At 64.8% G+C, this 53931-nt stretch carries 49 protein-coding genes, 2 tRNA genes and 2 pseudogenes; 25 read left to right on the top strand and 28 right to left on the bottom strand.

The features are described from left to right. The 6 genes from IEX32_RS15060 to IEX32_RS15035 all read right to left on the bottom strand — a co-directional run. Positions 1 to 777 (bottom strand): DUF2254 family protein (locus IEX32_RS15060; RefSeq protein WP_188772370.1); only part of this gene is annotated, 777 nt, incomplete at its 3' end. Next, positions 774 to 2243 carry a phospholipase D-like domain-containing protein gene (locus IEX32_RS15055; protein ID WP_188772369.1) on the bottom strand — a complete coding sequence of 490 codons (1470 nt, stop codon included), beginning with the start codon at positions 2241 to 2243 and terminating at the stop codon, positions 774 to 776. The genes IEX32_RS15060 and IEX32_RS15055, both read right to left, overlap by 4 nt. A 308-nt stretch (positions 2244 to 2551) precedes the next feature. Continuing rightward, positions 2552 to 2627 (bottom strand) — tRNA-Thr (locus IEX32_RS15050). Between the two features lie 112 nt (positions 2628 to 2739). Beyond that, complete coding sequence (locus IEX32_RS15045) at positions 2740 to 4467, bottom strand: DUF885 domain-containing protein (protein WP_188772368.1); 1728 nt, start codon at positions 4465 to 4467, stop codon at positions 2740 to 2742. Positions 4468 to 4547: 80 nt separating this feature from the next. Then, positions 4548 to 5414 (bottom strand): hypothetical protein, encoded by an 867-nt coding sequence (locus IEX32_RS15040; RefSeq protein WP_188772373.1) that lies wholly within the window; start codon positions 5412 to 5414, stop codon positions 4548 to 4550. 23 nt (positions 5415 to 5437) lie between these two features. Then, a complete protein-coding gene (locus IEX32_RS15035; protein WP_188772367.1) occupies positions 5438 to 6757 on the bottom strand; it encodes a replication-associated recombination protein A in 1320 nt (439 codons plus the stop codon). Positions 6758 to 6845: 88 nt separating this feature from the next. On the opposite strand from IEX32_RS15035, the gene IEX32_RS15030 reads away from it, so the two are divergent. Continuing rightward, entirely contained in the window at positions 6846 to 7283 is a 438-nt protein-coding gene (locus tag IEX32_RS15030; protein WP_188772366.1) for a hypothetical protein, read from the top strand. A gap of 6 nt (positions 7284 to 7289) precedes the next feature. On the opposite strand, the gene IEX32_RS15025 is transcribed toward IEX32_RS15030, so the two are convergent. The 9 genes from IEX32_RS15025 to IEX32_RS14985 all read right to left on the bottom strand — a co-directional run bounded on the left by IEX32_RS15025 (position 7290) and on the right by IEX32_RS14985 (position 17443). Then, positions 7290 to 8447: a glycosyltransferase family 4 protein gene (locus tag IEX32_RS15025; RefSeq protein ID WP_188772372.1), complete on the bottom strand. Its 1158-nt coding sequence runs from the start codon at positions 8445 to 8447 to the stop codon at positions 7290 to 7292. An 85-nt stretch (positions 8448 to 8532) separates the two neighbouring features. Continuing rightward, the gene (locus IEX32_RS15020) at positions 8533 to 9009 is read right to left on the bottom strand and encodes a hypothetical protein (protein ID WP_188772365.1); all 477 of its coding nucleotides are present in this window, start codon (positions 9007 to 9009) and stop codon (positions 8533 to 8535) included. Between the two features lie 680 nt (positions 9010 to 9689). Continuing rightward, the gene (locus IEX32_RS15015; protein ID WP_188772364.1) at positions 9690 to 10088 is read right to left on the bottom strand and encodes a Na+/H+ antiporter subunit G; all 399 of its coding nucleotides are present in this window, start codon (positions 10086 to 10088) and stop codon (positions 9690 to 9692) included. Positions 10089 to 10096: 8 nt separating this feature from the next. Then, complete coding sequence (locus tag IEX32_RS15010; RefSeq protein WP_188772363.1) at positions 10097 to 10366, bottom strand: K+/H+ antiporter subunit F; 270 nt, start codon at positions 10364 to 10366, stop codon at positions 10097 to 10099. Next, positions 10363 to 10851: a Na+/H+ antiporter subunit E gene (locus IEX32_RS15005; protein WP_188772362.1), complete on the bottom strand. Its 489-nt coding sequence runs from the start codon at positions 10849 to 10851 to the stop codon at positions 10363 to 10365. The genes IEX32_RS15010 and IEX32_RS15005 overlap by 4 nt, the downstream gene beginning before the upstream one ends. Continuing rightward, positions 10848 to 12356, bottom strand: a complete 1509-nt coding sequence (locus IEX32_RS15000; RefSeq protein ID WP_188772361.1) for a monovalent cation/H+ antiporter subunit D — start codon at positions 12354 to 12356, stop codon at positions 10848 to 10850. The genes IEX32_RS15005 and IEX32_RS15000 overlap by 4 nt, the downstream gene beginning before the upstream one ends. After that, complete coding sequence (locus IEX32_RS14995; RefSeq protein WP_188772360.1) at positions 12356 to 12724, bottom strand: Na+/H+ antiporter subunit C; 369 nt, start codon at positions 12722 to 12724, stop codon at positions 12356 to 12358. The genes IEX32_RS15000 and IEX32_RS14995 overlap by 1 nt, the downstream gene beginning before the upstream one ends. Beyond that, a complete protein-coding gene (locus IEX32_RS14990; RefSeq protein ID WP_229736394.1) occupies positions 12721 to 15576 on the bottom strand; it encodes a monovalent cation/H+ antiporter subunit A in 2856 nt (951 codons plus the stop codon). Before IEX32_RS14990 ends, IEX32_RS14995 begins: the two co-directional genes overlap by 4 nt. A gap of 208 nt (positions 15577 to 15784) precedes the next feature. Next, positions 15785 to 17443 carry a cation:proton antiporter domain-containing protein gene (locus IEX32_RS14985; protein ID WP_188772359.1) on the bottom strand — a complete coding sequence of 553 codons (1659 nt, stop codon included), beginning with the start codon at positions 17441 to 17443 and terminating at the stop codon, positions 15785 to 15787. Positions 17444 to 17532: 89 nt separating this feature from the next. On the opposite strand from IEX32_RS14985, the gene IEX32_RS20945 reads away from it, so the two are divergent. Beyond that, positions 17533 to 17646 (top strand): universal stress protein, encoded by a 114-nt coding sequence (locus tag IEX32_RS20945; protein ID WP_188772358.1) that lies wholly within the window; start codon positions 17533 to 17535, stop codon positions 17644 to 17646. A gap of 162 nt (positions 17647 to 17808) precedes the next feature. Here the strand turns inward: IEX32_RS20945 and IEX32_RS14975 are convergent, their stop codons facing one another. From IEX32_RS14975 to IEX32_RS14950, 6 genes and pseudogenes are all read right to left on the bottom strand, one after another. Then, the gene (locus IEX32_RS14975) at positions 17809 to 18633 is read right to left on the bottom strand and encodes a universal stress protein (protein ID WP_229736393.1); all 825 of its coding nucleotides are present in this window, start codon (positions 18631 to 18633) and stop codon (positions 17809 to 17811) included. 248 nt (positions 18634 to 18881) lie between these two features. Continuing rightward, positions 18882 to 19118, bottom strand: a pseudogene (locus tag IEX32_RS20720) (integrase core domain-containing protein); the annotation flags it as partial. A 64-nt stretch (positions 19119 to 19182) separates the two neighbouring features. Continuing rightward, positions 19183 to 19755 (bottom strand): SAM-dependent methyltransferase, encoded by a 573-nt coding sequence (locus IEX32_RS14965; RefSeq protein ID WP_188772356.1) that lies wholly within the window; start codon positions 19753 to 19755, stop codon positions 19183 to 19185. Between the two features lie 4 nt (positions 19756 to 19759). Further along, positions 19760 to 21082, bottom strand: a complete 1323-nt coding sequence (locus tag IEX32_RS14960; RefSeq protein WP_188772355.1) for an APC family permease — start codon at positions 21080 to 21082, stop codon at positions 19760 to 19762. A 172-nt stretch (positions 21083 to 21254) separates the two neighbouring features. Beyond that, positions 21255 to 21362, bottom strand: coding sequence for an entericidin A/B family lipoprotein (locus IEX32_RS14955; RefSeq protein ID WP_229736395.1), 108 nt, complete (start codon positions 21360 to 21362; stop codon positions 21255 to 21257). A gap of 151 nt (positions 21363 to 21513) precedes the next feature. Further along, positions 21514 to 21690 (bottom strand): DUF1328 domain-containing protein, encoded by a 177-nt coding sequence (locus IEX32_RS14950; RefSeq protein ID WP_188772353.1) that lies wholly within the window; start codon positions 21688 to 21690, stop codon positions 21514 to 21516. Positions 21691 to 22167: 477 nt separating this feature from the next. Between IEX32_RS14950 and IEX32_RS14945 the strand changes: the two genes are divergently transcribed. Continuing rightward, positions 22168 to 22842 carry a TIGR02117 family protein gene (locus tag IEX32_RS14945; protein WP_188772352.1) on the top strand — a complete coding sequence of 225 codons (675 nt, stop codon included), beginning with the start codon at positions 22168 to 22170 and terminating at the stop codon, positions 22840 to 22842. A 278-nt stretch (positions 22843 to 23120) separates the two neighbouring features. Here the strand turns inward: IEX32_RS14945 and IEX32_RS14940 are convergent. After that, a tRNA-Gln gene (locus IEX32_RS14940) sits at positions 23121 to 23194 on the bottom strand. A gap of 141 nt (positions 23195 to 23335) precedes the next feature. Between IEX32_RS14940 and IEX32_RS14935 the strand changes: the two genes are divergently transcribed. After that, the gene (locus tag IEX32_RS14935) at positions 23336 to 24679 is read left to right on the top strand and encodes a Ppx/GppA phosphatase family protein (protein WP_188772351.1); all 1344 of its coding nucleotides are present in this window, start codon (positions 23336 to 23338) and stop codon (positions 24677 to 24679) included. Next, positions 24676 to 25341 (top strand): RlmE family RNA methyltransferase, encoded by a 666-nt coding sequence (locus IEX32_RS14930; protein ID WP_188772350.1) that lies wholly within the window; start codon positions 24676 to 24678, stop codon positions 25339 to 25341. The genes IEX32_RS14935 and IEX32_RS14930 overlap by 4 nt, the downstream gene beginning before the upstream one ends. Before the next feature lie 85 nt (positions 25342 to 25426). Here the strand turns inward: IEX32_RS14930 and IEX32_RS14925 are convergent, their stop codons facing one another. Continuing rightward, positions 25427 to 26071: a c-type cytochrome gene (locus tag IEX32_RS14925; RefSeq protein ID WP_188772349.1), complete on the bottom strand. Its 645-nt coding sequence runs from the start codon at positions 26069 to 26071 to the stop codon at positions 25427 to 25429. A gap of 119 nt (positions 26072 to 26190) precedes the next feature. Between IEX32_RS14925 and IEX32_RS14920 the strand changes: the two genes are divergently transcribed. From IEX32_RS14920 to IEX32_RS14880, 9 genes are all read left to right on the top strand, one after another. Further along, on the top strand, positions 26191 to 27084 hold the full coding sequence (locus IEX32_RS14920; protein ID WP_188772348.1) for a prephenate dehydratase: 894 nt from the start codon (positions 26191 to 26193) through the stop codon (positions 27082 to 27084). A gap of 97 nt (positions 27085 to 27181) precedes the next feature. Further along, positions 27182 to 27847 (top strand): hypothetical protein, encoded by a 666-nt coding sequence (locus IEX32_RS14915; protein WP_229736392.1) that lies wholly within the window; start codon positions 27182 to 27184, stop codon positions 27845 to 27847. Beyond that, positions 27844 to 29166: a DUF4350 domain-containing protein gene (locus IEX32_RS14910; protein WP_188772346.1), complete on the top strand. Its 1323-nt coding sequence runs from the start codon at positions 27844 to 27846 to the stop codon at positions 29164 to 29166. Before IEX32_RS14915 ends, IEX32_RS14910 begins: the two co-directional genes overlap by 4 nt. After that, positions 29163 to 30137 (top strand): AAA family ATPase, encoded by a 975-nt coding sequence (locus IEX32_RS14905; RefSeq protein ID WP_188772345.1) that lies wholly within the window; start codon positions 29163 to 29165, stop codon positions 30135 to 30137. The genes IEX32_RS14910 and IEX32_RS14905 overlap by 4 nt, the downstream gene beginning before the upstream one ends. Positions 30138 to 30140: 3 nt before the next feature. Next, entirely contained in the window at positions 30141 to 31469 is a 1329-nt protein-coding gene (locus IEX32_RS14900) for a DUF58 domain-containing protein (RefSeq protein WP_188772344.1), read from the top strand. Continuing rightward, entirely contained in the window at positions 31466 to 32503 is a 1038-nt protein-coding gene (locus IEX32_RS14895; RefSeq protein WP_188772343.1) for a stage II sporulation protein M, read from the top strand. Before IEX32_RS14900 ends, IEX32_RS14895 begins: the two co-directional genes overlap by 4 nt. Further along, positions 32500 to 33408, top strand: a complete 909-nt coding sequence (locus tag IEX32_RS14890) for an RDD family protein (protein ID WP_188772342.1) — start codon at positions 32500 to 32502, stop codon at positions 33406 to 33408. Before IEX32_RS14895 ends, IEX32_RS14890 begins: the two co-directional genes overlap by 4 nt. Continuing rightward, entirely contained in the window at positions 33405 to 33872 is a 468-nt protein-coding gene (locus tag IEX32_RS14885) for a GNAT family N-acetyltransferase (RefSeq protein WP_188772341.1), read from the top strand. The genes IEX32_RS14890 and IEX32_RS14885 overlap by 4 nt, the downstream gene beginning before the upstream one ends. Position 33873: 1 nt before the next feature. Further along, positions 33874 to 34389, top strand: coding sequence for a GNAT family N-acetyltransferase (locus tag IEX32_RS14880; RefSeq protein ID WP_188772340.1), 516 nt, complete (start codon positions 33874 to 33876; stop codon positions 34387 to 34389). Between the two features lies 1 nt (position 34390). Here IEX32_RS14880 and IEX32_RS14875 read toward each other — a convergent pair whose 3' ends face one another. After that, on the bottom strand, positions 34391 to 35401 hold the full coding sequence (locus tag IEX32_RS14875) for a zinc transporter ZntB (RefSeq protein ID WP_188772339.1): 1011 nt from the start codon (positions 35399 to 35401) through the stop codon (positions 34391 to 34393). 100 nt (positions 35402 to 35501) lie between these two features. Here IEX32_RS14875 and ispG point away from each other — a divergent pair, with 100 nt between their 5' ends. Together ispG and IEX32_RS14865 are read left to right on the top strand one after the other, a co-directional pair. Further along, positions 35502 to 36629, top strand: a complete 1128-nt coding sequence (gene ispG, locus IEX32_RS14870; protein ID WP_188772338.1) for a flavodoxin-dependent (E)-4-hydroxy-3-methylbut-2-enyl-diphosphate synthase — start codon at positions 35502 to 35504, stop codon at positions 36627 to 36629. Between the two features lie 49 nt (positions 36630 to 36678). Further along, positions 36679 to 37209 carry a retropepsin-like aspartic protease family protein gene (locus IEX32_RS14865; protein ID WP_188772337.1) on the top strand — a complete coding sequence of 177 codons (531 nt, stop codon included), beginning with the start codon at positions 36679 to 36681 and terminating at the stop codon, positions 37207 to 37209. Positions 37210 to 37404: 195 nt separating this feature from the next. Here the strand turns inward: IEX32_RS14865 and rpoC are convergent, their stop codons facing one another. Further along, complete coding sequence (gene rpoC / locus IEX32_RS14860) at positions 37405 to 41697, bottom strand: DNA-directed RNA polymerase subunit beta' (RefSeq protein WP_188772336.1); 4293 nt, start codon at positions 41695 to 41697, stop codon at positions 37405 to 37407. A 74-nt stretch (positions 41698 to 41771) separates the two neighbouring features. Continuing rightward, the gene (rpoB, locus tag IEX32_RS14855) at positions 41772 to 45941 is read right to left on the bottom strand and encodes a DNA-directed RNA polymerase subunit beta (RefSeq protein ID WP_188772335.1); all 4170 of its coding nucleotides are present in this window, start codon (positions 45939 to 45941) and stop codon (positions 41772 to 41774) included. A 459-nt stretch (positions 45942 to 46400) separates the two neighbouring features. Between rpoB and IEX32_RS14850 the strand changes: the two genes are divergently transcribed. The 7 genes from IEX32_RS14850 (at position 46401) to IEX32_RS14820 (ending at position 50216) form a co-directional block, all read left to right on the top strand. Continuing rightward, complete coding sequence (locus tag IEX32_RS14850; RefSeq protein ID WP_188772334.1) at positions 46401 to 46541, top strand: hypothetical protein; 141 nt, start codon at positions 46401 to 46403, stop codon at positions 46539 to 46541. Further along, positions 46538 to 47080: a DUF2975 domain-containing protein gene (locus IEX32_RS14845; RefSeq protein WP_188772333.1), complete on the top strand. Its 543-nt coding sequence runs from the start codon at positions 46538 to 46540 to the stop codon at positions 47078 to 47080. Before IEX32_RS14850 ends, IEX32_RS14845 begins: the two co-directional genes overlap by 4 nt. After that, on the top strand, positions 47080 to 47334 hold the full coding sequence (locus IEX32_RS14840) for a helix-turn-helix domain-containing protein (protein ID WP_188772332.1): 255 nt from the start codon (positions 47080 to 47082) through the stop codon (positions 47332 to 47334). The genes IEX32_RS14845 and IEX32_RS14840 overlap by 1 nt, the downstream gene beginning before the upstream one ends. 345 nt (positions 47335 to 47679) lie before the next feature. Continuing rightward, complete coding sequence (gene rplJ / locus IEX32_RS14835) at positions 47680 to 48192, top strand: 50S ribosomal protein L10 (protein ID WP_188772331.1); 513 nt, start codon at positions 47680 to 47682, stop codon at positions 48190 to 48192. An 89-nt stretch (positions 48193 to 48281) separates the two neighbouring features. Further along, entirely contained in the window at positions 48282 to 48656 is a 375-nt protein-coding gene (gene rplL, locus IEX32_RS14830; RefSeq protein ID WP_188772330.1) for a 50S ribosomal protein L7/L12, read from the top strand. Positions 48657 to 48827: 171 nt separating this feature from the next. Continuing rightward, the gene (locus IEX32_RS14825; RefSeq protein ID WP_188772329.1) at positions 48828 to 49739 is read left to right on the top strand and encodes a CHAD domain-containing protein; all 912 of its coding nucleotides are present in this window, start codon (positions 48828 to 48830) and stop codon (positions 49737 to 49739) included. A gap of 6 nt (positions 49740 to 49745) precedes the next feature. Further along, on the top strand, positions 49746 to 50216 hold the full coding sequence (locus IEX32_RS14820; protein ID WP_188772328.1) for a CYTH domain-containing protein: 471 nt from the start codon (positions 49746 to 49748) through the stop codon (positions 50214 to 50216). Between the two features lie 15 nt (positions 50217 to 50231). Here the strand turns inward: IEX32_RS14820 and IEX32_RS14815 are convergent, their stop codons facing one another. Then, positions 50232 to 50816 carry a c-type cytochrome gene (locus IEX32_RS14815; RefSeq protein WP_188772327.1) on the bottom strand — a complete coding sequence of 195 codons (585 nt, stop codon included), beginning with the start codon at positions 50814 to 50816 and terminating at the stop codon, positions 50232 to 50234. Between the two features lie 309 nt (positions 50817 to 51125). Here IEX32_RS14815 and groES point away from each other — a divergent pair, with 309 nt between their 5' ends. Together groES and groL are read left to right on the top strand one after the other, a co-directional pair. Next, a complete protein-coding gene (gene groES / locus IEX32_RS14810; RefSeq protein WP_188772326.1) occupies positions 51126 to 51413 on the top strand; it encodes a co-chaperone GroES in 288 nt (95 codons plus the stop codon). 45 nt (positions 51414 to 51458) lie between these two features. Beyond that, entirely contained in the window at positions 51459 to 53102 is a 1644-nt protein-coding gene (groL, locus tag IEX32_RS14805; protein WP_188772325.1) for a chaperonin GroEL, read from the top strand. 172 nt (positions 53103 to 53274) lie between these two features. Here the strand turns inward: groL and IEX32_RS14800 are convergent. Further along, a pseudogene (locus IEX32_RS14800) lies at positions 53275 to 53886 on the bottom strand (helix-turn-helix domain-containing protein); the annotation flags it as partial. Between the last annotated feature and the right edge of the window lie 45 nt (positions 53887 to 53931).

The following is a 53931-nucleotide window of genomic DNA, read 5'->3' as shown; positions in this document are numbered from 1 at the left end:
CGGTGAAAAAGACGCAGCGCTCTCGCTCGCCTCTGTCACGCTGCAAAGCCCGCAGTCAGCGGATCGGGTCACGAAACCAACGCTTCGTGAATAGGAGAGGCTAGCCACATCGATATGAGTCACAGTGCCGATCGTTTCTGCATGGATCGGCACATAACCCGTCGGCACCGCAATTTCCTTCATGGTGCCAAGGCCAGGCGATTGACCGGCTGCCTTCATGGCCGGGAGAACGCTTTCCTCTAACCTTCGTATGGTATCGCCCACACGTCCAAAGTGCCCGAGCTGCGAGATCCATTGCAGCAACGTGATCGTGATGATTGCTATGACAGCGAGGGTGGCGAAAAATAATATCACGCGACCACGTTCATCATACAATCCAGCGGAAAGGCCGATGATTCCAACGATCGAAAAGATGAAGCTTCCCAGAAAGGTGGATAGCGTGTTTTGTGCAGTCGGATCGGCGAGTAGCACTTTGGTTGAACGCGGCGTTACGTTTGACGTGGCAGAAGCATAGGCAGCAACCATGATCGAAAGCGAAAACGTCGTTACCGCAAGCATGCTAGTGGCGATCACGTTGAGAATACTGTCGACCGAGCCCGATGCGAGCGAAAGGCTGTAGTCGAACGGTACGTAATCACCGGCGAGCGCGGATAGCGCCGCGATCAGCACCGCGGCCAAACTGAACAGGGCAGCCCTGAACCAGATTTTCCGCCGGATGCGGTTGAACAACCACGCGGCCCGGCCCGCGAATTTGACTGGCTTGCGGCCCTTGGTCACGAGCGTTTGCTCCCGTGCTTTTTGAATCGGTCGCGCAAGCGCCTAGGGCGTGTCTGCAGTTCGCACGCGAGCTCATCCTCGTCGATCGGATCGAGAAGATTGTGGGAAGCTATGTACTCGGCAAGTTCGGCATTTTCCTCCTGTTCAAAAGGGCGCAACGACCGGCGAGGGCTCCGCAGCTTCTCGATGGCCGAGATCATGGACTTGCAATCGACGAGGCGTGCTAGTTCGCTTTGCTCACAATCAAGATGCTCGGCCAATAAGCTCATGCGGATTGATCGTATCGCGTCTCGAACTGTTTCGTCACCAGCCGCTGCAGCATCAATTGCGACATCGCATTCGCTATCGAAGCCGAGCGATCGATTGTTCATATTTGTGGAGCCGATCCGGATGATCTGGTCGTCGACTATCGTCAGTTTGGCGTGGACGTAGATGGCCGCCCCACTCTTGGTGAACGGGTGATAGATGCGAAAGCGGCGTCTTGGGTCCAGCGCCCCGATCATTGCCACGAGCTGGCTTCGCGCAGTGTCCATGGCGACCTGTTCGAGCCAGCCGTCTGCCGTCTTGGGCATGACTATCACAAATTCTGGTGGGTCGTCTTCCTGAAGGCGGCGCGCGATCGCAGCCGCGATCGTTCTTGAAGCGAAGTATTGATTTTCGGCATAAAGAAACCGCTTCGCATTGGCGATCATGTCGAGGAACAACGCCTCGTTTTCTCGGATCGATGGCGCGCCCTGATACTCGCCCCGCGTCCGCGCCAGCGCGATATCCACGTTCGTGAAAGTCGCGGCTTCCCCGAAGGGCCACGCTGCATCCTCGCGAACCTTGGGGAGCGGCTTGCCTGTGGCTCGCTCCCATCGGTCGGATGCGACTTCGTGAACCTGCTCCGCGGCCGGGCCGTCGAAAACCATCGACATGTCGTGCCACGGCTCGGCCGGTTTCTCGTCCGGCGTCAGGCGTCGGGGGGCATTGTCGGCATGCTCGCGGGTATCCCAACGCCCGCTTGTGGCATCGATCCCTCCGCAAAAGGCGAGATTGCCATCGACCACCACCAGTTTCTGATGATGGCTGGCACCGATTGGATGAATGCTATCAAACTTGATCCTCAATCGATTGCTGATCATCCATCGAATGATCGTGAATATCATTCTGCCACGGAATAGGACTTTGATCGCTTCGAAGTTCCATTTGAGAATGTAAATGTGCAGGGCTTTGTTGTGCCTCAAGAGGGTGACGATGAATCGGCGAAGAGATTGCCCCCTCGCTCCACCCTCCAAGCTTATGCGCGTATCGAAATCCCAACCTACAAAGACGACCTGACTTTTCGCACTCTCCAAAGCAGTTTTCAGATCTGCAAAATATTGCTCACCGTCTATAATGGCTGATGCGTGATTGGCGCGGGCAACGCTCGTACAATTTTTCCCGGGCGCAAACAGTACTCTCGGGCTTTCGTTCAATCCGTCCATACCGGCGCCCTCTCATGGCCCGGCAAGGTATCAGTTCGCCGACAAGCGTAAAGCAAATTGGAGCTGCACGCTCACGCAGCGGAACGGCCGATTGCCGCCAACAAACTAAGTGATCTCCGAACCGCTTTGCAGGATAACCGGGCAGAGGACTGAGGTGGTCCCGCCTTCCTGGACAGTTTGGCGGCTGAGTTAAGCTAATTCCGGTTGTCGCTTATGCCGCCAGTTTTAGGTGGTGCCGGTTTTCTGGCGCCCCATTGGTGCCCCGTCGTGAGACGGTTGCTACACATCACATCTAAGTCATTGAAAAATGGTGCCGGCTACAGGATTCGAACCCGTGGCCCCCTGATTACAAATCAGGTGCTCTACCAACTGAGCTAAGCCGGCCCGGTGCGCCACGTCGCAAGGGTGACGCACTGAAAGACTTCGGCGCCCTTACCGCGTGGCAGGGGCGCCGGTCCAGATGGTTTTGCGGCTTGTTTGCGATTTCCTTTCCGGATCAGAAGACGGCGTGGGGCGAGTCCTCCTTCATCATCGCCTGCCGGACGAGCGGAATCGGCGGGCCGCCATAGCTGAGGAAGGCGTCGTGAAACGGCTTCCATGCCGTCCGGCCGCCGCGCGTCGCGGTCCAGTCCTCGCGCAGTTTTCGGATCATCAGCTTGCCTAGCGTGTAGTTCAGATAGGCCGGGTCGTAAGTGCCGCGCGCGGCCTGCTGCTCGGCGGTTCCCTCGTCCTGATAGCACTCGTCCATGAACATGCGCTTGGCCTCTTCCTGCGTCATTCCGCGCGCATGCAGGCCAATGGCCGAGAGATAGCGGCAGTTGCGCAGCAGCGCGTTGGAAATCTGCCCGACGTGGACGCCGGGATCGCCATCTCCGAGACCGGCTTCCCACGTCAGTTCCTCGGCATAGTGCGCCCATCCTTCGGCGAAGGCATAGCCGACCCAGAGGCGCCCGACCCAGGAAGGCGAGCGGTTGGAGTGGAGGAACTGCAGGAAATGACCCGGCATGACCTCGTGCACCGAAGTGAACAGGAGGTCGTTCCTGCCCGGGATGTAATCCTGCTGCTTCTGTTCCGGCCAGGAGGGATCGGGCGGCGAAATGTAGTAGATCGAGGGGATGCCCTTCTCGAACGGCCCCGGCGGGTCGATGTAAGCGGAGTTCTGCCGGTTGTAGGGCGGGCTTTCCTCCACAAGCGCGCGTTCGGTGCCGGGAATCGAGACGAGGTCCTTTTCCTTCACGAAGGCGGTAAGCTCGGGAATCTGCTTGCGGGCCGCGATCACCGGCCCGCCTTGCGGCTTGTCGGCGCGCATCTTGTCGAAGCAGCCCTGGATGTCCTTGCCCGGCGCGTAGCTGGCGCAGGCCTTGCCAAGGGCCTCCTGGTTGCGCTTCAGGTCGGCGCGGCCGACCGCCTCGAGTCGGTCGAGCGGGGCGTCGACCGCCTCGGTCGCGGCGAGCATGCGCGAAAAGCGTTCCGCGCCCAGCGCGAAGTCCTGCGTGGGCGCGGCCTTTGCCAGCCAATCGGCAAGGTCTTGCATTGCGGCGGCCGCTTTTTCAGACGCCTCCTTGAACTGCGCCTGCAGCGCCGGGTCCCTGACGTCCGCGAAGGCGGCGCGGGCATCGCCGCGATAGTATTGGGCAAAGCCGCCGAAACCGGCAACGCCCAGCTTGATGAAGCTGGCCGGCATCTCGGTCTTCAGGTTGCCGCGGATGTTCTTCGCGGCCTCGGGCACGGCCCTGAAGAAGGCGATCATGGCCTTCATCCGCGCTGGTTTGTCCGCATAGTTGCGGCTTACATAGACGTTGGGGTCGAGCCCGCCGTCGATGTAAAAGGCCGGATTGGCGTGCGGCTTGTCGGCATCCTCCAGCCAGAAGAGCTGGCCCCTGGCGACCTGCACCAGATAATCGCGCTCGAAGCGGTCGGGATCGGAAAGGCCGGTGAAGGCACCGGCTCCGGCGATGACCGAGTGAAGGAACGCAGCCCGCTCTTTGAGGCCCGCCTCGCTCCAGTCGGGCAGCCTGCCGTCATGCTGGTGAGCGCCCTGATAGACGGCGAAGGCCGGGTCGAGGGCCATCCAGCCGTCGATGGTGTCCTGAACGAAGGTTTTCCATTGGCTCACCGGTGCTTCGGCCGCAGGCGCGGCGGCGGGTTCCGGAAGCGGCGGCGCGGCAGCCACGGGGGCTCCCAGCGCGAGGCAGGCAAGTCCTGCCAGCAGTTTGTGTTTCATGAGGTTGGTTGTGTCCTTGATCGGTAGTGCCGAGCGGTGTCCGGTGACCGGCGGGCACCGCTCGATGGACCATTTGTGATCTATGGGGCGCCGAAGGTCCAGCCTTCCGTGCGGGCAAGATCCTCGGTCAGTCCGGCCGGCTGCCAGAGCGCCTCGCGCGGCGCGGCGGTTCGCAGCCAGGCGGCGGTGAGAACGGCGTCGGCGGTGTGGTCGTCGATCGGCCCTGTGCCGGCGACAGGCGGCGAGCCGAGGCTTGCAAGCGCTTCGGCAAGTGCCTCGTGCGAGGTCATCTTGGCGCGGCTCGCGGTGCGGTCGGCGGCGACGGCGGCAAGCGCGGTGTAGATCTCCACGATCAACGATCCGCGTGCAGGCAGGGGGTCGACGGGCCAGACAGGGACGCGCCCCTCCAGACGATGCAGCATCCGCATCCCCGTCAGGCTCGACTTGCCGACTTGCGCCGCGCCGACGAGGTTGAAGTTGGAATAAGGCTTGCACCCCGCGCGGGCCTGCGCCTGTTCGGTCACGCGCATCCGGCCCCGCCGGTGCGGCGCGCCGGGCAGGTGGAAATGTATGCCCTCGCGCCCGCCGTGACGGCGGAAATAGGCGCTGGCCCGGGCATGTTCGACGAAGCTGGTGGCGGAGAGGTGCGGATCACCCGCGCAGATCACGTCGATCATCGCCCACAGGCCGCGGGCGTCGGCGGGGCTGTCGTCCCATCCGGGGAAGAAGGCGCCAGCGTCGGCGAACGGCAGCGCGATGCCGAGGTCGAGGCCGACCAGCGTATCCTCCGGCAGATGGTGGAGCAGCAGGTCCAGCACGTCTTCGCGCGACCACAGGAGATGGCCGCGGGGACGCAGCACCTCGGGCGCGCCGCCGTCGAGGCCGCAGAGCGCGACGGCGATCCCCTTCTGCCGCGCGCCCACGGCGCCCGACCAGTCGATTGCCATGAAGTGCCGGAAACGCGGCGCGCTCACTGCCCCCGCCGCTCGGCGCGCTTGCGGTCCCACCATTCGATGCGTTTCAGCACCTCGCGTTCGAAACCGCGTTCCACTGGCTGGTAGTAGGCTTGCGGCGCCATGCCCTCGGGCCAGTAATTGTCGCCGGAAAAGCCGTCGGGCGCCTCGTGGTCATAGGCGTAGTCCTTGCCATAGCCGACGTCCTTCATCAGTTTGGTCGGGGCATTGAGGATGTTCGCGGGCGGACTCAGTGATCCGGTCTCCCGCGCCGAGGCGAAGGACGCCTTCTGCGCCTTGTAGGCGGCGTTCGATTTAGGCGCGGTGGCGAGATAGAGGCAGGCCTGCACGATCGCCAGTTCGCCCTCGGGCGAGCCGAGGAACTCGTAGGCGTCCTTGGCCGCAAGGCACTGCACCAGCGCCTGGGGATCGGCGAGGCCGACGTCTTCAGAGGCGAAGCGCACCAGCCGGCGCAGGACGTAAAGCGGCTCCTCGCCCGCCGTCAGCATGCGCGCAAGGTAATAGAGCGCGGCCTGCGGGTCCGATCCGCGCAGCGACTTGTGCAGCGCGGAGATCAGGTTGTAGTGCCCGTCGCGATCCTTGTCGTAGACGGCGACGCGGCGCTGGAGGAATTGGCCGAGGGCCGCCGGATCGAGCGGTTCCTTGATCCTTGCGGCATAGAGCGTTTCGGCCTGGTTGAGCAGGAACCGCCCGTCGCCGTCGGCCGAGGCGACCAGCGCCTCGCGCGCGTCGGCATCGAGGGGGAGGGGGCCTTCCAGCGCCTCGGCCTTGTCGAGCAGCGCGCCGAGCGCCTCGGCGTCGAGGCGGTGCAGGATCAGCACTTGCGCGCGGCTGAGCAGCGCGGCGTTGAGCGCGAAGCTGGGGTTTTCGGTGGTCGCGCCGACGAGGGTTACGGTACCGCGCTCCACGAAGGGCAGGAAGCCGTCCTGCTGGGCGCGGTTGAAGCGGTGGATCTCGTCCACGAACAGCAGCGTGCGCTGTCCGGCCTTCGCCATGGTTTCGGCCTCGGCAAAGGCCTTCTTGAGGTCGGCGACGCCCGAAAACACGGCCGATACCGCGGCGAAGCGCATGCCCACCGCATCGGCGAGCAGCCGCGCGATGCTGGTCTTGCCGGTGCCGGGCGGACCCCAGAGGATCATCGAGGAGAGCCGTCCGGCCGCGACCATGCGCCCGATCGCGCCTTCCGGCCCGGTCAGATGCTCCTGCCCCACGATCTCCTCCAGGCTGCCCGGACGCAGGCGGTCGGCGAGCGGGGCGTCCGCGCGCGCTTCGGCAGGCGGCGGGGAGGGCATTTCGTCGGCAAACAGATCGGCCATGGCGTCTATCTAGCGATGGTTTTGTCCAATTGCATCGGATTCGCTTGCGGGATAGTTTTCCCTCGAACGGAACGGAGAGGGGGAAGCCATGGTCAGGACGACGCGCGTGAAGGCGCCCTGGTATTTCTGGCTGGTGGCCGTGCTGTCCCTGCCGTGGAACGCTTTCGGCTGTCTCGATTTCACGATGACGATGACGCGCAACCCCGATTACCTCACGCAGTTCCCGCCGGAGATGATCGATTTCATCGATGCTTTCCCGGCCTGGGCCATCGCGGCCTGGGCGCTGGGCGTCTGGGGCTCGCTTGCGGGGTCGGTCCTGCTTCTGCTGCGATCGCGCTGGGCGGTCGCGGCCTTCGTCATCTCGCTTCTGGGTCTGGCGCTGAGCACGGTCTATCAGTTCGCGGCCGATATACCCGAACCCATGGTCTCGGGCATGAATCTGGCGGTCACCATCGTCATCTGGATCGTGGCGGTCGCGCTGCTCTGGTTTTCGGCCCGGATGCGCGCGCGCGGCGTGCTGCGCTGAAGGCGGTCAGGCTTTCGCGCCGGGCTTCTGCCGGATCAGCCGCAGGTAGGTATCGGCCACGGCCTGGTTGATCTTGTCCCAGCTGAATTCGCTGGCCCGCGCCTCGCCGGCCTTGCCGTGGGCGGCGCGCAGCGCGGGATCCTCGATGTAGGCCTTCAACGCTTCGGCGAACTGGTGGATCGCACCGGGGGGAAGCAGGCGGCCGGACTTGCAATTGTCGACGAGGCTCTGGCTGCCGGTCGCGGCGGCGGCGACCACGGGAAGGCCGCAGGCCATGGCCTCCAGCGTGACGTTGCCGAAGGTCTCGGTGACCGAGGGATTGAACAGCACGTCCATGCAGGAAACGGCGCGGCCGAGGTCCGCACCCTGCTGAAACCCCACGAAGGCTCCGCCGGGCAGGCGGGCCTCGAACCATTCGCGCGCGGGACCCTCGCCGATCACCAATGCCTTGTACCGCACGCCTCGCCGGCGCAGGTCGTCGAGCGTGTCGGAGAAGACGTCGAGGCCCTTTTCCATGACGAGACGGCCGAGAAAGCCGATCGCCACGTCCTCGTCGGCGATGCCGTGCGCACGCCGCCACTCCCGATCGCGGCGGCCGGGATGGAATATCTCGCGATCGACACCGCGCGACCAGATCGAGATGTCATAGTTCATGCGCTGCTCGCGCAGGAGCTGGGCCATCGATTCCGAAGGCGCCACCAGAGCGTCGCAGCGGCGATAGAAGCGGCGCAGCATCGCCTCGATCACCGGCTCGCCCCAGGCCATGTTGTAATAGCGCAAGTAGGTCTCGAACCGCGTGTGGACCGAGGCGAGGACCGGCAGGCCCCGCCTGCGCGCCCAGGTGACAGCCTGATGCCCGACCGGATCGGGCGAGGAAACGTGGACGATGTTCGGCGCGAAGGCCTTGAGATCCCGCTTTGCCTTGCCCGCGAGCAGGAGCGGCACGCGGTATTCCGAACGCGAAGGAATGGGTATCGAACGAATGCCGACCAGCTCTCCGGTCGGCTCGAAGGCGGGGCTGGCCACGACGGGGGCATAGACGCGCACTTGGGCGCCCTGGCGCAGGTGATACTCGGCAAGCCGGTTCAGCGCCTGGTTCGCTCCATCACGAACGTAGTTGTAGTTGCCCGAGAACAGGGCGATGCGCAGGTCGGCGGTCTCCATGGTGGCCCGCGCCATAGCGGCCCCTTTCGCGCTTGGCGAGAGGGGCCGCACTCAGGCGCGGGTACTATACCGGCCAGCGCGGCGGTCAGTCGCGCCAGCGGCGCCGATCCCTGCGCCAGTCCCGCCGGTCGTGCCGCCAGTCGCGGCGGTCACGTCGCCAGTCCCGCCGCGAATCCCGTCGCCAATCGCGGTCGCGCCGCCAGTCGCGCCGATCGTGGCGCCAGCGGTCTTTCCGGTAGGAATCGTAGTAGCGGTGGTAATAGCGATCGCGGTAGTAGCGGTTCGGATAACCGTCGTAATAGTAATAGTAGCCCGGACGTCCGCGTACGGTCACATAGCGGCGCGAGTGGTAATAGCGACGGTCGTAGTAGCGATCGTCGTCGCGGTCCGCGATGGCCGCGCCGATCGCGAGGCCGATGATCCCGGCGCCAATGGCGATCGCCGCATCGTCGTTCCGGCCGCGGTCATGCGCCTGGGCGGGGGCGGCGACCAGCAGCGCCGAGGCCGCGAGCGCCGTGCCGAGGCCCAGCCGTGCCGCGATGGATTTCAACCCGATCTTCATATGCGTCTCCCTTCGAATGGCCTACCGGGTGACGGCGGTTTCGGTGGGCACGTTGGAAGGCGAACATCGCAGAAAGGGACTGAACCCTCACTGAATTCGTATCAACATGTAACATGGCGGCCGAAGCGAGCGACCGCGCGGGGGCCACGGTCCGTTGCGCCTTTGCGATATTCCGCGGGGGCCCGGCAGGGCATCGGCATTGAAACCGGCAGGCATACGTCCATCGCCGTCGGACTTGCGATTGGCGTCGTTATCGGTCTCGCGATCGACAATATCATCGCCGGTATCGGCATTGGCATCGCGATGGCCTTGGCCATGTCGATTTCAAAGGCGCGATCCCGGCAACGCGGCGATCGGCGGCACAAGCGCGACTGAAGGGGAGGATGGATGCCCCGCGAGGATTAGACCAAGGTGCACCGGTGCTTTCCGTAGTATGCTAAGACCCCAGTAAATCGAAGATTTAACATCCCGATCCCCGCAATGGTGGCGGAGATGGCTCTTGCTCACAAATTCGGGACCGTTGCCGAACAGGCTTACCTGCGCAGCGACCTGCGCGACCTGTGCCGCACACTCATGGAGGCAAGGGGGCGCGCCCGGCGCGCATCAAGGCTCCGCAGGTCGGGAGGGGCGTCGTCGTTGCATAGAACCTCGTTGGATCCGGGTCCTGGATCCCGTTTTGTTCACTCAGGCTTTGCAGCTTCTGTGGAGCCGAACGTCGCCCATTCTGCGTCCGGATGCGGAGGGCGGGGCAACGGGACTTCGTATTTCGCCACCGCATCGCCGTAAACATGGCGCCCATGGATGCAGGCCTTGGCGATCATGTTGGCCGATATCGGTGCCGTGATGAACAGAAACAACGTGATCAGCAGCTCGTGCGCGGACCACGACATTCCGTGGCTCGGGAAATAGAGCATCGAGGCGATCAGGCACCCGCCGACGCCAAGTGTCGTTGCCTTGGTCGGGCCGTGCAGGCGGCTCATCAGTGCGGGCAGGCGCGCCAGCCCCCAACTGCCGATCAGCGCGAAAGCGCCGCCCAGCACGATCAGGAAGGCGATGACGAAATCGAGGATTGCAGCCATTGTGCCCCCTATTCCACAATGTCGCCGCGCAGCAGGAACTTGGCATAGGCCACCGTCCCTACAAAGCCGACCATCGCCAGGAGCAGAGCCGCCTCGAAATAGACGGTCGTGCCTTCCCTGATGCCGAAAAGGATGATGAGGGCGATGGCATTGATGACCATCGTGTCCAACGCCAGGATGCGGTCCGGCGCGGTCGGCCCCCGCAGCAGCCGATAGAGATTGAGGACCACGGCGAGCGCGATGCAGGTCAGGGCGATCGTCAGCGCTACATCGATCATCGGAAAATCTCCATCAGCCGCCTTTCATAACGCGCCTTGATCCGCGCGACCTCAGCCTCCGGGTCGCTCGTGTCGAGTGCGTGGACCAGAAGATGACGTCCGTCGGTCGAGATATCGGCAGATACCGTGCCGGGCGTCAGGCTGATCGTCCCGGCCAGCACGGTGAACGCCTCGGCCGACTGGAGGTCCAGCGGGATGCTGAGCCAGCAGGACCGCAGGTCGCGGTTGCGGCAAAACAGGATGAGCCGTGCAACCTGGAAATTGGCGACGATGATGTCGCCGATCACCAGCAGCCCATAGGCGATCAGCGGCCAGCCATATCGTACCGGCGGACGCTCCGGCCAGAACGGTGCGGTGAACAGCGGCACCAGCGTCCCGAAAAAGAGGCCGAGCAGGAAGCCGCCGACGCTCAATTCGTTGAGCACCAACATCCACATGACCACCAGCAGCAGGGTCAGTCCGGGGTGGGGAAACAGGCGTCTCATCTTCCAGCCCCTCCCTGCTCCGGTCCCAACACTGACCGGACATAGCCCGTAGCGTCGAAAACCTGCGCGCTCGTGGCCTCCATATAGGCGGTGGCGGGGCCGGCACCCGCGGTCAGCGCCGCGAGCAGGATCAGCAGGAAGGCAGCGGGCAACGCTTCCAGGGCGCGCGGGGCCGGGCGGTCGGCCGCGATCGCTGGATTGGCGTCTTCTTTCCAGAACAGCGTGCTGCCGGCGCGAGCAAGGCCGATCAGGCCCAGCAGGCTGGTCCCCAGCACAAAAGCCCAGATCGCGACCATGTATGCAGAAGGAATCGCGGCCTGCAGGATCAGCAACTTGCCGACGAAGCCGGATAGTGGCGGCAATCCGACCAGCGCCACGGCGGCAGCCAGAAACTGGAAGCCGAGCCACCCCTGCCCCTTGTAATGCGGCGTCGGCACGATGGCCCCGCCTTCCACGCCGCGCCACCGGATGATCAGGTCGACCGTCAGGAACAGCAGGGCGGCCGTAAGCGTCGTGTGCGGCAGGTAATAGAGCGCCGCCGCCATGGCGTGCCCGTCGAACAGCGCGATGGCGGTGAGCAGCGTCGCGGTCGAGCCGATGAGGCCGAAAGCGGCCATATCCGCAAGCCCGCGCGCGGCGAGCAGGCCGAAGAACCCGAGCAGCATCGTACCAAGCGCCGACGGCAGCAGGAACGTGCCCGCCGCATCGCCGAAGATCAGGGGCATCGTGCGGATGATGGCATAGGCGCCTACCTTGGTCATGATCGCGAACAGCGTGGCGACCGCGGGCGCTGTCGCCGCGTAGGTGCGCGGCAGCCAAAGATGCAGCGGCAGCAGCGCCGCCTTCAGGGCAAAGACCACCGCCAGCAGCAGGCCTCCGGCTCGCAGAAGTCCCTGGTCGCCTTCCGGCAGCGCCCCCGCGCGCACCGCCATGTCGGCCATGTTGAGCGTGCCGGTAACCCCGTACAGCAGGCCGAGCGCGATCAGGAAAAGCGTCGACCCGAGCAGGTTGACGATCACATACTGGATTCCGGCGCTCAGCCGCTGCGCGCCCTGTCCGTGCAGCATCAGGCCATATGAAGCGATCAGCAGCACTTCAAAGAAGACGAAGAGGTTGAAGAGGTCGCCGGTCAGAAAGGCGCCGTTGATTCCAAGCAACTGGAATTGCAGCAGCGGGTGGAAGTGCCACCCCTTGCGATCAAGGCCCGTCAGCGCGGCGTGAACCGCGACCGCAAACCCCAGCAGCGCGGTCAGCAGCAGCATCAGCGCCGACAGCCGATCGAGCACCAGCACGATGCCGAAGGGGGCGGGCCAGTCCCCCAACGCATAGGCGATCGCCCCACCCGACGCGGCTTGCGCCATCAGCACGATCGCGAGCGCAATCAGTCCCATCATCGACGCGATGGAGATGATCGCGCCGATCCAGCGGTAGCGGAGCCAGAACAGCAAGCTCGCGGTTCCGGCAAAGGCGGGCAGCAGCAATGGGGCCGCGATCAGCGCGTCCATCATGACCGCGCCTTCGGGTCGGGGCGGGGCGGGTCGGCCTCCAGGATGCCATCGACCTGGTCGGTGCCCGTTTCCAGGAAATTGCGCAGCGCCAGCACCACGGCGAGGGCTGTCATGCCGAACGAGATGACGATGGCCGTCAGCACCAGCGCCTGCGGCAGCGGATCGGTGTATTCAACCAGGTCCTTTTCATAGAGCGGAGGCCGGTTCACGATCAGGCGACCGATAGCGAAGAGGAAGAGGTTGATCGCGTAGGAGAGCATGACAAGGCCCAGCACCACGGGAAAGGTGCGCCCGCGCAGGCAAAGATAGATGCCGGCCATGGTCAGGACGCCGATTGCCGAGGCGACCAGGAATTCGATGCTCATGCCTGGGCCTGTCGCAGCTTCGCGGGATCGATGTCCATAGGGCCTTCGTCTGCGCCCCCGTCGTCCTTCTCTGCCCGCAGGGCGACATTACTGAGTTCGGCGAGCGCGAGCATCACCGCGCCGATCACCGTCATCGCGACGCCGACGTCGAACATCATGGCGGTCGCCAGTTCGAACGAGCCGATCAGCGGCAGGGAAAAATAGCCGAAGGAACTGGTGAACAGCGGTGCCCCGAAGAAAAGCGATCCGAGCCCGGTCAGCGCGGCGATGATGACGCCGAGACCAATCAGCAGGTGCTCGTCGATCCGGCGTCGCTGGTCGGCCCACTCGAATCCCGAGGCCATATATTGCATCAGCATCGCGATCGAGACGACGAGGCCGGCGATGAAGCCGCCACCGGGCATGTTGTGCCCACGCAAAAAGATATAGAGGCCGATCATCGTCGCCAGCGGCAGCAACAGCCTTGCGGCCACCGCGAACATCATCGGGTGGCGCTCCGGTGATCGCGGCAGGTCCGCGATCCATTCGCGCAGCCTTTGGCCAGAAACGCCTCGTGTCGCCGGCTGCAGCAATGCGAAGATGGTGAGCGCCGCGATGCCGAGGACGGTGATCTCCCCGAACGTATCGAAGGCGCGGAAATCAACGAGCGTCACGTTGACGACATTGGTTCCGCCGCCATGGGCATAGGAGTTGGCCCAGTGATAGGCGGAAATAGGGTTGTTGGGCGCCCGCGTCATCACCGCCCAGGCGGCCAGGCCGGTCGCCGTTCCGCCCGCCAGCCCGATCAGGCCGTCGCGTAGCCTCCTGCCGTCGCTCGACACCCGCTCCGGCTTCTTGGGGAGCAGGTTAAGCGCGAGCAGCAACAGCAGGATCGTCACAATCTCGACCGAAATCTGCGTCAGCGCCAGATCGGGCGCCGACAGGTAGATGAAGGCCAGTGATACGATAAGGCCAATCACGCTGATGTAGATCAGGGTCAGGAAGCGCTGCCTTTGTCCTTTCACCACCGCGCCGGCCGCCGCAAGCAACAGAAGCCAGGCGATGATCGCGACCGGCGGCGCGGGGATGGTCGCGCGCGTGCCCGGCGCATAGCCGCCGGTCCACACGCCCGCTGCGCCGAGGCCGATCGCGACGATGAACAGCAGGCCAAGCTGCCGTTGCAGCGAGCCGTTGTGGATCGTCGTCGTGACCATGTGCGCCAGGCCGACCAGCCATGCGACGCCCGCTTCGAACAGGCGCTTGGCGTCGGGCAGGCGTATCGTGTCCCAACCGCGCTGGAGCAAGCCATGCCGCCACAGCATCACGGTGCCGATAGCTACGGCCACGATGCTCATGCCGAGCGCCGGGGTCGGTCCATGCCAAAGGGCCGGCTTGAATACGGGCGCGGTTCCGCCGGTCGCCGCCGCGGCGGCCGGTGCGACGAGATCGGTCGTCAGCGCCTGTGGGAACAGGCCGACCAGCACGGTGAGCACGACCAGCAGGGCGGATGGGGCCCACAGGCCGAAGGACGGGTCATGCGGACTTGCCGGATAGGACGGGCGGCGCTGCCCGAGATAGAGGTGGAAGATGTAGCGCAGTGAATAGGCGACCGAGAGCGCCGCGCCGATCACCACCAGCAGCGGCACCAGCCAGTGCTGTCCGGCCCAGACGACATGCGCCGTCTCCTCCAGCATCATCTCCTTCGACAGGAAACCGCCCAGCGGCGGCAGGCCCGCCATCGAGGCCGCGGCAACGATCCCCAGTGTCGCGGTCACCGGCATCAGACCCGCAAGACCGCCCAGCAGACGGATGTCGCGCGTCCCCGCCTCATGGTCGACGATGCCGGCGTTCATGAACAGCGCGGCCTTGAAAAGGGCATGGTTCAGCAGATGGAAGACGCCCACCATCGCCGCTGCCGGCGTGCCGAAGCCAAACAGCATGGTGAGCAGGCCGAGATGGCTGACCGTCGAATAGGCGAGGATCGCTTTCAGGTCATGACGGAACAAAGCGATGGCCGCACCCAGCACCATGGTGACCAGCCCGGTGGTCGATACCAGATAAAACCACAGCTCGGTCCCCGCCAGCACCGGCCAGAAGCGGGCGAGCAGGAACACGCCTGCCTTCACCATGGTTGCGGAATGGAGATAGGCGCTGACCGGCGTCGGCGCGGCCATCGCGTGCGGCAGCCAGAAGTGGAAGGGAAACTGCGCCGACTTGGTAAAGCAGCCGATCAGGATCAGCACAAGAGCGGCCGGATAGAGCGCGGAAGCGCGGATCGTGTCCCCGCTTGCCAATATGTCGGCCAGTTCGAACGATCCGGCGATCCTGCCCAGCAGGAGAAGTCCCGCGATCAGGGCGAGCCCGCCGCCTCCCGTCACCGCCAGCGCCATGCGCGCGCCTTGCCGGCCCTCTGGCTTGTCGTTGCGAAAGCCGATCAGCAGGAAGGACGACAGGCTCGTCAGTTCCCAGAAGATAAGCAGGAGCAGGACGTTGCCGGACAGCGCTATGCCCAACATCGCGCCCTGGAACAGCAGGAGCAGCGCCAGGAAGCGGCCGATGGCTTCTTCGGCGGGAAGATAGAACCGCGAGTAGATGACGATCAGCAGGCCGATGCCGAGAATGAGGGCCGCGAACAGCCAGGCCAGCGCATCGACGCGCAAGCTGAGATCCAGCCCCAGCGCAGGCACCCAGGCGGCCCGGAACTGTGCGACCTCTCCGGCCAGCACCGCGGGCGCCAGCATGGCGAGGAGTACCAGCCCCGCCACCGCTGGCGTGGAGGCGATCCCGGTCAGAATGTTACGATGCGCGCGACCTGCGATCGACGTCACCAGCGCGCCGATGAAGGGTAGCAACATGAGGAGGGCCAGATACAAAAGTTTCTCCCTGCGCGATGCCGACGAAGAGCGTCGCGAGTGCGTTTGTTTGCTGACGCGGAGAGTCTGTTTTCGCTTTCCTCCACCGGGGAAGCAAGATCAAACGGCCAACCGCCCACGACTGAGTAGCCCAGACAGTTCGGGATTACGGCAAGCGACGGCGCCTCACTGGAAGTTTGCGTCCGGGATACGGCACCGTGATCACGTTTCAGCCCTTTGCTGGCCGTAACGGCGTGATACGGCGGTTTTCGGCTGCAAGGCTCAGCATGCGAACGGCAATCTCGCGCTCTCCCAAGACGATGTCGGGTAGGCCCAGGCGCTCGAGATGCTCGACCTCGGCGTGGGAATGGGCACGCGCGATGACCCGGAGATGGGGGTTGAGATCGCGGGCGTGCTGGAAAATGGCCCCTGCCTCAAATCCCTCCGGAATGGCGAGCAGCAGCGTGCCGGCTTCTCCGATTCCTGCCGCCTCCAAGGTTCGCGGATCGAGCGCGTTACCCGGCAGGACGTCGAGCCCATCCGCCTCAGCTTGCCGCGCCATGTCCATCTGGTCCTCGATAATGATGAATGGCCTGCCGCGACCGCGCAGTTCTTTCGCAATGAGGCGGCCGACCCGGCCGTAACCGATCAGGATCACATGGCCCCTGGCCTCGGTCGGCTGCGGGGTCTCATCCTCCACGGGTGCTTCTTCCAGTCGACTTACGATCAGCGAAAAAATGAAGGGGTTGGCGAAGATTGAAATGATTGCGCCCGCAAGGATCAAATCACGGCCGGCAGCCGGCAACATGCCAAGTTGCGTGCCCAGCGCAGCGAGAATGAACGAGAACTCGCCAATCTGCGCAAGACTGGCCGCCACCGTCAGCGCCTTCATTCCTGAATGGCCGAACGCTCGAACGATCAGATAGGCGGCGATGGATTTGCCCAGAAGAATGATTGCGACGGTCGCCAAAAGGGGCAGTGGCTGTTCAATCACAACCATCGGATCGAACAGCATTCCCACCGAGACGAAGAACAGGACCGCGAACGCATCGCGAAGCGGCAGCGTCTCCTCGGTTGCGCGGCGGCTGAGCGGGGTTTCGCCCAGGATCATGCCCGCGAAGAAGGCGCCGAGCGCGAAAGAGACGTCGAACACAAAGGCCGCGCCGAACGCTACCCCCAGAGCTATCGCGAGCACGGCCAGCCGGAACAGTTCGCGCGATCCGGTGTGGGCCACCCAATGGAGCGCGGCCGGAATCACACGGCGTCCCACCAGCAGCATGAGGACCATGAAGCCCGCGACCTTGAAGAAGGTGCCGGCGAGCGGCGCAACAAGCGACGACACGCCGCCGCCTTCGGTCGTGCCATTCACAATGTTCGCAATTGCGGGCAGCAGGACCAGCGCCAGGACCATCGCGAGGTCTTCGACAATCAGCCAGCCAACCGCGATCCGTCCGCGTTCAGTCTGTACAAGATTGCGGGCCTGGAGTGCGCGGAGAAGGACCACGGTACTCGCTACCGACAGGGCCAGGCCGAAAACGAAGCCGGCGAGGATGCCCCATCCGAGGAACCATGCCAGCCCCATTCCCATCAGGGTGGCAACCCCGATCTGCACGAGCGCGCCGGGTATGGCGATGTTTCGGACCGACAGGAGATCCCGCAGCGAAAAATGCAGGCCGACGCCGAACATGAGCAGGATGACGCCGATTTCGGCCAATTGATTCGCGAGGCCGGTATCGGCAACGAAGCCCGGCGTGAAAGGACCGACGATGACGCCCGCCAGGAGGTAACCCGCGATCGGCGAAACCTTGAGACGATGGGCGAGCGCCCCCATCAGGAAGGCGACCACCAGGCCAGCTACGATAGTGGCTATAAGCGGTGAGTGGTGCATCCGTTTTCCAATGCGTCGCGCGGTCCGCATAGGACCGCTGCTGCCAACGCCGCCCGTGGCGCTGGCACGAACCGGCCGCCTCAACCTAGATGATCAACGCCATCACGCACAAGCTTGGCGCAGATCTCGTCGTGCTCTGCACCCACGGTCGTAGCGGCTTTTCCAAAGCAGTCTTCGGAAGCATGGTGGAGGCTGTCCTTTGATGTGTGACATCCGACACGATGGTTGTGCGGAAGCCCACAGGAGGCTGAATAGTCGCCTGAGCGCAGGAGCAGTGCGCTTTGTTCCGGGGAACACTTTGTAACCAAGATCCCGCGCGCCTGCGGAGCGTCGTTGATGTCCCGCTACCGTCGACCTTTTGACGGTCAATGCGAGATGAAGATTGCAAGCTCGGGCGAATCAAGGATGGACCGTGTCACGCCGCCAAGGACAAATTCGCGGGCTCGTGAGTGTCCAAAGGCTCCCATGACAAGCAGGTCGCGGCGATCTTGAATGCAGTAGTTCTGGAGTGTCGCTGCCGCGTCCTTGCCTTCAACCGGTACGTCCACCGCCGCTGCATCGATGCCGTGAAGCTTCAGATTGCGGATCGCGTCGGACGAAGTCGCGGCCCTTGAAAGATCCTTTTCGCCCGTGATTTGAACAAGCGTCACGGAATCTGCCCGACGCAACAGCGGCACGGAGTCGGATAGCGCTCGCGTGGCAACGCTACTGCCGTCCCAGGCAACCGCGATCCTCTCGAACTTCACCTCGGTCGCCTTGGGCAGCAAGAGGACAGGACGGCCGCTTTCAAAAACGAGTCCCTCCGCGACCGGGATCGCCTCGGCATGTCCATAGACAGGTACGACGGAGAGATCATGGGTTCTTGCCCGCACCGCGAGCCGCCAATGGGTGACCATGCCGGGACAATCGATCACGATGCATTCGCCAAGCAGATTTTCCGGAATTGTTGATTTAAATGAGTTTGCCAATGTCTCTGCATTCGCAGCGCTCTTCTTATTCTCGCCGGCGATCATGCCGTCGATGCTCAAAAGCTTGTTCGCCAGCCAATTGGACCTCGGAGGAATGTGCACCTGGCAAACGCCTAGTGAGGCTTTGGCTTCCAGGCGTCTCGCCAATTCTGCGACCTTGTCCAGCGCCCAGTTGGGGGTAGGCTCGGGATAGGTACTGGCTTGCAACAGAATGTCGCGCACTTTTGAATCTCCTTCGGATATTTGAATCCTTTCGCTGGATTTGTCTCCATATATCGTTTGTTGCGCGTCGTTAATCGCGGAGGGCGGCATTGTCTGACTTCGTCCAGGACAAGAGCCAGGAGACGCAGGCGGCCGGGAGAGGTGTCAGCCGGAAAGGAGTAGTATAATAGGATAATCGGCGCGGCGTGAGACAGAAGTTCTGGTGTTTCGCGCATTGGCCGGTGACCTGCCCCCCGGCGGTCCCTCGATCATAACGAGAGTCTTGCGGTTGAATATTCCGGCACGCTCGCCTGCACAAGCGCGTCGGGCGTGATGCTTTCGTCCTGCACGAACGTCCGACGCGCTTGTGCAGGCGTTCGGTTCCCCAGCGATGAGTGGGGCCGAACATTGTTGTAATCGTAGCGCCAGATGGCCAACTTCCGCCGGGCATCGGCCAGGCTGTCGAACAGTTCCTCATTGAGCAGCTCATCGCGCAGGGATCCGTTGACTACCGCGCCATGATCAATCTTGCAGCGCTCAAAATCGCACTCCGATAAATGTCCACAGGCCTTAATCCACGCCTGGAATGAAATTCTGGCGCACCGTCCATTTGTAGATCTTCGCTCCGTCGATCGTCTGGGTGGCCTCCGGTTCCCAATCTCCCATCGAGAAGGCATGGCTGACGACCCGCGTACCGGTTTCGAGGTCTTGTAGGAGCTTGGACCGCAGCTTCATGTTCAGCGTATCGAGGAGGTAGAGCGTCACCACACTGGCTTCGCCGATGTCGGCGGTGAAGAGGTCTTCCTGCCTGAAGGTCACCAGATGCTCCACCCCTGCCTCGCGGGCGTTTCGGCGAGCCTCGGAAATCCGCTCGGGATCGATGTCGATCCCGACCCCGCGTGTGCCGTATATCTTGGCGGCCGTGATCGGAATGCGGCCATCCCCGGAACCGAGATCGTAAAGAACATCGTTTGCGCCCACTTTGGCAAGCTCGAGCATGGCCTCGACCACGGGCTGCGGTGTCGGTACGTAATGGATGTCCGGTTCGCGAGTCATCTCCTCCACATCGGAGCGCGCGCCGGTTTCCGCGCAGCCGCCAAGCGCAAGACCAACCGCCAGCGATGCCGTTGCCAAGGCTTTCATCGCGTTATCTCCTTTTTCTCGAGTCCAGGAAGGGAAGGAGCAGCGCTCCCGTCCCGACGACCGCCAGGCCCAACAGCGCGCTCGCGCCAGTGTGCATGAGACTCGAATATAGAAGGTAGGCATTGGTTGCACAGAATAGCGCAGGCAGAAGCGGATACCACGGTGTCCGAAACGGCCGCTCGATGTCCGGGTGTCGGTGCCGAAGCAGGATCTGCGCGAAACCGACAAGAAGCAGGAAGCCCCAGAACACGGGCGCGGTAAATTCGACGAGCAGGCCGAACTCATCACGGCCTGATGCCGCGGCCAGCACCAGCAGCAGCGCAATGCCGCCCTGTGCGATCAGCGCGTTCCCCGGCGTTCGGCGCTGGCCGTCCCATCGGCCAAGCCAGCGAAGGCGCGGCATCGCCTGCCCCAGGGCATAGGCGGTGCGCGCCCCGGTGATGGCGGTGGCATTCGCCGAGGTCAGCGCCGCAACCGCCACCAGCAGGCTTATCAGCACCGCGCCGGGCCGACCGAAGGTTCCGCCCATCAGCTCAGTAGCAACGGCATCTGAGCCGGCAATGCCGCCGAGGCCGAGCGCGCGAAGATAGGCCCAGTTCACGAGCAGGTAGAGAGCCGTGACGATAACGAGGCTTGCGATCATCACTGCGGCAATTCGCTGCCGGCTCCCTCGCAGTTCGGCGGAAACGTAGACGATTTCGCTCCAGCCGCCAAAAGTGAGCAGGACAAAGACCAGCACGAGACCGAGCGACCCCTCCGATGGGATTGCCGTTTCTGAAACGGCTTCTGGCGCGAAGACGAACCCAGCGACGATCACAAGGGAGAGCCCGACGATTTCCAGGCCGGTGAGCCAGAGTTGGGTGCTCGCCCCGGCCTGAACCCCGAGCCAGTTCAGGCCGGTGAGGGCAACGACCAATGCTGCGGCACAGATGGGAGCGGCGCCGTCGCCGAGTGGCCAGAGCGCGGTAAGGTAGTCGGCGAATATATACGCCAGAAGTGCGAGAGAGCCTGTCTGGATAACCGTTAGCCGTGCCCAGCCGTATAGGAAGGCGAGCCGGTGTCCATATGCTCGTTCCAGGTAGTGGTAATCACCGCCCGCATGCGGATAGGTGGAGGCGAGCTCCGCATAGCACAGGGCGCCAACGATCGAGATAAGGCCCCCGATCAGCCAGACACCGAGGAATTCGGCGTCGCCAGGCGAGTTGGCCGCCACCAGCGCTGGCGTACGGAATATGCCTGCGCCGACGACGACCCCCACGCAAAGCGCGATCGCGTGGCGCGCCTCGAGGACAGGCGCGGGTTCGGACTGGGTCGTCCGCGCGCTCAACTTCGGCCTCCTGGATGGAGGATAACTGTCGAAAGACGGGCGACACTTTCGGCCGGACCATCAGGCACTGAGGATCTGCATTTTGGGGCGAACCTGCCGATCCACCGTTGGATTGGAAGTGGTCGACTGCGCTGCCGATTGCACTCGTCGAGCACGCGCGGGCCGAGCCTACCTAAATAGCATCCTCTCCTGCCTTTCCGACCGATTCTATGTCTTCGCCTACCCCCTGCACGGTATTGCAAGCAGTGCCTGCGAGCATGAAAAGCCCCGCTGTAATCATCGCGAACAGTTTGCACATTGTCGACATTCGCCTAACCTCCTTGAGTTGACTCCCAGCTTGCCGCTTCTACGCACATCGATCGGAAAGGGGTGCCCGATCAGGAACAGCACCTGAGCGAACGTGCCGGTTGCATAACCGGGCCGGGCTCCCATCAATCGATTATCTTCTTCGCCGCCTTCCATCCGAGCACGAAGAAGATGATGGTTCCGATCAAAGCGATGACGAAGATGATCAAGGCGATATCGGCAAGTGCGCCGGCTAGCCCGCCAAAACCGAGGATGGCCGCTATGAGGGCGATTACTGCGAGCGTGAATGCCCATCCATACACATTGAAGCTCCTGCGTTAGAGGGGCGAAACCGGAGTTCGGCACCTCCGGGGCGGCTCGTTCGACATACCGTCTCGAACCGCTCATCCATTCAAACACTGTGAACAGGTTATCGTTCCCCCGGGACGCGAACTGATCCGGAAGCGTTTCCCCAAGCGTTGCCGACGTTTGCTGATCTCAGCGATGCCCCGCCGCGCAAACAGAGGCCGGACACATGAATGATCCTGACCAGGAAGGCATCAGTCCGCCAAAAGGCAGGGCGCGAACAGCGATACGAGGGTCGGTTCCGAGAGAGAAAGGTGCCGAGGGGCAATGACTGGTATCAACATGCTTGCAGGTTCGGGGAGTCCCGAACCGGCTCCCGGTTTTGCTTCTCGGTTCATCCGTTGTAGCGTTTCTCCATGGATCCTTCGAGCATGGCACGGAGCAGACACCTCGCGAAGGCAGCCAGATCTGCAGGCCGCGGATTGGCTCGCATATTGGCGGCGATTCTGTGCCTGGTGCTGGCGTATCTGGCAGCGGCACTGGCCGGATCGCTGCTGCCCGCTAATGGCGACTGGGAGGAGCCGGATCACGGAGTTCGGATCTTCGTTTATACCGGTGCCGTCCATACAGGCGTTCTCGTTCCTGCCATGAACGGCATTCAGGATTGGCGACATCTGGTCAAGGCAGAGCATTTTGTGGACCCGCGCTACGCCGCGTCCAGCCATCTCCTTTTCGGTTGGGGGGAGCGCGATTTCTACCTCGACACCCCTACATGGGCCGAAACGGATCCGCTGACGGTTTTGAAGGCCCTGTTCTATGGCCGGCGCACATTGCTTCACGTCGATTACATCCATAGCCCGAAGCCAGGGCCGAACCTGCGCCCGCTTGTCATCAGCGAGGAACAATACAGGCAGTTGTCACGGCAGATTGAAAGCCAGTTCCAGCTCGACAGGAACGGTCGGCCGCAGCCGATCGAGGGTTATGGGCCTGCCGACGTGTTCTACGAATCGACCGGGCACTACAATTTCGTCCGAACCTGCAACGAATGGACGGGAGAGCAACTGCGCAAGATCGGTGTCGAAATCGGGCAATGGACTCCGTTCAGTCAAAGCGTGATGATCTGGTTCAGCGAAAGGGGCGCGGGCCGCGAGGCGCAATTATCAAATTGACTTTGATACCCTCACCCAGTTCGCCCTGCCCTTCCCGGCAGAATTAGAGCGGCGTGGCGTGCGTTCCAACCCAAGCTTCCGCTCAACTGGGCGCCCAACGGGTCGGAACCGGCGGTGTCGCGATCCTTGTCCTGCTTTCGCTTCCGCCCGAGCATGGCGCCGATATAGCCATCCCGAGCGAAGAGTTGCTCGGCCGTGGCAATGTGGGGGCGTTTTCGGGGAAAGCTCGCATCACCAGATCATAAGCGACTGGTATAGCGTCATTTTTATTTGGAAATTGGATGCCCCGCGAGGATTCGAACCTCGATAGACGGAATCAGAATCCGTAGTCTTACCATTAGACGACGGGGCAATGAGAGGCGCCCTCTAGTAGTCGTTGCGATTCGGGTCAAGACGGCTTGGGGGCAGCTCTCTTGCCCCTTTCGTCGCGGCAGGTTAGCATCGGGGTCAGGTGCCCGCCAGCCGGCGGGAAGATATGAACGAGATTTGAGAAATGGCGGAGCACAATCCGCCGGCCGCGAAAGTCAAGGTGTCGAGCCGCCGAAGCAGGCGGCGCAAGGGACGAACGGGCAGGTCACGCTCGCACGTCGCCGGCACGGCCGAGGGGGAGGCGTGCCGCAAGGACGCCAGTCCCCCCGTGACGGGAGCAGCGCCGCGCGAGACGACGAACGATAACGGAAAAGCGGGGCAACAGTCCGCGGCGGATCAGTCGGGCCCCGAAGCATCGGAACCCCGGCCGGGCGCGACGCGTGGGCTCGGATATCGCAAGTCCTACGCGGCGATCGACCTGGGCACGAATAACTGCCGGCTGCTGATCGCCCGCCCGTCGGGCGAAAACTTCACGGTGATCGATGCCTTCAGCCGCGTGGTCCGCCTCGGGGAAGGGCTGGCGCAATCCGGGCGGCTCTCCGATGACGCGATGGAGCGCACGCTGGCGGCGCTGCACGTCTGCGCGGAAAAGCTGAGGCGGCGCAACGTGTTGCTCGCGCGTTCCGTTGCGACAGAGGCCTGCCGCCGCGCCGCGAACGGATCGGAATTCATCGAACGCGTGCGGGAGGAAACGGGAATCGCGCTCGACATCATCAGCGCGCGCGAAGAGGCGCGGCTGGCCGTGCTGGGGTGTCACGTCCTGCTGGAGGATGGCCCGGGGCCGGCAATGATCTTCGACATCGGCGGCGGCTCGACCGAGCTGGTTCTGATCGAGAGCACCGATACCGTGCCGCGTATCCTTGACTGGCAGAGCGTGCCCTGGGGGGTCGTTTCGCTCAGTGAAAGTTGCGGCTCGGAAGGCGAAGGCCAGGCGGAGCGGCTGGAGCGTTACCGGCATATGCGGCGGCTCGTCTCCGACAGCTTTTCCGCGTTTTCCGCGCGGATCGCGCCCGCCCGCCAGGCTGCCGCGGGCCATGGCGCGCCGCGCCTGCTGGGTACGAGCGGCACGGTCACCACGCTGGCGAGCCTGCATCTCGAACTTCCGCAATACGACCGCCGTATGGTCGATGGTCTGATCGTCCCCGCTGAATCGATGCGCGAGATCAGCACGCGGCTTTCCGCGATGTCGATCGAGGAACGGCGCGAACTGAACTGTATCGGGCGCGAGCGCGCCGACCTTGTCGTCGCGGGCTGCGCGATTCTCGAGGCGATTCTCGATCTCTGGCCGGCGGCGCGGCTGGGCGTGGCCGATCGCGGCATTCGCGAAGGAATCCTGCGCAGCCTGATCGCCTCGCATCGCCCTGGAGACGGCTGCGCCGGCGGCGTTCCGCGCGGCGATGTGCCGGCACGCTCGGCCTGCGTGCCTCGGCATGGCGATGTCGCGCAGCCCGTGGGCCGCGGCCGATGAGCCGGTCCGGCCGCGATCCCGGGGAGAAGCTGCGCAGCGCGAAAAAGCGCTCGACCAGTTCGGCGCGCTGGTTGCAGCGCCAGCTCAACGACCCTTATGTGAAGAAGGCGAAGGCGGACGGCTATCGCAGCCGGGCCGCCTACAAGCTGATCGAGCTCGACGAGAGATTCTCGCTGTTCAAGGGCGTCACCCGCGCGGTCGACCTGGGGATCGCGCCGGGCGGGTGGAGCCAGGTGCTGCGGCTCAAATGCCCCGGGGCGAAAGTCGTAGGGATCGACCTGCTGCCGACTGACCCCATCGAAGGCGTTACCATCTTCGAGATGGACTTCATGGCCGACGAGGCTCCGGCGGCGCTCGAAGGGGCGCTGGACGGCCCTCCCGATCTGGTCCTTTCGGACATGGCCGCCAATACCGTCGGCCACAAGCAGACCGACCACCTGCGGACCATGGGCCTGGTGGAAACCGCGGCCGATTTCGCGATCCAGACGCTCGCGCCGGGCGGCATTTTCGTCGCCAAGGTCCTGGCGGGAGGGACCGATACGGAGCTGCTGGCCCTGCTCAAGCGCCACTTCTCGAGCGTCAAGCACGCCAAGCCTCCGGCAAGCCGCAAGGACTCCTCCGAGTGGTACGTGATCGCAAAGGGCTTCAAGGAACGGCACTGACCCCCACGGCAGACGAAAACGGCCCGCTGGCGTAATGCCTGCGGGCCGCGTCGCGCCGGCCTGTGCCGGCACCGGAAAGCGCGGATTACTCGGCCGGAGCCGTCTCGTCGGCGGCGGGAGCGGCCGCCGCGTCACCGGCGGCTTCGCCTTCCGCCGCAGCGGCGCCGTCATCACCCTCGGCGGGGGCCTCGTCGGCCGCAGGCGGCGCGGGCAGCGGCAGGTTCGAACCCTGTGCGTTGAGAAAGGCGAGGATGTTGGCGCGGTCTTCCGGCTTCGAAAGGCCGGCAAAGGTCATCTTGGTGCCGGGAGCAAAGGCCTTGGGGCTCTTCAGCCACTCGTCCATCTTCTCGAAGGTCCAGGTGCCGCCGACGCTCTTCAGCGCGTCGGAGAAAGCAAATCCGGCGACGCCCGTGCCGATGCCTTCGCCCATGACGCCATGCAGGTTCGGACCGATTCCGTTGGCTCCGCCAGCATTGATCGTGTGGCACGACTGGCACTTGGCGAAAGCCGCTTCGCCCTTTGCAACATCGGCGGTGGCGAGCAGGGTGGCGAGCGGAACGCCGCCGACGCCTTCGCCTTCCTCCGCGACGCCTTCGATCGCATAGCCCATCGTCTCCGGACGATGCGGCTTGTTGGCCTGGAAATAGTGCGAGCTGACGGTGTTCAGCCCAAGGCCAACGATGCCCGCGAACAGCGTCCAGCCTGCAATGGTGTTGAAACGATCATCCATTCGAGATTGCCCCGCCGGTGAATTTAGCGCTTTAAGTTGCGCTGCGCTCTAGTGTCGGGTGTGGCGGAGCGCAAGAGCCATTGCGGATATCGCGGTTGCGGCCTAATCGCGCTGACATCATGCACTCCTTTCCCGAACCCGCTCTCGCCCTGGTGGCCGAGATGGAGGCCGCGGCGGCGACGAATCCGTCGCGCGCCATGGCCCTGCAGGGCGCGCCCGGCTGCAACGGGCACCGCGCCGCGCTTGAATACGATCCCGGCTGCCTGCCGCTGCCGTGCTTTTCCTTTGAGGACGCGCTCGACGCGGTGAAGGAAAAGAAAGCCGAGCGGGCGATCATCCCGATCGAAAATTCGCAGCATGGCCGCGTGGCCGACATCCATTTCCTGCTGCCCGAGAGCGGCCTGTCGATCGTAGGCGAGCATTTCATGTCGATCCATCATGCCCTGATGGGACTGGGTGAGGGGCCGTTCACCGCCGCCTACAGCCATCCTCAGGCGCTGGGGCAATCCCGGCATTACCTGCGCGAGCGCGGGATCGTGCCGATGTCCTACGCCGATACCGCCGGTGCCGCCGCCTTCGTGCGCGAGCAGGGCGATCCCGCCGCCTGCGCGATCGCGCCGAAGCTTGCGGCCGAACTCTATGGTCTCAAGGTGATCGAGGAGAACGTCGAGGATGCGGCCGACAATACGACGCGCTTCGTCGTGCTGGCCAAGGAGCCGCTCGATCCGTTCCTGCTGCAGGGACAGCCGACGATGACGACGTTTATCTTCGAGGTGAAGAACGTGGCCGCGGCGCTCTACAAGGCGCTCGGCGGCTTCGCGACCAACGGCGTCAATATGACCAAGCTGGAAAGCTATCAGATCGGCGCGAGCTTCGCGGCGACCACGTTCTACGCCGACATCGAAGGCGCTCCGGGCGATCCGCGCGTTGACATGGCCCTTCAGGAGCTTGCCTTCCACTGCAAGTACGTGCGGCCGCTGGGGACTTACCGCCAGGCGCGTCCGCGCGGCTGAGGGGGATGCTGATCCTTCGGATTTACCGCAAGGATTACAAGACATTCATCGCGCCACCCGCTTGCGCGGGCCAGCGCGGCATGCCAATCAGGCCGGCGTGACGGTTGGTGGGGCTCAGATTGCGGGTGCAACTGCCGCCCGGGACGCTGCGAGCGACTGGGAGACCGTTCGCGCGGCCGCCGACATCCAGTACAAGCCGCTCCCGCCGGTCAAGGTCGAGATGCCGGCGGTGCCGGACTGGCTGCGCGTGCTCGGCAGGGCGCTGGAGGCGATATTCGAGCCTATCGGGCGGTTGCTCGGGATGTCCTGGCCGATATTCCAGTATGTGCTGATAGGGCTTGCGGCATTGCTGGTGCTTTTCGTGCTCTGGCGCCTGCTCGAGCCGCTGCTCGACAAGTGGCGCAACCGGGGCGAGGCGGCCGGGGCAGAAGTCTGGACTCCCAGCAGGGCCGATGCGGCTGCCCTGCTGGAGGATGCTGACCGGCTCGCGGCCGAAGGGCGTTTCGGCGAGGCGGTGCATCTCCTGCTCCGGCGCAGCGTCCGTCAGATAAGCGATGCCCGGCCCGACTGGCTGATTCCCGCAAACACCGCGCGGGAGATCGCGGTGCTGCCGATGCTGCCGGAGGGCGGACGCCGTGCTTTCGGGGCGATTGCCGAGCGCGTGGAGCGATGCCTTTTCGCGCTGCGCGATCTCGACGCCCGGGATTGGGCCGTTGCCCGTGCCGCCTACGCGGACTTCGCCCGCATCGAGCTGCGCGCGTGACCGCCGCCGCCATTCCCGCCGTCGCCATCCCCGTTGGCGCCAATCCCTTCTCGCGGCGGGCGGTGCTGGCGATCGTCCTGATCGGCGTCTTGCTGTTCGTGGCGCTGCTGTGGATGATCGGGACCGGCAACGGCATCGGCTCGACAAACGATGGCCAGGCCCACGCCGGGGGCAAGGGCCTCAACGGCTATGCGGCGATGGCCGATTACCTGGAGCGGCGCGGCTTCCCGGTGCGCAAGGCGAAGAACGAAGGCGCGCTCGACAAGCCGGGACTGCTGGTCCTGACCCCGCCGGCCCATGCCGATGGCGAGGCTATCGAGAAGATCGTCAGCGCGAGGCGCTATACCGGGGCGACCATGGTCATAACGCCGAAGTGGATGGCCGCGCCGCCCGCGCGCGAGCAGACCGGGGCGAAGAAGGGCTGGGTCCGCATTGTCGGAGCGATGGGACCGAACTGGCCGGGCTTTCTGGACGATGTCAGCGTCAGCATCGAGCCCGTGGGGAAGGAAGGGTCGCCGGCCCGCTGGCACGGCATGGGGCTGACCGGCACTCTGCCCGCACGCGAGCAGGTGCTTTCCGGCAAGGGCGATCGCCTGGCCCCGCTGGTCGCCGGGCCGGACGGGCGCATTCTGGCGGCGCTGCTTGACGATGGCGGGCATTATCCCATGCTCGAGGATCTGGCGGTCGAGCCGATGCAGACCGAGATCGAGGACGAGGATCTCTACCCGCTGATCATCGTTTTCGAGCCCGACCTGCTCGACAATTATGGCATGGCCAGCCTGGAAAGCGCGCGTCTGGCCGAGAAGCTGGTGCGCGCCAGCGGGATCGGGGCCGGGGAGCCTGTCATCTTCGACATGACGCTGAACGGTTTTGGCCAGACGGACAATCTGCTCACGCTGGCTTTCACGCCGCCGTTCCTGGCGGCGACCCTGTGCCTGCTGCTGGCGGCGCTGATCGTCGGTTGGCGCGCGTTCCTGCGCTTCGGCCCGCCGCTCGCGAGCGCACGCGCCATTGCTTTCGGAAAGCGCGCGCTGGTCGCCAACGCGGGAAGCTTCCTCCGGCGTAGCGGGCGTCTGCATCTGATGGCCGGCCCCTACAGCGACCGCGCGCGCGAACGGCTGGCGCGGGGGCTGGGGCTGCCGCGCCATCTCGATACGGCGCATGCCGAGGCCGCGATCGACCGCGCGCTCGCATCGCGCGATCCGGACGCCGAACCCTTTTCGATGATTGTCGCGCGCCTCCGGCAGGCGCGCAAACCCCACGATCTCCTGAAAGCCGCGCGCGATCTCCACGCGCTCGAAAGGATGCTTGCCCGATGACCCAATCCGATACCCTCAGCCTGACCGACGTCGCGACGCTCGCCGATGCCATACGCGGTGAGGTTGCCAAGGCCATCATCGGCCAGACCGGGACCGTCGAGCACCTGCTGATCGCGCTGATGGCGCGCGGGCATGTGCTGCTCGAAGGACCGCCGGGAACCGCAAAGACCTTCCTCGCGCAGTGCTTTGCGGCAACGCTCGGGCTCGATTTCGGGCGCATCCAGTTTACGCCCGACCTGATGCCGGGCGACATTCTCGGGTCCAACCTGTTCAACTTCCAGACCAGCCAGTTCACGCTGACTCACGGCCCGATCTTCTGCGACCTGCTGCTCGCCGACGAAATCAACCGCACTCCGCCCAAGACCCAGGCGGCTCTGTTGGAGGCCATGCAGGAACGCCGCGTCACGCTCGACGGTTCGGCGCACCCGCTGTCCGCGCAGTTCATGGTGGTCGCGACGCAGAACCCGATCGAGAGCCAGGGCGTCTATCCGCTGCCCGAGGCGCAGCTCGACCGGTTCCTGTTCAAGTTGCTGGTCGACTACCCCAGCATCGAGGAGGAGATGCGCATCGTTGGCCGCTACGGCGCGAATCGCGGGGCGCCGTCGCCGGCGGATCTCGGTATCGAAGCCGTGGCCTCGCCCCGGATGCTCGATGCCGCCGCGCGCGCAGTGGCGGCCGTGACGCTGGCCGAGAGCGTGACCGACTACGTCGTGCGGATTGTGCGCGCGACGCGGGAGAGCCCCGATCTGTCCTGCGGCGCCAGCCCGCGCGCGGCGGTATTGCTCGCCGGCGCCGCGCGCGCCCGCGCCGCGCTGGACGGGCGCGATTACGTCGTGCCCGACGACGTCAAGGCACTCGCCACCGCCGTGCTTCGCCACCGCCTGCTGCTGAGCCCGGCGGCGGAAATCGAGGGCAAGCAGGTCGAGGCGCTGGTCGCGCAGCTCGTGGAGCAGACGGAGGCGCCGCGCTGACTGATGGGCACCCGTCTATCCCCGATCGTTCCGACCACGCGCGCCGCTGTGCTGCTGGTGCTGGCGGCGCCGGCCGCGCTGGTGATCGGGGCGACGCGGCCGGACGCATGGGTCGCCGCGCCGCTGCTGGGGCTCGCCGTGCTGGCGCTCATATTCGTCGACGCGCTGCTGGCGGGGCGGCTGGATGATTTGCAGGTCGCCGTTCCGGGCGATGTCGAAGTGGGGGCGGAGGCGCGGTTCACCGCGCAGGCCGCGCTGGGGGCGGGATGGCCTTCGGGCGTGGAGATTGCCTTGGAATGCGATCCCCGACTTGTGCCGGGCGGACGCTGCACGTTCCGCCTGGAACGCGGCGAGGGCGAATGGCGCGCGGCCAGCCCGTTCCGCCCCTCGCGGCGCGGCACCGGGCGCGTCACGCGTGCCTGGTTGCGTTGGACCGGGCCGCTCGGCCTCGGCGCGCGGCAACTGGTCGGCGATCTTGGCGAAGAAGTGCGCGTCTGGCCGAACATCGCCGCCGTGCGTTCGCCGGCGCTGCAGACCTTCCTCAAGGACGCGCAATACGGTCTCATCGCCCGGCGCATCCGGGGGGAGGGCACGCAGTTCGAATCGCTTGCCGAGTACGAGCCGGGAATGGACCGCCGCCGCATCGACTGGAAAGCCTCGGCTCGCCACGCCCATCTCTATGCCAAGGAATACGAGACCGAGCGCAACAACCAGATCGTTTTCGCTTTCGATTGCGGCCAGGCGATGTGCGAGCCGATCGCGGGCATGCCCCGGCTCGACCGCGCGGTCTCGTCGGCGCTTGCCACGGCCTATGTCGCGCTCAAGGGCGGGGACCGGGTGGCATTGTTCGGCTTCGCCTCGCACCCCGAGGTATCGACGCCCTTCATCGCCGCGCCGCGTGATTTTCACCGCCTGCAACGCGCCGCCGCCGGGCTCGAATACCGCGCGGAGGAGCCCAATTTCACGCTGGCGCTGGCAACGCTGGCCAATCGTCTGCAGCGACGCTCGCTGATCGTGGTGTTCAGCGACTTTTCCGACCCGACCAGCGCCGAACTGATGATCGAGAGCATCGGCCGCCTCGTTTCGCGCCACGTCGTCCTCTTCGTGACGATGGAGGACGAGGAGCTGGAGCAAATCTCGGCCGAGCAACCCGGCGATCTCGAAACGCTGTCGATGGCGGTCTCCGCCGATCTCCTGCTGCGCCAGCGCGCGCTCGTCACTCGGCGCCTGCAGCAGATCGGCGTCGATGTGGTCGAGGCGCCGTTCGATCAGATCGGCACGCGCCTGCTCGACGCCTACCTCGCCATCAAGCGCACCGGAGCGATCGGATGACTGCCAGCTTCAGCGCCATAGAAAGCGCCGCGCTGCGTTCGGACCGGTTCCGCCTCGAACGCGAATCCGACTGGCAGCGGCTCGAAGCCATCGTCACGCGCATGGAGAAAGGGCGGCTCAGGCGCATTTCGGACGAGGACTTGCTGGCGCTTCCGGGGCTCTATCGCACGGTCGCCTCCAGCCTTTCCATCGCGCGGGAAACCTCGCTCGACGCGGCGACGCTGGCCTATCTCGAATCGCTGGTGCAGCGCGCGTGGTTCGTCGTCTACGGGCCGCGCACCAGCCTGTGGGAGTGGTTCCGCGGTTTCCTGGGCGGCGGCTGGAGCGCGGCGGTGCGGGCGATCTGGTTCGATATCCTCATTGCCCTTGCGGTGATGGTGGCGGGAACCGTGGTGGGCTGGCTGCTGGTCGCGAACGATCCCGAATGGTTCTACGCGCTCGTCCCCGGCGGAATGAGCGGCGAACGTGTGCCCGGCGCGACGGCGGAGGCGCTGCGATCGACCATTTTCGGCAATTCCGGGCAGAACGGCATGAGCGTCTTTGCCGCGCAGCTCTTCAGCAACAATGCGCAGGTTTCGATCCTCGCCTTCGCGCTGGGCTTTGCCCTGGGCGTGCCATCGCTGCTGCTGTTGGTGCACAACATGGCCTCGCTCGGCGCCATGTTGTGGCTTTTCCACGGCGCCGGGCTGGCGACGGACTTTGCGGGGTGGCTGGCGGTTCACGGCACCACTGAACTGTTTGCGATCCTGCTGGCCGGCGCCGCGGGCCTGCATATCGGGCGCTCGCTCGCCTTTCCGGGGCAAAAGCCGGTGCTGCAATCGACCGCCGAGGCCGGACGGCGCGCGGCGCTGGTGATGACGGGTGTCGTGCTGATGCTGATCGTCGCCGCCCTGCTCGAAGGCTTTGCCCGCCAGCTGGTCGACCAGACGCCGGGCAGGTTCGCGATCGGCGGTTTCATGCTGGCGGCCTGGCTTGCCTATTTCTTCGCGTTTCGCGGCAATCAGGGCCGCTCCGGCCGGGACCATGCCGGATGAGCGCGCTCCCGAATCGCCTGCGCCGTTCCTCGCGCGAGCGCATTCTCGTCACGCCGGAAGGAATTGCCGTTCCGGTAACGGTCGCCAGCCGGGGCGCGCGGGCCGGGGCGCTGATGCTCGACCTCACCTTCATCGTCCTGCTGATCGTCGGTACGACTCTCGCGCTCCTCTACATCGCCGGTGGCACCGCGGGGATGCTGCGCGAGGTCGACAGCAAGAGCGCGGCGGGCCACGCGTTGCAGTTTCTGGTGATCCTGTGGATCGTCATCATGTTCCTGTTCCGCAACGCCTACTTCCTGTTTTTCGAGCTGGGGCCGCGCGGTGCGACACCGGGCAAGCGCCTTGCCGGCATCCGCATCGCCGCGCGCGACGGCGGGCGGCTGACCGCGGAGATGGTGATCGCCCGCAACCTGCTGCGCGACATCGAACTGTTCCTGCCGATTGTGTTCATCGCCTCGGCGGGAGCGGACAGCGGCGCGGCATGGCTCGCGGCTACGGGCTGGTTCCTGATCTTCATGCTGTTTCCGATGTTCAACCGCGACGGGCTGCGCGCGGGCGACATCATCGCGGGAAGCTGGGTGCTCGAACGCCCGCGCCAGAAGCTCGAGGCGGCGATGTCGGTGGCGAACTTGGCGCAGCGGCCGGCCTACACGTTCGATGAAGCCGAACTGTCCGTCTACGGCGAATACGAGCTGCAGGCGCTCGAACGCGTCCTGCGCGACAAGCGGCCCGATTCCATCGAATCGGTCTATCAGACGATCGCCGCCAAGATCGGCCGCAGCGACGGCTGGAACGACGAGCGCGCTTTCCTGGAGGATTACTACACCCAGCTCCGCGCGCGGCTGGAAGCGGGCATGCGCATGGGCCGGCGCAAGGCCGACAAGTTTTCAGGAGACAGGCGATGATCGCGGACCTGAGGATCGTTCCGGACGACCTTGCCGGAGAGCAGGTGCTGGCGCTGCTGCAGTTGCACCTCGACGAGATGCACAAGTGGTCGCCGGCCTGCAAGGTCCACGCCATGCCGGCGGAGCGCCTTCGCGAAGACGACGTCAGCTTTTTCTCGGCGTGGGACGGTGAACGTCTCGCCGGCTGCGGCGCGATCAAGCACCTCGACGAGGGCCACGGCGAACTCAAGTCGATGCGCGCCGCGCCGGAGTATCGCGGCAAGGGCGTGGGCAAGGCGATCCTGCTCCACCTGCTCGCCGTGGCGCGCGAGCGCGGCTATTCGCGGGTGAGCCTCGAAACCGGGCGACCCCAGGCATTCGCGGACGCGCAGCGGCTCTATCGCGCGCACGGCTTCACCGAATGCCCGCCCTTCGGTGACTACGTTTCCGACGAATTCTCGATGTGCATGACCCGCGAGCTGTAGCATGGAACTGAGGACGGCCGCCCTGATCGATGCTCCGGCGCTCGCCGATCTGGGTGTTCGCAGTTTCGCGGAGAAGTTCGGCCACCTTTATCGGCCCGAGGATCTGGCGGCGTACCTCGGCGAATACCATAGCCCGGCGAGGGTCGCGCAGGAGGTCGCCGACCCCCGGATGCGGGTGATGCTGGCAGTCGATGGCGATCACCTGCTCGGCTTCTGCAAACTTGTGATGGACTGCGGCTGGCCTGAACATGCGCGCGGGCGCAAGGTGATCGAACTCAAGCAGCTCTACACCGATCCCGGCGCGACCGGACAGGGCATCGGCGCCCGGTTGATGGGCTGGGCGCTGGACGAGGCACGCGATCTCGGCGCGGACGAGGTCCAGCTTTCGGTCTGGAGCGGTAATTTCGGCGCGCAGAAATTCTACGCGCGCCACGGGTTCGGGAAGATCGCCGACATTCACTTCATGGTCGGGGCGCAGCGCGACGAGGAATGCCTTTTTGCCCGGCTGATGGCCTGATCTATCCGAACCATTTCCAGCGCCAGAACATGACCAGCTGCATGACGAGAATCCCGGCGCACATGGCGACGACGATCCAGAAGGCGTCTGTATCGGCAGCACCCGGTATTCCGGCGACATTGATGCCCAGCAGCCCGGTGATGAAGGTCAGCGGCAGGAAGATGGCGGCAACGATCGTCAACAGATAGCTGGTGCGGTTCGACCGGGCCACGGCGCGGGCGCGCAGGTCGTCCTGCAGCACCATGGCGCTTTCCTTGCTGATGTCCAGGTCGTCGATATAGCGGCGCAGGCGGTCGATGGTCTCGGCAATCTCGCGCCTGTCATGGTCCTCGAACCAGTCCGGGGCGTCGCGCGAGATCCGTTCCAGCGCTTCGTGCTGGGGCGACATGTGGCGCTTGAGTGCCAGGCAGTTGCGGCGGATCGTCGCGATCTTGTCGAGCATGGCTTCCGGGTCGTTGCCCGGATCGGCGTCCTCCAGCACGTCGATCACTTCGTTCATGTCGACGATCGAGCTGTTCATGCGCGCGATCATGTGCTCGATCAGCGACGTGATCACGGCACCGGCGTCCACCGGACCCTGGCCCGCATCCACGTCACACATGATCGCGTGCGGGGTCTGGAGCGGCCGGCGCCGCAGCGTGACGAGCCGGCGCCCGTCGCACCAGATCTGCAGCGAAACCATGTCCTCCGGTTCGGCGCCGGGGTTGAAGTTGATCCCGCGCAGCGTCGCGACGATGGCGTTGCCTTCGCGGAAGGCGCGCGGGCGGGTGGCCTCGCCGGTAAGCAGCTCGACCGTGGGTTCGGGCAGGCCGAGAGAGCGGTCCAGCCATTCGGCGGCGCCGGGCCGGTTGCGGCACAGATGCACCCAGAGCACTTCGCCCGGCTTGCCCGGCCGCCACGCCCGGGCCTCGTCCCAGTTTACCGCGCGGCCGCCTCCGTGGCCGTCGAGCACGCGGCCGAACAGCAGCAGGGTCTCCGATTCGGAATCGTCGGTCTGGGAATCCTCAAGCATGGCCGAATGCATGCCGCAAATCGCCCCCGGGCAAAAGGCCGCAGGAGGCCTGCGCGCAATCCGGCTTCAAACCGTCGCGCTGAGCGCCTATAGGGCGTCCATGTCTTCAGTTCGACCCTGGCGCGATATCGAGCGCCGCAAGAGCCGCCAGATCATGGTCGGCAATGTGCCCGTGGGCGGCGATGCGCCGATCACCGTGCAGACCATGACCAATACGCCGACCTCCGACGCCAGGGCGACGATCGACCAGATCCGCCGCTGCGAGGAAGCCGGCGCCGACCTGATTCGCGTCTCGTGCCCCGATGTGGAGAGCACGGCGGCTTTTCGCGAGATCGCGCGCGCCGCGCAGGTGCCGCTGATCGCCGACATCCATTTCCACTACAAGCGCGCGCTCGAAGCCGCCGACGCGGGAGCGGCCTGCCTGCGGATCAATCCCGGCAATATCGGCTCGGACGAGCGCGTGGCCGAAGTGGTGCGCGCGGCCAAGGCCAATGGCTGCGCGATCCGCATCGGCGTCAATGCCGGCAGTCTCGAGCGCGATCTGCTGGAGAAGTACGGCGAGCCTTGTCCCGAGGCTCTGGTCGAATCCGCGCTCGATCACATCAAGCTGCTGCAGGACCACGATTTCCACGAATACAAGGTGGCGGTGAAGGCCAGCGACGTATTCCTCGCGGTCGCCGCCTATCAGGGTCTGGCCGATGCGGTGGACTGTCCGCTGCACCTCGGCATCACCGAGGCGGGCGGGCTGATCGGCGGCACCGTCAAGAGCGCGATCGGCATCGGCAATCTGCTCTGGGCGGGTATCGGCGATACCCTGCGCGTCTCGCTCTCGGCCGAACCCGAGGAGGAAGTGCGCGTCGGCTTCGAGATCTTGAAAGGGCTGGGCCTCAGGACGCGCGGCGTGCGCGTGGTCTCGTGCCCGTCCTGCGCGCGGCAGGGCTTCGATGTGATCCGCACCGTGGAGGCGCTGGAGGCCCGTCTCTCGCACATCAAGACCCCGCTCTCGCTCTCGGTACTGGGCTGCGTCGTCAATGGCCCCGGCGAAGCGCGCGAGACCGACATTGGCATTACCGGCGGCGGCAACGGCAAGCACATGGTCTACCTCTCGGGCGTGACCGATCATCACGTGCAGAGCGCGGATATGCTCGATCACATCGTCGCGCTGGTGGAAGCCAAGGCGGCGGAGATCGAGGCGGCCGAAGCCGGGCAGGCGCAGGCGGCGGAATAGATCCGATCTTAACCGGGCCTCAGCATTTCGCGCATAGCCTGTACCGGTTATGCGCGCAGGCCCTGTCATCCTTGTTATCGGAACGGTCGCGGTCGCGGGCTGGATCGCGCCGGGCCTGAGGGCCGGAGGCGACGATGTCGCGGACGCCGGGCCGAAACGCGCGGCGATCGAATCCGAGCCGCAACAGCAACGCCAGAACTGGCTTGGTGGCGAAACCGTGCTCCAGCGCCGCCCCGACGGCCATTTCTACGCCGAGGCAACCGTCGATTCGTACCGGACGCGCTTTCTGGTCGATACCGGTGCCAGCATGATCGCCCTGACGCGCGCCGATGCCGAGGCGATCGGCCTCTACTGGACCGACGGTGATCTCGTCGCGGTGGGCCGGGGGGCGAGCGGGACGGTCTATGGCGTTCCGGTGACGCTCGACCGCGTCGAACTCGGCGGGTTCGAGGCGACGAGCGTCGACGCCGCGATCATCCCGGAGGGGCTCGACGTCTCGCTGCTCGGCCAGTCGTTCCTTTCCAGGCTGCAGGGCGTGCGCATCGACGGTGACCGGATGATCATCGGGCCGGAGGACTGAACGAGCCTCGTCGTCCCGGGCTCGGCTCGGGACCGGTGGCGGTCGTTCGAAACAACCTCCCGGAGAAGCACCTGTGGCAGGCCGCGTGTAAACACCGCCGGCGGTCCCGGATCAAGTCCGGGATGACGCCACGAAAAAGCCCCGCCGGATCGAACCGGCGGGGCTCTTCATTTCGCGAACGAAGGGAAGTGAGGCTTACGCCTCGCCTTCCTCGTCGCCCTTGATCAGGTATTCGCCCGCGTCGGCGTCGGTGCCGTGGGTCTCGCCCTCGACCGCCGCCAGCGGATCGTCACCCAGATCGTCGAGCGGGTCGCGCTGCTGTTCGGCGGCGCGTTCCTGCTCGGCCGTCTCGGCGGCGATGAGCGCTTCCTGCATCTTGCGGTAGGAGGCTCGCAGCGCGGCGTCGCGGCTGGACGCCGCCACGCGCACGCGGTTCATGCCCGCGCCGGTGCCTGCCGGGATGAGCCGGCCGACGATGACGTTTTCCTTGAGGCCGATCAGCGAATCCTTCTTGCCCTCGACTGCCGCCTGCGTGAGCACGCGGGTAGTCTCCTGGAACGAGGCTGCCGAGATGAAGGAACGGGTCTGCAGCGAGGCCTTGGTGATGCCGAGCAGCACCGGCTTGCCTTCGGCGGGCTTCTGACCCGACTTCAGCTTCGCGTTATACTCGTTCATTTCCTCGTAATCGACCTGCTCGCCGGCGAGCAGCGTGGTATCGCCGCCGTCGGTGATCTCGACCTTCTGCAGCATCTGGCGAACGATCACCTCGATGTGCTTGTCGTTGATCTTCACGCCCTGCAGTCGGTAGACTTCCTGGATTTCCGCGACGAGGTATTCCGCCAGCGCCTCGACGCCGAGGACCTCGAGAATGTCGTGCGGATCGGGCGAGCCCGAGATCAGGTTGTCGCCCTTCTTGACGAAGTCGCCTTCCTGCACGTCGATCACGCGGCTCTTGGGGATCAGGTACTCGACCGGATCGCCCTCTTCCGGGATGATCGCGATCTTGCGCTTGGCCTTGTAGTCGCGAACGAACTCGATCCGCCCGGAGGTCTTGGCGATGATCGAGTTGTCCTTCGGCTTGCGGGCCTCGAACAGCTCGGCAACGCGCGGCAGACCGCCGGTGATGTCGCGGGTCTTGGCGGCTTCGCGGCTGGCGCGGGCGATGATGTCGCCCGCCTCGACCTGCTGGCCGTCCTCGACCGAGAGCGTTGCACCCGGCGCCATCATGTAGCGCGCGGCCTCACCCGACTGATCGTCGAGAAGGGTGATGCGCGGACGCAGATCTTCCTTCTTCTTCGAGCGGCTGGACGAACGGTCTTCCGTCACGACGCGGCTGGTCATGCCCGTGGCATCGTCGACCTGTTCGGTCAGCGTGCGCTGGTCGATCAGGTCCTGATACTTCACCACACCCGAGGTTTCGGTGATGATCGGCAGAGTGAACGGATCCCACTCGGCCAGGCGTTCGCCATCCTTCACCGCCGCGCCGTCCGTGTGGAGCAGCACGGTGCCGTAGGGCACGCGGTGGATCGCGCGCTCACGGCCCTCTGTGTCGATGACCACGACTTCGCCGGTCCGGGCCAGCGAGAGCCGGCGGCCGCGCTTGTCGACGATCGTCGGGATATCGCGGTACTGGACCGTGCCGTCACAGATCGATTCCAGATGGCTGGTTTCGTTGAGCTGCGCCGCGCCGCCGATGTGGAAGGTACGCATGGTGAGCTGGGTGCCCGGCTCACCGATCGACTGCGCGGCGATGACGCCGACCGCTTCGCCGATATTGACCGGAGTACCGCGCGCGAGATCGCGCCCGTAGCACTTGCCGCAAACGCCCATGGTCGCCTCGCAGACCAGCGGTGAGCGGATGCGCGCCGCCTGGAGCCCGGTCGCCTCGATCGCAGCCACGGCCGGCTCGTCGAGGAGCTGTCCGTTGGAAGCCACGATATTGCCTTCCTTGTCGACGATGTCCTCGGCCAGGGTACGGCCAAGAATACGCTCGGCGAGAGAGGCGATGACCGAACCGCCCTGTACGATCGCGCGCATCTCAAGCGCCCGCTCGGTGCCGCAGTCCTCGACGACGATGACGCAGTCCTGCGACACGTCGACCAGACGGCGGGTCAGGTAACCCGAGTTCGCCGTCTTGAGCGCGGTGTCGGCCAGGCCCTTGCGGGCGCCGTGGGTCGAGTTGAAGTATTCAAGGACGGTGAGGCCTTCCTTGAAGTTCGAGATGATCGGCGTCTCGATGATCTCGCCCGACGGCTTGGCCATGAGGCCGCGCATGCCGGCAAGCTGCTTCATCTGCGCCGGGCTTCCACGGGCGCCCGAGTGGCTCATCATGTAGATCGAGTTGATCTGCGCCATGCGGCCGGTTTCGGGGTCGATCGGCTGGGCCTTGATCTCGTCCATCATGGCGTTCGCCACCTGATCGCCGCAGCGGCTCCAGGCGTCGATCACCTTGTTGTACTTTTCCTGCTGGGTGATCAGACCGTCCTGGTACTGCTGTTCGTAGTCGGCCACCAGATCCTTGGTCTCGGCGACCAGCGCGACCTTCGAATCCGGAATGATCATGTCATCCTTGCCGAAGGAGATGCCGGCCTGGAACGCGTGGCGGAAACCAAGCGACATGATGGCGTCGGCGAACAGCACCGTGTCCTTCTGGCCGGTGTGGCGATAGACCTGGTCGATGACGTCTCCGATTTCCTTCTTGGTGAGGAGGCGGTTGACGATCTCGAAGGGCACCTTGTGGCTCTGCGGCAGGCACTCGCCGATCAGCATGCGGCCCGGCGTTGTCGCGAACCGCTTCATGTACTGCTGGCCCTGCTCGTCGGTCTGCGGCACGCGGGCCTCGATCTGCGAGTGCAGCGTGACCGATCCGTTGAACAGCGCCTGATGCACTTCGGCCATGTCGGCGAACTTCATGCCTTCGCCCGGCTCGCCGGTGCGGTCCATCGACAGATAGTAGAGACCGAGCACCATGTCCTGCGAGGGGACGATGATCGGCTTGCCGTTGGCGGGCGAGAGGATGTTGTTGGTCGACATCATCAGCACGCGCGCTTCAAGCTGGGCTTCCAGCGAAAGCGGCACGTGGACGGCCATCTGGTCACCGTCGAAGTCGGCGTTGAAGGCCGAGCAGACCAGCGGGTGCAGCTGGATCGCCTTGCCTTCGATCAGCACCGGCTCGAACGCCTGGATGCCAAGGCGGTGAAGCGTCGGCGCGCGGTTCAGCAGCACCGGGTGCTCGCGAATCACCTCGTCGAGGATGTCCCAGACTTCCTTGCGCTCCTTCTCGACCCACTTCTTGGCCTGCTTGAGGGTCATCGAAAGACCCTTGGCGTCGAGGCGGGCGTAGATGAACGGCTTGAACAGTTCGAGCGCCATCTTCTTCGGCAACCCGCACTGGTGCAGCTTGAGTTCCGGGCCGGTCACGATGACCGAACGGCCCGAATAGTCGACGCGCTTGCCGAGCAGGTTCTGGCGGAAGCGGCCCTGCTTGCCTTTGAGCATGTCGCTGAGCGACTTGAGCGGACGCTTGTTGGCGCCGGTGATAACGCGGCCGCGGCGGCCGTTGTCGAACAGCGCGTCGACCGCTTCCTGCAGCATGCGCTTTTCGTTGCGCACGATGATGTCCGGCGCGCGCAGCTCGATCAGGCGCTTGAGGCGGTTGTTGCGGTTGATGACGCGGCGGTAGAGGTCGTTGAGGTCAGAGGTCGCGAAGCGGCCGCCGTCCAGCGGGACCAGCGGGCGCAGTTCGGGCGGAATGACCGGCACGACTTCAAGGATCATCCACTCGGGGCGGTTGCCCGAATCGATGAACGATTCCACGACCTTGAGGCGCTTGATGATCTTCTTGGGCTTGAGTTCCGATTTGGTGGTCTCAAGCTCCTGCAGAAGGTCGGCGCGCTCCTGTTCCAGATCGAGGTTCATCAGCATGTGCTTAACTGCCTCGGCGCCGATACCGGCGCTGAACGCGTCCTCGCCGTACTCGTCCTGGGCGTCGAGCATCTCGTCTTCGGTCAGGAGCTGGTACTTCTCCAGCGGGGTCAGGCCCGGCTCGGTGACGATGTAGCTCTCGAAGTAGAGGACGCGCTCAAGCAGCTTGAGCTGCATGTCGAGCAGCAGGCCGATGCGCGAAGGCAGCGACTTCAGGAACCAGATATGCGCGACCGGCGCGGCCAGCTCGATATGGCCCATGCGCTCGCGGCGCACCTTGGTGACGGTAACCTCGACGCCGCACTTTTCGCAGACGACGCCCTTGTACTTCATGCGCTTGTACTTGCCGCAAAGGCACTCGTAGTCCTTCACCGGGCCGAAGATGCGCGCGCAGAACAGGCCGTCACGCTCGGGCTTGAACGTGCGGTAGTTGATCGTCTCCGGCTTCTTGATCTCGCCGAAGGACCAGGAGCGGATGCGCTCGGGGGAGGCGAGACCGATCTGGATCTGATCGAAGGTCTCGGGCTTCGCCATCTGGTTGGTGAACTTGGTCAGGTCGTTCATTTTTCAGTCCCTCTTGGGGGTGAATTCTCTAGGCAGAAGGAGAGGGCGGGACCGTCGGTCCCGCCCGGACCTCGCTATTCCGCAGCCTCGGCCAGCTCGTCGCCATCCTCGTTATCATCGAGGCTCTTGAGCTCGACGTTGAGGCCCAGCGAACGCATTTCCTTGACGAGCACGTTGAAGCTCTCGGGAATGCCGGCCTCGAAGGTGTCGTCGCCCTTGACGATCGCCTCGTAGACCTTGGTGCGGCCGACCACGTCGTCCGACTTCACCGTCAGCATTTCCTGCAAGGTGTACGCCGCGCCGTAAGCCTGGAGCGCCCAGACCTCCATTTCGCCGAAGCGCTGGCCGCCGAACTGCGCCTTGCCGCCCAGCGGCTGCTGGGTGACGAGCGAGTAGGGGCCGATCGAACGGGCGTGGATCTTGTCGTCGACGAGGTGGTGCAGCTTGAGCATGTAGATGATGCCCACGGTCACCTTGCGGTCGAACTTGTCACCGGTGCGTCCATCGTAGAGATCCGACTGGCCCGACTTGTCGAGGCCGGCCAGCTCCAGCATGTCGGCGACGTCGGCTTCCACCGCGCCGTCGAACACCGGAGTGCCCATCGGTACGCCCTTGGTGACGTTGCCCGCCAGCTCCAGCAGCGACGCGGTGTCGCGGCTGTCGATGTCGTCGGCGTAGTGCGCGCCGTAGATCGCCTTGAGGCGTTCGCGCACCGCTTCGGGCGGCGCCGCCGCTTCGGGATCGGGATTGGCGTGACGCCAGTCTTCCAGCGCTGCCTTCACCTGCTCGCCCAGGCCGCGCGCGGCCCAGCCCAGGTGCGTCTCGAAGATCTGCCCGACGTTCATGCGCGATGGCACGCCCAGCGGGTTGAGCACGATGTCGACCGGGGTGCCGTCCTCAAGGAACGGCATGTCCTCGACCGGCAGGATGCGGCTGATGACACCCTTGTTGCCGTGACGGCCGGCCATCTTGTCGCCCGGCTGCAGCTTGCGCTTCACCGCGACGAAGACCTTGACCATCTTGAGCACGCCGGGGGCCAGCTCGTCGCCGCGCTCCAGCTTTTCCTTGCGGTCCTCGAACCGCTCCTGGATCGCCTTGACGGTCGCATCGTACTGCGCCTTCACCGCTTCGAGCTGCGACTGCATGTGGTCGTCGGCGACAGCGAACTTCCACCACTCGTGCTTCTCGACCTCGCCGAGGACGTCCTCGGTGATCTCGGCGCCCTTCTTCACGCCCTTCGGCGCCGAAGCCGCGATCTGGCCGACCAGCATTTCAGCCAGGCGGTTGTAGGTCGCGCGGTTGAGGATGGCGCGCTCGTCCTCGCGGTCCTTGGCGAGGCGTTCGATTTCCTCGTTCTGGATCGCGCGGGTACGGTCGTCGATCTCGATGCCGTGGCGGTTGAACACGCGCACGTCGACGATGGTGCCCGAAACGCCCGGCGGCAGTCGCAGCGAGGTGTCGCGCACGTCGCTGGCCTTTTCGCCGAAAATGGCGCGCAGCAGCTTTTCTTCCGGCGTCATCGGGCTTTCGCCCTTCGGCGTGATCTTGCCGACGAGGATGTCACCCGGATGCACTTCGGCGCCGATGTAGACGATGCCCGCCTCGTCGAGGTTGCGCAGGGCTTCCTCGCCGACGTTGGGGATGTCGCGGGTGATGTCTTCCGGACCCAGCTTGGTGTCGCGGGCCATGACCTCGAACTCGTCGATGTGGATCGAGGTGAAGACGTCGTCCTTCACGATCCGCTCGGAGATGAGGATGGAGTCCTCGTAGTTGTAGCCGTTCCAGGGCATGAAGGCGACGAGGCTGTTGCGGCCCAGTGCCAGCTCGCCCAGCTCGGTCGAGGGGCCGTCGGCGATGATGTCGCCGGCCTCGACGAAATCGCCCACTTTCACCAGCGGACGCTGGTTGATGCAGGTCGACTGGTTCGAGCGCTCGAACTTCTGCAGGCGGTAGATGTCGACGCCCGACTTGCCGGCCTCGATGTCACCGGCGGCGCGGACGACGATACGCGTTGCGTCGACCTGATCGACCACGCCGGCGCGCAGGGCCGAGATCGCGGCGCCCGAATCGCGCGCCACGGTCTCTTCCATGCCAGTGCCCACGAAGGGTGCGTCGGCCTTGACCAGCGGCACCGCCTGTCGCTGCATGTTCGAGCCCATCAGCGCGCGGTTCGCGTCGTCGTTTTCCAGGAACGGAATGAGCGAGGCGGCGACCGAGACGAGCTGCTTGGGCGAAACGTCCATCAGCGTCACCTGGTCGCGCGGCGCCATCACGAATTCGCCGTTCTGGCGGGCCGAGACCAGCTCCTCGACGAAGCTGCCGTCCTCGTTGATTTCGGCCGAAGCCTGCGCGACGGTATGCTTCTGCTCTTCCATCGCCGAGAGGTAGATGACCTCCTTCGACACCTTGCCGTCGATCACGCGGCGGTACGGCGTCTCGATGAAGCCGTACTTGTTGACCCGCGCGAACGTCGAGAGCGAGTTGATGAGGCCGATGTTCGGGCCTTCCGGCGTCTCGATCGGGCAGATACGGCCGTAGTGCGTCGGGTGAACGTCGCGGACCTCGAAGCCGGCGCGCTCACGGGTGAGGCCGCCGGGGCCAAGCGCCGAAACGCGGCGCTTGTGGGTGACTTCCGAAAGCGGGTTGGTCTGGTCCATGAACTGCGAGAGCTGGCTGGAACCGAAGAACTCGCGAACCGCGGCCACGGCGGGCTTGGCGTTGATGAGGTCGTTCGGCATCACGGTCGAGACGTCGACCGAGCTCATGCGTTCCTTGACGGCGCGTTCCATGCGCAGCAGGCCGACGCGGTACTGGTTTTCCAGCAGCTCGCCCACCGAACGCACGCGGCGGTTGCCGAGATTGTCGATGTCGTCGATCTCGCCCTTGCCGTCCTTCAGGTTCACCAGTTCCTTGACCACGGCGAGGATGTCCTCGGTGCGCAGGGTGGTGACGGTGTCTTCGGCATCGAGGCCGAGGCGCATGTTCAGCTTGACGCGGCCGACGGCCGAGAGGTCGTAGCGGTCGGGATCGAAGAACAGGCCGTCGAACAGCGCTTCGGCGGTTTCCTTCGTCGGCGGCTCGCCCGGGCGCATGACCTTGTAGATGGCCTCGAGACCCATCTCGCGGTTCTCGGCCTTGTCGGCCTTCAGCGTGTTGCGGATCCAGGGTCCGGTGTTGACGTCGTCGATGTCGAGCAGGTCGAGCTGGTCGATACCGGCCTTGTCGAGCTCCTCGAGGTTTTCCGGCGTCACTTCGTCACCGGCCTCGATGTAGATGCGACCCGTAGACTCGTCGATGAGATCCTTGGTGGAGAAGCGGCCGAAGATTTCCTCGGTCGGGATGAGGAGTTCCTCCAGACCGTCCTTCTGCGCCTTGTTGGCGGCGCGCGGCGAGATCTTGGTGCCGGCCGGGAAGATCACTTCGCCCGAGCGGGCATCGACGATGTCGAAGGTGGGCTTCAGGCTGCGCCAGTGCTCCGGCACGAAAGGCAGGCGCCAGCCGCCTTCGCCACGCTTCCAGGTGACGGTGTTGTAGAAATGGTCGAGGATCTGCTCGCTGTCGAGGCCCAGGCCGTAAAGCAGCGCGGTGACCGGCAGCTTGCGCTTGCGGTCGATACGCACATTGACGATGTCCTTGGCGTCGAACTCGAAGTCGAGCCAGGAACCGCGGTAGGGGATCACGCGGGCGGCGAAGAGGAACTTGCCCGAGGAGTGGGTCTTGCCGCGGTCATGGTCGAACAGCACGCCCGGCGAGCGGTGCATCTGCGAAACGATGACGCGCTCGGTGCCGTTGATGAAGAACGTGCCGTTCTCGGTCATGAGCGGCATGTCGCCCATGTAGACGTCCTGCTCCTTGATATCGAGGACGGAGCGGGTCTCGGTTTCCTGGTCGACCTCGAACACGATCAGGCGCAGCGTGACCTTCATCGGCGCGGCGTAGGTGATGCCGCGCTGGCGGCATTCAGTCACGTCGTACTTGGGCTCTTCCAGCTCGTAGTGGACGAAGTCCAGCTCGCTGGTGCCGGCGAAGTCGCGGATCGGGAACACCGAACGCAGCGTCTTTTCCAGGCCGGAGACATAGCCGATCGAGGGGTCGGAGCGCAGGAACTGCTCATAGCTCTCGCGCTGGACCTCGATGAGGTTGGGCATCTGGACGACTTCATGGATGTCGCCGAAGATCTTGCGGATACGCTTCTTGACGGAGCGTCCGCTGGAGCCGTTCGTTCCGATGGGCTTGGTCGCCATGTGGATCTGTTGCCTCTTCGCTTCTCAAGGGGGCCGATTCGCGGAGAACCGGTCCGGAAAAAATTCGTCATCGCGAGAGTCTCTCCGCCCCCAGGCAGAGCCATCCGCAACACGAAAAGGCCGCCAGCCATGCAAGGAATCCTTGAAAAAGGTTCCATTGCGGCCTGCAGCCTTTGCGTCAGATGGAAACCCGGACCGCTTCCTTCCTGGACGTGTCCCCGCGCATGGACCCGCCTTGCTCGAAGCGCCGAGCAGGGGCGGATATAGGATTGTGCCGGCCAACTGTCAAACGTTCCGGATGGCGGCGAGTCGGCTGCCTTCGACGAAGGACATGTGGCGCGCATCGCGCCCATTTTCCGCAAAACGATCAGCGTCATATCGTTTTGCGATATTATCGATTGACAATAAGGCAGCGACCATTTATTGAATATCGATATCAAGATTATCGGAGAACGATCAATGACCCGCACTTCAGACACCTTCGGCGCTTTCGCGCTGGCCGTCCTTACGGTTTTCGCGCTCTGGTCCTCGACGCTGGCCATGCCGGAGGCTTCCCATGCGCCGGCTTCCGCCGCCGTAACCGCGCAGGCGCTTGCGTGACATCCGCCGCTCGCACGGCCCCCGGCACGGGGCGCGACCCGCTGTTGGCGATCGTCAGAATCATACTGGGGATCGCCATGGCGGCGGCGCTCGCTGGCGCTGCGGCATTCACGATGGCCGTGCCGGTCCTCTTTGCCTTGCGCGGGAGAGTGGTGGCGAGGCTCGTGGGGCAGGGGGCGCCGTCCGAAGCGGTCTGGGCCATCGCCGCGCTGCTGTTGATGGCGGCCGTGCTGGCGGTGCTTGTCTTCTATTTCCAGCGGCACCTGTTCCGCATCGTCGGCAGTGTCGGCGAAGGCGATCCGTTCGTTCCCGCCAATGCCGAACGGCTGCGCGGCATGGCGTGGATCACTGTCGTGATCCACGTCGTCACCGTTCCCATGGTCATTGTCGGCGGCTGGGTGGAGGACGTGACCCGCGCCATCCACTTCAAGATCGATTTGCCGCTCGCCGGGCTGTTCCTGGCGCTGATCCTGTTCATCCTCGCGCGGGTCTTCCGTGAGGGTACGCGCATGCGTGAGGATCTGGAAGGGACGGTCTGATGCCCTCCGAGCCGCCCGAAGGCAGCCGCATCCAGGTGAAGCTCGACGACCTGCTCCACGCCCGCCGGATGACCCTGACCGAGCTGGCAGAGCGGATCGATATCACGCTAGCCAACCTTTCGATCCTCAAGACCGGCAAGGCCAAGGCGATCCGCTTCTCCACGCTCGAGGCGATCTGCCGCGAGATGGGCTGCCAGCCGGGAGACCTGCTGGGGTACGAGGCGGAGACCGTGGAGGAAACCGGAGAGGCGTGAGTGCGCCGGCACGGGTGGGTTCATGCGCCACCCGTGCTTGACTCTTCGCTTGATTTCCGCCACTGGCCCGCTCCGACCGGCAGCCTTCGGGCCGTCGTTCATCCGTCCGAGACAGTTGGTGCTCCGGGATTTGCCGGGGCTTAATTTCCAGCCTAGACGGGGAACAGGAATTTTCCGGCCCCTCGCTCCCGATTTGAAGCGCGGTGCCACTCTCGCGCTTTGGCGCGAAACTCCTTCCCCATCGAACGGACTCGCCCGTGGTGCATCAGCGCCATGGTCAAACGTAGCCGGGCGTTGCGGATTGGGCCCACCCCACCCCGTGCGCCCATTGTGAAGGAGTAAGGCATGGATCGTTCGCAGAAAGCCGACGCGGTCGCCCAGCTCAACGCGACTTTCAATGAGGTCGGCGTGGTGGTCATCACCCGCAACCTCGGCATGACGGTGGCCCAGTCCACCGCCCTGCGCGAGAAGGTTCGTGAAGCCGGTGCGTCCTACAAGGTTGCGAAGAACCGTCTTGCCAAGCTTGCCATCGCGGACACCGACTATGTCGGTATCGGCGACTTCCTGACCGGCCCGACGGCCATCGCCACTTCGGTGGACCCCGTCGCAGCCGCCAAGGCTGTCGTCGATTTCGCCAAGACGACCGACAAGATCGAGATCGTCGGCGGCGCGATGGGTTCGCAGGTTCTGAACGCGGACGGCGTCAAGGCTCTAGCCTCGATGCCCTCGCTCGACGAACTGCGCGCCAAGCTCATCGGCCTCGTTCAGGCTCCGGCGACCAAGATCGCCCAGCTCTCGACCGCTCCGGCGGCCAAGCTGGCGCGCGTCTTTGCCGCCTACGCGGACAAGGCTGCCTGAGCGCAAGCCCAAGCAACACGTTTCGAAACGATTTATCCCGCCCGGCTGCATGAGGCACCGGCGGGACCACAGATCAGGAGTGAAGTAACATGGCCGATATTGCCAAGCTTGTTGAAGAACTGTCGCAGCTGACCGTCCTCGAGGCGGCCGACCTCGCCAAGGCCCTTGAAGAGGCTTGGGGCGTTTCCGCCGCCGCCGCCGTTGCGGTTGCCGCTCCGGCTGCCGGTGGTGAAGCCGCCGCCGCTGAAGAGCAGACCGAATTCGACGTCATCCTGACCGGAGACGGCGGCAAGAAGATCCAGGTCATCAAGGAAGTCCGCGCCATCACCGGTCTGGGCCTCGCCGAAGCCAAGGCTCTCGTCGAAGGTGCTCCGAAGCCGGTCAAGGAAGGCGTCAACAAGGCTGAAGCCGAGGAAGTCAAGAAGAAGATCGAGGAAGCCGGCGGTACCGTCGAGCTCAAGTAATCTTCTTCCCGGATTTCCGGGACGAAACAGGAAGGGCGGCTCGTCGGAGCCGCCCTTTTTGCATCGCGGGGATGTGCGAACGGCGGTTTCGGCTTCCCATCCTGCCGCGTATTTGTGACAGTGCCGGGGCGCGCTCCGGCCGAAAGTCCGGGTGCGGTTGAGAGAGGGCGCATGGCCTACCGGTTTCGACTCAAGGACGACACCGTCGCCGGAGCGGCGCGGAGAATCGCGCGCGAGCAGATCGGTGGCGCGATCGGCGCGATCGAGGGCAAGGATGCAGCCGTCGCGGTGCATGAAGTGCGCAAGTGCTGCAAGAAGATGCGCGCGCTGGTCCGCCTGGTCCGGCCGGTCTTTCCCGATTATGCGCAGGAGAACGCGGACTTTCGCGACATTGCGCGCGCGCTTTCCGGTTCCCGCGACGTCAAGGTGTTGCTCGATACCATCGACCTGCTGACCCAAGGCGCTCCGGAGGCCGCGAAGACCGGGCTCTTCGCGCCGCTGCGCCGGCAGCTTGCGCGCGATCAGGCGCAGCAGGCGCCCAAGGGAATGGCCTCCACTCATCTCGACGAGGCCCGCAAGCGGCTCGAAAAGGCGCTCGAACGCAGCAAGGACTGGTCCTTGCAGGGCGAGGGCTGGGACGCGCTGGGCGGCGGTCTGCGGCGAATCTTGCGAAAGGCGCGCAAGGCTGAGCGCGCGGTGCATTCGGAGCCTTCCGCCGCGAACTACCACGAATTGCGCAAGCTGATGAAATACCATTGGTATCACACCCGGTTGCTGGTACCGCTGTGGCCCGCGACGATGCGACCATGCGCCGCCGAACTGAGCCGGCTGGCCGACATGCTCGGCCTGCACCACGACATTTGCGTGCTCGAAGAATGGTTGGGTGCGATGCCGCCCAGCACGGAGCGGTTCGACGCGGTCGAGGCGATGCTCGCGCTGGCGCGGGAACGGCGCAAGCAACTCGAACGGGACATCGCGCCGCTCGTTGCCCGGTCGCTGGCCGAGAAGCCGCAGGCGCGGGTCGATCACTGGGGCGCCTTGTGGGCGATCTGGCGCAGGGAAGCCGCTGACGAAGGTGCATGAACGGACATGGCTGTCGAAATCGAACGCAAATTCCTGGTGGAAGGGGACGCCTGGCGCGATTCCGTCACGGCGAGCAGGCGCATCCGCCAGGCCTACCTCTCGAACGGCGGCGCGGCGAGCGTGCGTATCCGGGTGATCGACGAGGAAAAGTCGGTGCTGACCGTCAAGTCGAAGGGCAAGTCCGGCGAAGCTGCGCTGTCGCGCGCCGAATTCGAATATTCCGTGCCTCTTGAGGATGCCGTGGCGATGCTCGACCTGCGCACCGGGCGGATCATCGACAAGATGCGCCACCTGGTCCCGGCAGGAAACGGGCGGACCTGGGAAGTGGATGTCTTCGCCGGCGCCCACGAGGGCCTCGTCCTGGCCGAGATCGAGCTGGAGGCAGCGGACGAACCGGTGGAGATCCCGAGCTGGATCGGCCGCGAAGTGACCGGAGACCCGCGTTACGGCAATGTGGCGCTGGCGCAGGAAGGGTGACCGCCAGCGCGCCGATTACTTCAGGGTTTCAAGGTAATCTATGATCGCCTTGCGCTTTTCGGGATCGGGCATGGCGATCACCATCTTCGCACCCGGAACCATTTTTATCGGCCCCTTGAGCCAGGTGTCGAGGCTGGATCGATTCCATGTGATTCCCGAACGCGCAAGCGCGGGGGAAAACTTGTAGCCCGGCACTTCTCCGGCCTTGCTTCCGAAAATGCCGAACAGGGTCGGGCCAACCCCGTTCTTGCCGGCTTCGACCGAATGACATGCGCGGCACTGCGCGAACGCAGCAGGGGGCGCTGTTTTCGTTGCCGCGATTTCGGTTCTGGTCGCGGGCGCTGTCGCCGGTACGGCAGAGGGGCTGACCGCCTCGGTCGGCGAAGGCGATGTCGCCGTGGCGGCCGGCGCCGCAACCGGTGCCGCGTCCGTGGTGGCCGGCGGCGGCGCGGTAGCTGTGTCCGTGCCGGCATCTTGCGGCGGGGCGTCAGGAGTTTCGGAAAGGTCGGCCGCGGATGTGGCCTCGCTGTCCGTTTCGGGGGCGCCGCAGGCTGCGAGCAACGCAAACGAAACGCCGGTGAGCAAAAGCCTGAATCGCATGAATTTCTCTCCTCGGGCAGGATCCGTATCCCACTCTCGTCCAGAAATGAAGCGGCTCGATGGCGAAGTCGTGCTGATGCCGTTTTCGCCGCGAAGCACTTGCCCGTGCCCAGTGCGCTTCGTGATGCGGCCGCGCTCGCGCGGCCTCCGCGTACGCGGCCCGCTTCAATCCTGAACCCTACCTTTCGAATTTTTTGTGCCGCGCCCGCTTGACGGCCCGGCTGCGCGCAACCATATCCCCGGCCGTTGGCACTCTCTATGCGTGAGTGCCAATCCTATTTTTTGGTTCGTAGGATAAGGGAGATTCCCATGGCATTCCGTCCGCTGCACGATCGTGTGCTCGTGCGCCGTGTTGAGGCTGAAGAAAAGACGGCCGGCGGCATCATCATTCCCGACAGCGCAAAGGAAAAGCCCGCGGAGGGCGAGATCGTCGCTGCCGGTAACGGTGCCCGCGCAGAGAACGGTACTATCACCGCGCTCGACGTCAAGGTGGGTGACCGCGTGCTGTTCGGCAAGTGGTCCGGCACCGAAGTCAAGGTCGACGGTGAAGACCTGCTGATCATGAAGGAATCGGACATCCTGGGCGTTATCGCCTGAACCTGTCCGCACCCATCCATCTGAATTTCTGAGAGGAATTACACAATGGCAGCCAAGGACGTAAAGTTCTCGCGCGACGCCCGTGAGCGCATTCTCGCCGGTGTCGACACCCTCGCCAACGCCGTGAAGGTCACGCTCGGCCCCAAGGGCCGCAACGTCGTGATCGAAAAGAGCTTCGGCGCCCCGCGCATCACCAAGGACGGCGTCACCGTCGCCAAGGAAATCGAACTCAAGGACAAGTTCGAGAACATGGGCGCGCAGATGCTGCGCGAAGTGGCCTCGAAGGCCAACGACGCGGCCGGTGACGGCACCACCACCGCCACCGTGCTTGCCCAGGCGATCGTGCGCGAAGGCATGAAGTCGGTCGCGGCCGGCATGAACCCGATGGACCTCAAGCGCGGCATCGACCTCGCCGTCACCAAGGTCGTCGAGAACCTCAAGCAGCGCTCGAAGGACGTTTCGGGCTCCTCCGAAATCGCGCAGGTCGGCATCATCTCGGCCAATGGCGACAAGGAAGTCGGCGAGAAGATCGCCGAGGCCATGGAAAAGGTCGGCAAGGAAGGCGTCATAACCGTCGAGGAGGCCAAGGGTCTCGAATTCGAACTCGACGTTGTCGAAGGCATGCAGTTCGACCGTGGCTATCTTTCGCCCTACTTCGTCACCAACCCCGACAAGATGACCGTCGAGCTCGAGAACCCCTACATTCTCATTCATGAGAAGAAGCTCTCGAACCTTCAGTCGATGCTCCCGATCCTCGAGGCCGTGGTGCAGTCGGGTCGTCCGCTCCTCATCATCGCCGAGGACATCGAGGGCGAGGCCCTGGCCACCCTCGTCGTCAACAAGCTGCGCGGCGGCCTGAAGGTCGCGGCCGTAAAGGCTCCGGGCTTCGGCGATCGCCGCAAGGCCATGCTGGGCGACATCGCCACGCTGACCGCCGGCGAGATGATCTCGGAAGATCTCGGCATCAAGCTCGAGAACGTGACCGTGAACATGCTCGGCGAAGCCAAGAAGGTCACCATCGACAAGGACAACACCACGATTGTCGACGGTGCCGGTTCGAGTGAGGAGATCAAGGCCCGCGTCGAGCAGATCCGTTCGCAGATCGAGACCACCACGTCTGACTACGACCGCGAGAAGCTGCAGGAGCGTCTTGCCAAGCTTGCCGGCGGTGTTGCCGTCATCAAGGTCGGCGGTGCTTCGGAAGTCGAGGTGAAGGAGCGCAAGGACCGTGTCGACGACGCGCTGCATGCGACCCGCGCCGCCGTCGAAGAGGGCATTGTTCCGGGCGGCGGTACTGCGCTGCTCTACGCCACCAAGGCTCTCGAAGGCCTGAAGGGCGAGAACGACGACCAGACCCGCGGTGTCGACATCGTGCGCCAGTCGATCATGACCCCGCTTCGTCAGATCGCGGAGAACGCCGGCTTCGACGGGGCCGTCGTTTCGGGCAACCTGCTGCGCGAGAACGACGAGACCCAGGGCTTCAACGCCGCGACCGACGTCTACGAGAACCTCGTCGCCGCCGGCGTTATCGACCCGACCAAGGTCGTGCGCACGGCACTGCAGGACGCGGCTTCGGTCGCCGGCCTGCTGATCACCACCGAGGCGGCGATCTGCGAGAAGGCGGAAGACAAGCCTGCCATGCCGTCGATGCCCGACATGGGCGGCATGGGTGGCATGGGCGGCTTCTGAGCCGGCCCGGCGTTCCAGCCAACCGAAAAACGGGCCGGGAGGAGTTGTCCTCCCGGCCCTTTTTGTGTGCCAGGCATGGCGTTGATGTTGAAGGTGCAAGTCCTTTGCGGGCCGGCTGAACGGAACCGCTCTTATGTTCGTGATCAAGAGCCTTGGTCATGATGTATCCTTTCCGTCGGCTGGGACGGTGCGCGTCGAGGAAGACGAACAGGTTGAGGGTGCCGTTGCGCTTGTACTCGCAGTCATAGCGCTCGAGCTGGCCGGGCTTTGCGGGAATGGGCGCGCGCACCTCGCCGATGAGCTGGATGGGGCTCTCGTCGAAACAGACCACAGGCCGCTCCGGATCGGGCGCTTGTGCATAGAGATCCAGCACATCCTCCATGCGCGCAACGTATTCCCCGTCGACCTTGGGAATGCACCACATGTCCTTGCGCCATGGCTTGAGATGATTCTCCGCCAGTCGTCGGCGCACGGTCTCGCAGGAAAGCGCGTCATGATCGGTCAGCCTGACCATCTCATCGGCGAGAAGCTCAAGCGTCCAGCGNGGCTCCTCACTGAGTGCGCCCTCAAGGTTCGCCTCCACCAGACGGCGCTTGGTCCGATAGATGGTCGATCCGCTGACCTGCAATGTCGCGGCGATCACCTCGTCGCACACGCCGTCCTGCGCCGCCAACAGGATCTGCGCGCGCTTGAGTTTGCGCGCCGCGTGACGGCCGCCGCTCAACATGGCGTCAAGCTGATCCCGTTCCGACTGGCTGAGTTCCACGCGATACTTTATGTTCATCCGAGCCTCCTTCAGCGGTGAGACGCAGATGAATCCCGGAAGATG

It is taken from the genome of Novosphingobium endophyticum (assembly GCF_014640675.1).
GTDB lineage: Bacteria > Pseudomonadota > Alphaproteobacteria > Sphingomonadales > Sphingomonadaceae > Novosphingobium > Novosphingobium endophyticum.
Note: the sequence above shows the minus strand (reverse complement) of the source record. Positions and strands in the feature narration are given on the sequence as shown.

Bases quoted from the DNA above. Each gene is read 5' to 3' on its own strand.
- IEX32_RS15055 (WP_188772369.1), bottom strand. From the start codon at position 2,243: ATGGACGGATTGAACGAAAGCCCGAGAGTACTGTTTGCGCCCGGGAAA.
- IEX32_RS15045 (WP_188772368.1), bottom strand. From the start codon at position 4,467: ATGAAACACAAACTGCTGGCAGGACTTGCCTGCCTCGCGCTGGGAGCC.
- IEX32_RS15040 (WP_188772373.1), bottom strand. From the start codon at position 5,414: ATGGCAATCGACTGGTCGGGCGCCGTGGGCGCGCGGCAGAAGGGGATC.
- IEX32_RS15035 (WP_188772367.1), bottom strand. From the start codon at position 6,757: ATGGCCGATCTGTTTGCCGACGAAATGCCCTCCCCGCCGCCTGCCGAA.
- IEX32_RS15030 (WP_188772366.1), top strand. From the start codon at position 6,846: ATGGTCAGGACGACGCGCGTGAAGGCGCCCTGGTATTTCTGGCTGGTG.
- IEX32_RS15025 (WP_188772372.1), bottom strand. From the start codon at position 8,447: ATGGAGACCGCCGACCTGCGCATCGCCCTGTTCTCGGGCAACTACAAC.
- IEX32_RS15020 (WP_188772365.1), bottom strand. From the start codon at position 9,009: ATGAAGATCGGGTTGAAATCCATCGCGGCACGGCTGGGCCTCGGCACG.
- IEX32_RS15015 (WP_188772364.1), bottom strand. From the start codon at position 10,088: ATGGCTGCAATCCTCGATTTCGTCATCGCCTTCCTGATCGTGCTGGGC.
- IEX32_RS15010 (WP_188772363.1), bottom strand. From the start codon at position 10,366: ATGATCGATGTAGCGCTGACGATCGCCCTGACCTGCATCGCGCTCGCC.
- IEX32_RS15005 (WP_188772362.1), bottom strand. From the start codon at position 10,851: ATGAGACGCCTGTTTCCCCACCCCGGACTGACCCTGCTGCTGGTGGTC.
- IEX32_RS15000 (WP_188772361.1), bottom strand. From the start codon at position 12,356: ATGGACGCGCTGATCGCGGCCCCATTGCTGCTGCCCGCCTTTGCCGGA.
- IEX32_RS14995 (WP_188772360.1), bottom strand. From the start codon at position 12,724: ATGAGCATCGAATTCCTGGTCGCCTCGGCAATCGGCGTCCTGACCATG.
- IEX32_RS14985 (WP_188772359.1), bottom strand. From the start codon at position 17,443: ATGCACCACTCACCGCTTATAGCCACTATCGTAGCTGGCCTGGTGGTC.
- IEX32_RS20945 (WP_188772358.1), top strand. From the start codon at position 17,533: ATGATCAACGCCATCACGCACAAGCTTGGCGCAGATCTCGTCGTGCTC.
- IEX32_RS14965 (WP_188772356.1), bottom strand. From the start codon at position 19,755: ATGAAAGCCTTGGCAACGGCATCGCTGGCGGTTGGTCTTGCGCTTGGC.
- IEX32_RS14955 (WP_229736395.1), bottom strand. From the start codon at position 21,362: ATGATTACAGCGGGGCTTTTCATGCTCGCAGGCACTGCTTGCAATACC.
- IEX32_RS14935 (WP_188772351.1), top strand. From the start codon at position 23,336: ATGGCGGAGCACAATCCGCCGGCCGCGAAAGTCAAGGTGTCGAGCCGC.
- IEX32_RS14930 (WP_188772350.1), top strand. From the start codon at position 24,676: ATGAGCCGGTCCGGCCGCGATCCCGGGGAGAAGCTGCGCAGCGCGAAA.
- IEX32_RS14925 (WP_188772349.1), bottom strand. From the start codon at position 26,071: ATGGATGATCGTTTCAACACCATTGCAGGCTGGACGCTGTTCGCGGGC.
- IEX32_RS14920 (WP_188772348.1), top strand. From the start codon at position 26,191: ATGCACTCCTTTCCCGAACCCGCTCTCGCCCTGGTGGCCGAGATGGAG.
- IEX32_RS14905 (WP_188772345.1), top strand. From the start codon at position 29,163: ATGACCCAATCCGATACCCTCAGCCTGACCGACGTCGCGACGCTCGCC.
- IEX32_RS14900 (WP_188772344.1), top strand. From the start codon at position 30,141: ATGGGCACCCGTCTATCCCCGATCGTTCCGACCACGCGCGCCGCTGTG.
- IEX32_RS14895 (WP_188772343.1), top strand. From the start codon at position 31,466: ATGACTGCCAGCTTCAGCGCCATAGAAAGCGCCGCGCTGCGTTCGGAC.
- IEX32_RS14890 (WP_188772342.1), top strand. From the start codon at position 32,500: ATGAGCGCGCTCCCGAATCGCCTGCGCCGTTCCTCGCGCGAGCGCATT.
- IEX32_RS14885 (WP_188772341.1), top strand. From the start codon at position 33,405: ATGATCGCGGACCTGAGGATCGTTCCGGACGACCTTGCCGGAGAGCAG.
- IEX32_RS14880 (WP_188772340.1), top strand. From the start codon at position 33,874: ATGGAACTGAGGACGGCCGCCCTGATCGATGCTCCGGCGCTCGCCGAT.
- IEX32_RS14875 (WP_188772339.1), bottom strand. From the start codon at position 35,401: ATGCTTGAGGATTCCCAGACCGACGATTCCGAATCGGAGACCCTGCTG.
- ispG (WP_188772338.1), top strand. From the start codon at position 35,502: ATGTCTTCAGTTCGACCCTGGCGCGATATCGAGCGCCGCAAGAGCCGC.
- IEX32_RS14865 (WP_188772337.1), top strand. From the start codon at position 36,679: ATGCGCGCAGGCCCTGTCATCCTTGTTATCGGAACGGTCGCGGTCGCG.
- rpoC (WP_188772336.1), bottom strand. From the start codon at position 41,697: ATGAACGACCTGACCAAGTTCACCAACCAGATGGCGAAGCCCGAGACC.
- rpoB (WP_188772335.1), bottom strand. From the start codon at position 45,941: ATGGCGACCAAGCCCATCGGAACGAACGGCTCCAGCGGACGCTCCGTC.
- IEX32_RS14850 (WP_188772334.1), top strand. From the start codon at position 46,401: ATGACCCGCACTTCAGACACCTTCGGCGCTTTCGCGCTGGCCGTCCTT.
- IEX32_RS14840 (WP_188772332.1), top strand. From the start codon at position 47,080: ATGCCCTCCGAGCCGCCCGAAGGCAGCCGCATCCAGGTGAAGCTCGAC.
- rplJ (WP_188772331.1), top strand. From the start codon at position 47,680: ATGGATCGTTCGCAGAAAGCCGACGCGGTCGCCCAGCTCAACGCGACT.
- rplL (WP_188772330.1), top strand. From the start codon at position 48,282: ATGGCCGATATTGCCAAGCTTGTTGAAGAACTGTCGCAGCTGACCGTC.
- IEX32_RS14825 (WP_188772329.1), top strand. From the start codon at position 48,828: ATGGCCTACCGGTTTCGACTCAAGGACGACACCGTCGCCGGAGCGGCG.
- IEX32_RS14820 (WP_188772328.1), top strand. From the start codon at position 49,746: ATGGCTGTCGAAATCGAACGCAAATTCCTGGTGGAAGGGGACGCCTGG.
- IEX32_RS14815 (WP_188772327.1), bottom strand. From the start codon at position 50,816: ATGCGATTCAGGCTTTTGCTCACCGGCGTTTCGTTTGCGTTGCTCGCA.
- groES (WP_188772326.1), top strand. From the start codon at position 51,126: ATGGCATTCCGTCCGCTGCACGATCGTGTGCTCGTGCGCCGTGTTGAG.
- groL (WP_188772325.1), top strand. From the start codon at position 51,459: ATGGCAGCCAAGGACGTAAAGTTCTCGCGCGACGCCCGTGAGCGCATT.